This is a genomic window from Pseudomonas sp. S32 (genome assembly GCF_016648095.1).
GTDB lineage: Bacteria > Pseudomonadota > Gammaproteobacteria > Pseudomonadales > Pseudomonadaceae > Aquipseudomonas > Aquipseudomonas parafulva.
In genome coordinates this window covers 57,672-113,999 of the sequence record NZ_JACVVF010000008.1, presented here as the reverse complement: position 1 = coordinate 113,999, position 56,328 = coordinate 57,672, and the positions used below count along the sequence as shown (strand labels likewise).

52 protein-coding genes (2 of these 52 running past the window's edge) are annotated in these 56,328 nt (G+C 61.5%); 23 read left to right on the top strand and 29 right to left on the bottom strand.

Going from position 1 to position 56,328, the window contains the following annotated elements:
* Nucleotides 1-1,220, top strand: partial view of a phosphate regulon sensor histidine kinase PhoR gene (gene phoR / locus IAE38_RS06800; protein WP_236403607.1) — the 3' portion only. The gene continues 88 nt to the left of window position 1, outside the view; 1,220 of the gene's 1,308 nt are visible here — the last part of the coding sequence; its start codon lies off the left edge, out of view; the stop codon is at nucleotides 1,218-1,220.
* Between the two features lie 134 nt (nucleotides 1,221-1,354).
* A complete protein-coding gene (locus IAE38_RS06795) occupies nucleotides 1,355-2,695 on the top strand; it encodes a hemolysin family protein (protein WP_028632871.1) in 1,341 nt (446 codons plus the stop codon).
* A gap of 34 nt (nucleotides 2,696-2,729) precedes the next feature.
* Here the strand turns inward: IAE38_RS06795 and IAE38_RS06790 are convergent, their stop codons facing one another.
* From IAE38_RS06790 to IAE38_RS06755, 8 genes are all read right to left on the bottom strand, one after another.
* Nucleotides 2,730-3,626: a M23 family metallopeptidase gene (locus IAE38_RS06790; protein WP_201216712.1), complete on the bottom strand. Its 897-nt coding sequence runs from the start codon at nucleotides 3,624-3,626 to the stop codon at nucleotides 2,730-2,732.
* A gap of 122 nt (nucleotides 3,627-3,748) precedes the next feature.
* Nucleotides 3,749-4,645, bottom strand: a complete 897-nt coding sequence (locus tag IAE38_RS06785; RefSeq protein WP_201216709.1) for a response regulator — start codon at nucleotides 4,643-4,645, stop codon at nucleotides 3,749-3,751.
* A gap of 164 nt (nucleotides 4,646-4,809) precedes the next feature.
* The gene (gene phoU / locus IAE38_RS06780) at nucleotides 4,810-5,580 is read right to left on the bottom strand and encodes a phosphate signaling complex protein PhoU (protein ID WP_060480922.1); all 771 of its coding nucleotides are present in this window, start codon (nucleotides 5,578-5,580) and stop codon (nucleotides 4,810-4,812) included.
* Between the two features lie 138 nt (nucleotides 5,581-5,718).
* Nucleotides 5,719-6,552, bottom strand: a complete 834-nt coding sequence (gene pstB / locus IAE38_RS06775) for a phosphate ABC transporter ATP-binding protein PstB (RefSeq protein ID WP_201211588.1) — start codon at nucleotides 6,550-6,552, stop codon at nucleotides 5,719-5,721.
* Nucleotides 6,553-6,654: 102 nt separating this feature from the next.
* Nucleotides 6,655-8,271, bottom strand: a complete 1,617-nt coding sequence (pstA, locus tag IAE38_RS06770; protein ID WP_174435874.1) for a phosphate ABC transporter permease PstA — start codon at nucleotides 8,269-8,271, stop codon at nucleotides 6,655-6,657.
* 71 nt (nucleotides 8,272-8,342) lie between these two features.
* Nucleotides 8,343-10,631 (bottom strand): ABC transporter permease subunit, encoded by a 2,289-nt coding sequence (locus IAE38_RS06765; RefSeq protein ID WP_201216707.1) that lies wholly within the window; start codon nucleotides 10,629-10,631, stop codon nucleotides 8,343-8,345.
* A 135-nt stretch (nucleotides 10,632-10,766) separates the two neighbouring features.
* Nucleotides 10,767-11,765 (bottom strand): phosphate ABC transporter substrate-binding protein PstS, encoded by a 999-nt coding sequence (locus tag IAE38_RS06760; RefSeq protein WP_060480924.1) that lies wholly within the window; start codon nucleotides 11,763-11,765, stop codon nucleotides 10,767-10,769.
* A 129-nt stretch (nucleotides 11,766-11,894) separates the two neighbouring features.
* The gene (locus tag IAE38_RS06755; protein ID WP_028632863.1) at nucleotides 11,895-13,184 is read right to left on the bottom strand and encodes an MFS transporter; all 1,290 of its coding nucleotides are present in this window, start codon (nucleotides 13,182-13,184) and stop codon (nucleotides 11,895-11,897) included.
* A 362-nt stretch (nucleotides 13,185-13,546) separates the two neighbouring features.
* On the opposite strand from IAE38_RS06755, the gene IAE38_RS06750 reads away from it, so the two are divergent.
* Together IAE38_RS06750 and IAE38_RS06745 are read left to right on the top strand one after the other, a co-directional pair.
* Nucleotides 13,547-13,945 carry an acyl-CoA thioesterase gene (locus tag IAE38_RS06750; protein WP_003253317.1) on the top strand — a complete coding sequence of 133 codons (399 nt, stop codon included), beginning with the start codon at nucleotides 13,547-13,549 and terminating at the stop codon, nucleotides 13,943-13,945.
* A gap of 71 nt (nucleotides 13,946-14,016) precedes the next feature.
* On the top strand, nucleotides 14,017-14,913 hold the full coding sequence (locus IAE38_RS06745; protein WP_201162593.1) for a D-hexose-6-phosphate mutarotase: 897 nt from the start codon (nucleotides 14,017-14,019) through the stop codon (nucleotides 14,911-14,913).
* Between the two features lie 138 nt (nucleotides 14,914-15,051).
* Here the strand turns inward: IAE38_RS06745 and IAE38_RS06740 are convergent, their stop codons facing one another.
* The 5 genes from IAE38_RS06740 to IAE38_RS06720 form a co-directional block, all read right to left on the bottom strand.
* The gene (locus IAE38_RS06740; protein WP_201162591.1) at nucleotides 15,052-15,585 is read right to left on the bottom strand and encodes a DUF3299 domain-containing protein; all 534 of its coding nucleotides are present in this window, start codon (nucleotides 15,583-15,585) and stop codon (nucleotides 15,052-15,054) included.
* A 42-nt stretch (nucleotides 15,586-15,627) separates the two neighbouring features.
* Complete coding sequence (locus IAE38_RS06735) at nucleotides 15,628-15,873, bottom strand: GlsB/YeaQ/YmgE family stress response membrane protein (RefSeq protein ID WP_028632860.1); 246 nt, start codon at nucleotides 15,871-15,873, stop codon at nucleotides 15,628-15,630.
* Nucleotides 15,874-15,981: 108 nt separating this feature from the next.
* A complete protein-coding gene (locus IAE38_RS06730) occupies nucleotides 15,982-17,064 on the bottom strand; it encodes a 5-(carboxyamino)imidazole ribonucleotide synthase (protein ID WP_201211584.1) in 1,083 nt (360 codons plus the stop codon).
* A gap of 10 nt (nucleotides 17,065-17,074) precedes the next feature.
* Nucleotides 17,075-17,566 carry a 5-(carboxyamino)imidazole ribonucleotide mutase gene (gene purE / locus IAE38_RS06725; protein WP_028632858.1) on the bottom strand — a complete coding sequence of 164 codons (492 nt, stop codon included), beginning with the start codon at nucleotides 17,564-17,566 and terminating at the stop codon, nucleotides 17,075-17,077.
* Nucleotides 17,567-17,736: 170 nt separating this feature from the next.
* Nucleotides 17,737-18,666 (bottom strand): LysR substrate-binding domain-containing protein, encoded by a 930-nt coding sequence (locus IAE38_RS06720; RefSeq protein ID WP_028632857.1) that lies wholly within the window; start codon nucleotides 18,664-18,666, stop codon nucleotides 17,737-17,739.
* A gap of 182 nt (nucleotides 18,667-18,848) precedes the next feature.
* On the opposite strand from IAE38_RS06720, the gene aspA reads away from it, so the two are divergent.
* The 4 genes from aspA (at nucleotide 18,849) to IAE38_RS06700 (ending at nucleotide 23,692) form a co-directional block, all read left to right on the top strand.
* Nucleotides 18,849-20,273, top strand: a complete 1,425-nt coding sequence (gene aspA / locus IAE38_RS06715; RefSeq protein ID WP_028632856.1) for an aspartate ammonia-lyase — start codon at nucleotides 18,849-18,851, stop codon at nucleotides 20,271-20,273.
* 148 nt (nucleotides 20,274-20,421) lie between these two features.
* Entirely contained in the window at nucleotides 20,422-21,414 is a 993-nt protein-coding gene (locus tag IAE38_RS06710; RefSeq protein WP_201216705.1) for an AraC family transcriptional regulator, read from the top strand.
* 131 nt (nucleotides 21,415-21,545) lie between these two features.
* Nucleotides 21,546-22,592 (top strand): histone deacetylase family protein, encoded by a 1,047-nt coding sequence (locus IAE38_RS06705; RefSeq protein WP_201216703.1) that lies wholly within the window; start codon nucleotides 21,546-21,548, stop codon nucleotides 22,590-22,592.
* Entirely contained in the window at nucleotides 22,589-23,692 is a 1,104-nt protein-coding gene (locus IAE38_RS06700; protein WP_201216700.1) for a polyamine ABC transporter substrate-binding protein, read from the top strand. Before IAE38_RS06705 ends, IAE38_RS06700 begins: the two co-directional genes overlap by 4 nt.
* A 38-nt stretch (nucleotides 23,693-23,730) precedes the next feature.
* On the opposite strand, the gene pdxR is transcribed toward IAE38_RS06700, so the two are convergent.
* Entirely contained in the window at nucleotides 23,731-25,263 is a 1,533-nt protein-coding gene (gene pdxR, locus IAE38_RS06695; RefSeq protein WP_201216698.1) for a MocR-like pyridoxine biosynthesis transcription factor PdxR, read from the bottom strand.
* Nucleotides 25,264-25,352: 89 nt separating this feature from the next.
* Between pdxR and IAE38_RS06690 the strand changes: the two genes are divergently transcribed.
* Genes IAE38_RS06690 through IAE38_RS06680 form a run of 3 tightly spaced genes read left to right on the top strand, consistent with a single transcriptional unit; the run spans nucleotide 25,353 to nucleotide 27,122 of the window.
* Nucleotides 25,353-25,982, top strand: coding sequence for an FMN-binding negative transcriptional regulator (locus tag IAE38_RS06690; protein ID WP_201162579.1), 630 nt, complete (start codon nucleotides 25,353-25,355; stop codon nucleotides 25,980-25,982).
* Nucleotides 25,983-25,996: 14 nt separating this feature from the next.
* On the top strand, nucleotides 25,997-26,458 hold the full coding sequence (locus IAE38_RS06685) for a GNAT family N-acetyltransferase (RefSeq protein ID WP_028632850.1): 462 nt from the start codon (nucleotides 25,997-25,999) through the stop codon (nucleotides 26,456-26,458).
* Complete coding sequence (locus IAE38_RS06680; RefSeq protein ID WP_201216696.1) at nucleotides 26,451-27,122, top strand: GNAT family N-acetyltransferase; 672 nt, start codon at nucleotides 26,451-26,453, stop codon at nucleotides 27,120-27,122. The genes IAE38_RS06685 and IAE38_RS06680 overlap by 8 nt, the downstream gene beginning before the upstream one ends.
* Nucleotides 27,123-27,213: 91 nt before the next feature.
* On the opposite strand, the gene oadA is transcribed toward IAE38_RS06680, so the two are convergent.
* Together oadA and IAE38_RS06670 are read right to left on the bottom strand one after the other, a co-directional pair.
* Complete coding sequence (oadA, locus tag IAE38_RS06675) at nucleotides 27,214-29,022, bottom strand: sodium-extruding oxaloacetate decarboxylase subunit alpha (RefSeq protein ID WP_028632848.1); 1,809 nt, start codon at nucleotides 29,020-29,022, stop codon at nucleotides 27,214-27,216.
* A gap of 97 nt (nucleotides 29,023-29,119) precedes the next feature.
* Entirely contained in the window at nucleotides 29,120-30,535 is a 1,416-nt protein-coding gene (locus IAE38_RS06670) for an acetyl-CoA carboxylase biotin carboxylase subunit (RefSeq protein WP_028632847.1), read from the bottom strand.
* 189 nt (nucleotides 30,536-30,724) lie between these two features.
* On the opposite strand from IAE38_RS06670, the gene IAE38_RS06665 reads away from it, so the two are divergent.
* Nucleotides 30,725-31,687: a LysR family transcriptional regulator gene (locus IAE38_RS06665; protein WP_028632846.1), complete on the top strand. Its 963-nt coding sequence runs from the start codon at nucleotides 30,725-30,727 to the stop codon at nucleotides 31,685-31,687.
* On the opposite strand, the gene IAE38_RS06660 is transcribed toward IAE38_RS06665, so the two are convergent.
* Both IAE38_RS06660 and hexR read right to left on the bottom strand, forming a co-directional pair.
* The gene (locus IAE38_RS06660) at nucleotides 31,629-31,847 is read right to left on the bottom strand and encodes a PA3496 family putative envelope integrity protein (RefSeq protein WP_028632845.1); all 219 of its coding nucleotides are present in this window, start codon (nucleotides 31,845-31,847) and stop codon (nucleotides 31,629-31,631) included. The two genes, IAE38_RS06665 and IAE38_RS06660, sit on opposite strands and share 59 nt — an antisense overlap.
* A 154-nt stretch (nucleotides 31,848-32,001) precedes the next feature.
* Nucleotides 32,002-32,868, bottom strand: coding sequence for a transcriptional regulator HexR (gene hexR / locus IAE38_RS06655; RefSeq protein ID WP_060480936.1), 867 nt, complete (start codon nucleotides 32,866-32,868; stop codon nucleotides 32,002-32,004).
* Between the two features lie 103 nt (nucleotides 32,869-32,971).
* On the opposite strand from hexR, the gene zwf reads away from it, so the two are divergent.
* The 5 genes from zwf (at nucleotide 32,972) to IAE38_RS06630 (ending at nucleotide 38,634) form a co-directional block, all read left to right on the top strand.
* Nucleotides 32,972-34,414, top strand: coding sequence for a glucose-6-phosphate dehydrogenase (gene zwf, locus IAE38_RS06650; protein ID WP_201162573.1), 1,443 nt, complete (start codon nucleotides 32,972-32,974; stop codon nucleotides 34,412-34,414).
* A gap of 87 nt (nucleotides 34,415-34,501) precedes the next feature.
* On the top strand, nucleotides 34,502-34,816 hold the full coding sequence (locus IAE38_RS06645; RefSeq protein WP_201162571.1) for a hypothetical protein: 315 nt from the start codon (nucleotides 34,502-34,504) through the stop codon (nucleotides 34,814-34,816).
* A gap of 119 nt (nucleotides 34,817-34,935) precedes the next feature.
* On the top strand, nucleotides 34,936-37,122 hold the full coding sequence (uvrD, locus tag IAE38_RS06640) for a DNA helicase II (RefSeq protein WP_028632841.1): 2,187 nt from the start codon (nucleotides 34,936-34,938) through the stop codon (nucleotides 37,120-37,122).
* Nucleotides 37,123-37,256: 134 nt separating this feature from the next.
* A complete protein-coding gene (locus IAE38_RS06635) occupies nucleotides 37,257-38,111 on the top strand; it encodes a Tim44 domain-containing protein (RefSeq protein ID WP_201216694.1) in 855 nt (284 codons plus the stop codon).
* Nucleotides 38,112-38,226: 115 nt separating this feature from the next.
* A complete protein-coding gene (locus IAE38_RS06630; RefSeq protein ID WP_028632839.1) occupies nucleotides 38,227-38,634 on the top strand; it encodes an SMI1/KNR4 family protein in 408 nt (135 codons plus the stop codon).
* Nucleotides 38,635-38,739: 105 nt separating this feature from the next.
* Here the strand turns inward: IAE38_RS06630 and IAE38_RS06625 are convergent, their stop codons facing one another.
* A complete protein-coding gene (locus IAE38_RS06625; protein ID WP_028632838.1) occupies nucleotides 38,740-40,500 on the bottom strand; it encodes a cation:proton antiporter in 1,761 nt (586 codons plus the stop codon).
* Nucleotides 40,501-40,837: 337 nt separating this feature from the next.
* Between IAE38_RS06625 and IAE38_RS06620 the strand changes: the two genes are divergently transcribed.
* Complete coding sequence (locus IAE38_RS06620) at nucleotides 40,838-41,323, top strand: acyl-CoA thioesterase (RefSeq protein WP_060480939.1); 486 nt, start codon at nucleotides 40,838-40,840, stop codon at nucleotides 41,321-41,323.
* Here the strand turns inward: IAE38_RS06620 and pdxY are convergent.
* A complete protein-coding gene (pdxY, locus tag IAE38_RS06615; RefSeq protein ID WP_060480940.1) occupies nucleotides 41,320-42,192 on the bottom strand; it encodes a pyridoxal kinase PdxY in 873 nt (290 codons plus the stop codon). The two genes, IAE38_RS06620 and pdxY, sit on opposite strands and share 4 nt — an antisense overlap.
* A gap of 110 nt (nucleotides 42,193-42,302) precedes the next feature.
* Here pdxY and IAE38_RS06610 point away from each other — a divergent pair, with 110 nt between their 5' ends.
* Entirely contained in the window at nucleotides 42,303-42,695 is a 393-nt protein-coding gene (locus IAE38_RS06610; protein WP_028632835.1) for a DUF3301 domain-containing protein, read from the top strand.
* On the opposite strand, the gene IAE38_RS06605 is transcribed toward IAE38_RS06610, so the two are convergent.
* Genes IAE38_RS06605 through zigA form a run of 3 tightly spaced genes read right to left on the bottom strand, consistent with a single transcriptional unit; the run spans nucleotide 42,696 to nucleotide 45,539 of the window.
* A complete protein-coding gene (locus IAE38_RS06605; RefSeq protein ID WP_201216692.1) occupies nucleotides 42,696-43,667 on the bottom strand; it encodes a CobW family GTP-binding protein in 972 nt (323 codons plus the stop codon). It abuts the gene before it with no gap.
* A 40-nt stretch (nucleotides 43,668-43,707) separates the two neighbouring features.
* Complete coding sequence (locus tag IAE38_RS06600) at nucleotides 43,708-44,334, bottom strand: DUF1826 domain-containing protein (protein ID WP_201162562.1); 627 nt, start codon at nucleotides 44,332-44,334, stop codon at nucleotides 43,708-43,710.
* Nucleotides 44,331-45,539, bottom strand: coding sequence for a zinc metallochaperone GTPase ZigA (zigA, locus tag IAE38_RS06595; RefSeq protein WP_201216690.1), 1,209 nt, complete (start codon nucleotides 45,537-45,539; stop codon nucleotides 44,331-44,333). The genes IAE38_RS06600 and zigA overlap by 4 nt, the downstream gene beginning before the upstream one ends.
* 113 nt (nucleotides 45,540-45,652) lie before the next feature.
* Here zigA and IAE38_RS06590 point away from each other — a divergent pair, with 113 nt between their 5' ends.
* Nucleotides 45,653-46,033: a glutamine synthetase gene (locus tag IAE38_RS06590; RefSeq protein ID WP_201162638.1), complete on the top strand. Its 381-nt coding sequence runs from the start codon at nucleotides 45,653-45,655 to the stop codon at nucleotides 46,031-46,033.
* Between the two features lie 24 nt (nucleotides 46,034-46,057).
* Nucleotides 46,058-46,963, top strand: coding sequence for a GTP cyclohydrolase FolE2 (gene folE2, locus IAE38_RS06585; RefSeq protein ID WP_201216688.1), 906 nt, complete (start codon nucleotides 46,058-46,060; stop codon nucleotides 46,961-46,963).
* Here folE2 and IAE38_RS06580 read toward each other — a convergent pair.
* A complete protein-coding gene (locus IAE38_RS06580; RefSeq protein WP_201162557.1) occupies nucleotides 46,947-47,474 on the bottom strand; it encodes a DUF3617 domain-containing protein in 528 nt (175 codons plus the stop codon). The two genes, folE2 and IAE38_RS06580, sit on opposite strands and share 17 nt — an antisense overlap.
* Nucleotides 47,475-47,604: 130 nt before the next feature.
* Here IAE38_RS06580 and cls point away from each other — a divergent pair, with 130 nt between their 5' ends.
* Nucleotides 47,605-49,044, top strand: a complete 1,440-nt coding sequence (cls, locus tag IAE38_RS06575; RefSeq protein ID WP_201216686.1) for a cardiolipin synthase — start codon at nucleotides 47,605-47,607, stop codon at nucleotides 49,042-49,044.
* A 62-nt stretch (nucleotides 49,045-49,106) separates the two neighbouring features.
* Here cls and cfaB read toward each other — a convergent pair whose 3' ends face one another.
* From cfaB to IAE38_RS06550, 5 genes are all read right to left on the bottom strand, one after another.
* Nucleotides 49,107-50,291, bottom strand: a complete 1,185-nt coding sequence (gene cfaB, locus IAE38_RS06570; protein WP_201216685.1) for a C17 cyclopropane fatty acid synthase CfaB — start codon at nucleotides 50,289-50,291, stop codon at nucleotides 49,107-49,109.
* A 120-nt stretch (nucleotides 50,292-50,411) separates the two neighbouring features.
* On the bottom strand, nucleotides 50,412-52,463 hold the full coding sequence (locus IAE38_RS06565; RefSeq protein ID WP_201216683.1) for a TonB-dependent receptor: 2,052 nt from the start codon (nucleotides 52,461-52,463) through the stop codon (nucleotides 50,412-50,414).
* 175 nt (nucleotides 52,464-52,638) lie between these two features.
* A complete protein-coding gene (locus IAE38_RS06560) occupies nucleotides 52,639-53,958 on the bottom strand; it encodes an aspartate aminotransferase family protein (RefSeq protein WP_201216681.1) in 1,320 nt (439 codons plus the stop codon).
* Nucleotides 53,955-55,022: a phosphotransferase gene (locus IAE38_RS06555; protein WP_201216679.1), complete on the bottom strand. Its 1,068-nt coding sequence runs from the start codon at nucleotides 55,020-55,022 to the stop codon at nucleotides 53,955-53,957. The genes IAE38_RS06560 and IAE38_RS06555 overlap by 4 nt, the downstream gene beginning before the upstream one ends.
* Before the next feature lie 57 nt (nucleotides 55,023-55,079).
* Nucleotides 55,080-56,111, bottom strand: a complete 1,032-nt coding sequence (locus IAE38_RS06550; protein ID WP_028632823.1) for an ABC transporter substrate-binding protein — start codon at nucleotides 56,109-56,111, stop codon at nucleotides 55,080-55,082.
* A 186-nt stretch (nucleotides 56,112-56,297) separates the two neighbouring features.
* On the opposite strand from IAE38_RS06550, the gene IAE38_RS06545 reads away from it, so the two are divergent.
* Nucleotides 56,298-56,328 carry the 5' portion of an SDR family NAD(P)-dependent oxidoreductase gene (locus IAE38_RS06545; RefSeq protein WP_201162544.1) on the top strand. It continues 704 nt past the right edge of the window, so only the first 31 of its 735 coding nucleotides appear in the window; the start codon lies at nucleotides 56,298-56,300; its stop codon lies off the right edge, out of view.

Below are 56,328 nucleotides of genomic sequence, written 5' to 3'. Positions count from 1 at the left end.
ACGGCTGGAGCCTGGCCATCGGCCTTGCGCTCTACCTGGGCTGGACGCTCAAGCAATTGCTGCGCCTGCACGACTGGCTGCGCAACCATCAGCCCGATGAGGCCCCCCCCGATGGCTACGGCCTGTGGGGCGAGGTGTTCGACAGCATCTACCACCTGCAGCGCCGCGATCAGCGTGTACGCGGCAGGCTGCAGGCTGTGATCGACAGGGTGCAGGAGTCCACCGCGGCGCTGCGCGACGCCGTGATCATGCTCGACAGCCACGGCAACCTTGAATGGTGGAACCGCGCGGCCGAAACCCTGCTGGGCTTCAAGACCCCCCAGGATGGCGGCCAGCAGGTGACCAACCTGGTGCGCCACCCGCGCTTCAAGGAGTACTTCGAGGCCGAAAACTACCTTGAGCCCCTGGAAATCCCTTCACCGATCAACGACCGCATGCGGGTGCAGCTGCACATCACCCGTTACGGCAACAACGAACACCTCATGCTGGTGCGTGATGTGACCCGTATTCATCAGCTTGAACAGATGCGCAAGGATTTCGTCGCCAACGTTTCCCACGAACTGCGCACGCCACTGACTGTGATCACCGGCTACCTGGAAACCCTGCTGGACAACGTCGAAGACGTGAACCCACGCTGGCGCCGCGCTTTGCAGCAGATGAGCCAACAGGGCTCGCGCATGCAGACCCTGCTCAACGACCTGCTGCTGCTGGCCAAGCTGGAGGCCACCGACTACCCCTCAGACAACCAGCCCGTGGCGGTCGATGCCCTACTCGCCGCGATCAGGAACGATGCCCAGGCACTGTCCGGCGGGCGCAACCAGCGCATTACCCTGGACGCAACGCCAGGGGTGCGGCTCAAAGGCAGCGAATCGGAGCTGCGCAGCGCGTTTTCCAACCTGGTGTTCAACGCCGTCAAGTACACCCCGGACGAAGGCAACATCCGTATCCGCCTGTGGGTCGATGCCCAGGGTGCGCACCTGTCGGTGCAGGACTCGGGGGTGGGCATCGACGCCAAGCACTTGCCTCGCCTGACGGAGCGGTTCTACCGCGTGGACTCCAGCCGTGCCTCCAACACCGGCGGCACCGGACTTGGCCTGGCGATCGTCAAGCATGTGCTGATGCGCCACCGCGGGAAACTTGAGATCAGCAGCGTGCCTGGCCACGGCAGCACCTTCACCTGTCATTTTGCGCCGGTACAATTGGCCAGCGACAAAGGCTGATGCGGCTGCCTCACAGGCAGATGACCCGTCACCCTTTGCTTTTGCAGCACCAGCCGCTACATTGGACCTCCAGTGTCGGCTGGAGCCGGCATTTTTCTTCCTACCTCAAAGACGGACCCCGTAAAAACTCCATCATGGACCCTTCCCCTGGTATCAGCCTCACCTCTCTGTTCGCCGATTTCGGCATGATCATCTTTGCTTTGCTCCTGGTACTGCTCAACGGCTTCTTCGTTGCGGCAGAGTTCGCCATGGTCAAACTGCGTGCCACGCGTGTGGAGTCCATTGCCGAGCAGCACGGCTGGCGCGGCAGCATCCTGCGCAAAGTGCACAACCAGCTCGACGCCTACCTCTCGGCCTGCCAGCTGGGTATCACCCTCGCCTCGCTGGGCCTGGGCTGGGTGGGCGAACCGGCCTTTGCCCACCTGCTCGAGCCGCTGCTGGCCTACATGGGCGTGGATACGCCCGAGCTGATCAAGGCGGTGTCGTTCTTTGTCGCCTTCTTCGTGATTTCGTACCTGCACATCGTGATCGGTGAGCTGGCGCCAAAGTCGTGGGCCATCCGCAAGCCTGAGCTGCTGTCGTTGTGGACGGCGGTGCCGCTGTACCTGTTCTACTGGCTGATGTACCCGGCCATCTACCTGCTCAACGCCAGCGCCAATACCATTTTGCGCATTGCCGGCCAGGGTGAGCCCGGGCCCCACCACGAACACCATTACAGCCGCGAAGAACTCAAGCTGATCCTGCACTCCAGCCGTGGCCAGGACCCCAGCGACCAGGGCATGCGCGTGCTGGCCTCGGCCGTGGAAATGGGCGAGCTGGAGGTGGTGGACTGGGCCAACTCCCGCGAGGACATGGTCAGCATCGATGCCCATGCCCCGCTGAAGCAGATTCTAGGGCTGATACGCCGCCACAAGTTCAGCCGCTACCCGGTGTACGACGCCGAGCGCGAGGAATTCACCGGCCTGTTGCACATCAAGGACCTGCTGCTGGAGCTGGCCGAGCTGGAACAGCTGCCAGAAACCATCGACCTGGAAGACCTGGCTCGCCCGCTGGAACGCGTCTCGCGGCACATGCCGCTGTCCCAGTTGCTGGAGCAGTTCCGCAAGGGTGGTGCCCACTTTGTGCTGGTGGAAGAGGCCGACGGCAAGGTCATCGGCTACCTGACCATGGAGGACGTTCTGGAAGTGCTGGTCGGCGACATTCAGGACGAGCACCGCAAGACCGAACGCGGCATCCTGGCCTACCAGCCGGGCAAGCTGCTGGTACGTGGCGACACCCCGCTGTTCAAGGTGGAACGCCTGCTGGGTGTGGACCTTGACCATATCGAGGCCGAGACGCTGGCCGGGTTGATCTATGAAACGCTCAAGCGCGTGCCTGAAGAGGAAGAAGTGCTGGAGGTCGAAGGGTTGCGCATCATCATCAAGAAGATGAAAGGCCCGAAGATCGTGCTGGCCAAGGTGCTCAAGCTGGACTGAGGCTAACCGGGCTGTGCGCCAGCCCCTCATGCCCTCACGGGTTGCCTGCGGTGTAGTCAGGCGACCCGCTGATCGGCTTGTCGAACCGGTAGGGGATCGATTCCACAGCCAGCCCCACGTTGCGTTGCACCACAAAATGCAGGTGCGGGCCGGTGCTGTTGCCGGTGTTGCCTGATTTGGCCAGCACTTGCCCCTGCCGCACCCGCTGGCCAGGGGTAACCACCACCGAGCCGCGCATCAGGTGCAGGTACACGCCCATCGTCCCGTCCGGGTGCAGGATCCGCACAAAGTTGCCCGACGGGTTCTCGCCCCGCCCGCTCTGGCTGTTCTGCAGGCTCACCACCACCCCTTCCCGCGCAGCCACGATAGTGGTGCCTTCAGGCATGGCGATATCCATGGCATAACGCCCCTTGGGCCCGAAATGGCTGACCCGCCCGTTTGGCCCCTGGCTTATGCGAAAGGGCCCACCCACCCAGGGGAAAGCATAGCGATAGCCTTGCGGGCGGGCGCCGGGGTCGCCCATGGCCTGCAGCAGGGTGGAGCGATAATTGAGCAGGGTACCGGGCCGGCCCCGCAGCACGCTGAGCATTTGCGTTGACCGCGGCGGCAGCACCCGCCGCACGATACGCGGTGCATTGCCACCCTGCGCGTTCACCAGGTTGTCCAGGCGCAGCTCCACCTGCACGGCTAACGGCAGCTCGTTGCGCGCCGAAAAACTCACCCCGCCCTGAAACACGATGGCGTTGAGGCGCACGTCTTCGGGCTGGATCTCGATCATGGATTCGTCCGACAGCATGGGCTTCACTCCAGGCCCTGGGCGGTCGGCATAAGACACCGCACCCGATGCATCGGTGACAGGGTGCAGCGTCACCGCCAGGCTCGACGCCGAGGCCAGGAGCAACGCGCAAACAAGCAGCAGGCGTGCAGGCATGATAGTGGCTTTTTGACAGTTGGCGATCTGTCGAAGCCTAGCAGCGGGTTACGCGATGACCATGGCAGCTGGTCGGATGGCACAAGCCCCTTGGCGAAGCCCGCCACCCTCCGAACCGTGCGTCAGGCGCCCGGGGTGAAGTGTTTCTGGGCAGTGCCGCGAGCAATCAGCCGCGACAGGTAGTCGAGCTTCTGGGCGTCCTGGTCGACGAATTTGAACGTGAGTTGCAGCCAGTCGCTGTCAGGTTTCGGTTCGAAGGCAACGATCGCGTGCAGGTAGCCGTTCAAGCGGGCGACCTCGGCGTTTTCGCCTTGCTCCAGGTCCAGCACGGCCCCTTCGAGCACCTGGGGCAGGGTTTCACTGCGCCGCACCACCAGCAGCGCCTCCTTCAGGCTCAGCGCCTTGATCACACAAGGCTGGGCACCACTGGCAAGGCGCAGCTGGCCCTGCCCGCGCCCACTAGGTGCAGCGGCAGGTGCAGCGGCTGCAGGCCTGGCTGCGCCGGGCACCGGCTTGGCTGGCGCTGGCGCGGCAACCTTCACCGCCTCCGGTTTCCCGGCAGTGAGGGCGTTGAGCGAGTCGTTGGCGAATGCCCCGCTGGAGCGTGCCGGCGCGGGCGCCATCAGGCTGTCGAGCTTGCCGATCTTGGCCAAGGCCTTTTTCACCTTGGTCAGCAGTTGTTCGTTGGTGAACGGCTTGCCGACGAAATCGGAAACCCCTGCCTGGATCGCCTGGATCACGTTTTCCTTGTCGCCGCGGCTGGTCACCATGATGAACTGAAGGTTTTTAAGCTCCGGTTGCTGGCGACACCAGGTGAGCAGTTCCAGGCCAGACATCTCTGGCATCTCCCAGTCGCAGAGCACCAGGTCGAAAGGCTCCTTGCCCAGCAGAGCCATGGCTTTGCGGCCATTCACAGCGTCATCTATGGTCATGCCGGGGAAGGCATTGCGCAGGCACTTGCGGACCAGGTCGCGGATAAACGGGGCGTCATCCACGACCAGCACATTCACTTTACTCATCGATACTCCTTCTGATCCCGACTAGCCTACTGCCAATTGCTGGCCACTTGCTACTGCCTATCCAACGTCGGGACTTTTCCAACGGTTCGCCACGGCCCTGCTGGCTCTACGACCACAAACGAAAACGCCCGGCAGAGGCCGGGCGTCGATGCTCGGGAGCAACCTTATTTATCGTCCGCTTCACCCGGAACATTAGCTTTTTCGCCATCCACCGCCGCGCTGCCCTGCACTTCTGCAGTCATGCGCTTGAGGCCCATGTGGCGCACATCGGTGCCGCGCACCAGGTAAATGACCAGTTCGGAGATGTTACGCGCGTGGTCGCCGATGCGCTCCAGCGAGCGCAGCGCCCAGATCACGCTGAGTACCCGGGAGATCGACCGCGGGTCTTCCATCATGTAGGTCACCAGCTCGCGCAGCGCCGTCTTGTATTCGCGATCGATGGTCTTGTCGTATTGGGCCACCGATAAGGCCAGGTCGGCATCAAACCGGGCAAAGGCATCCAGGGCATCGCGCACCATGTTGCGCACCTGGTCACCGATGTGTCGCACTTCGACGTAGCCACGGGGCGACTCGCCCTCCTCGCACAGCTGGATGGCCCGGCGAGCGATCTTGGTGGATTCGTCGCCAATGCGCTCCAGGTCGATCACCGACTTGGAGATGCTGATAATGAGGCGCAGGTCGGAGGCAGCGGGCTGACGACGAGCCAGAATGCGCACGCACTCTTCGTCGATGTTGCGCTCCATCTGGTTGATCTGCTCATCCACTTCGCGCACTTGCTGGGCCAGCCCGGAGTCCGCCTCGATGAGGGCCGTCACGGCATCATTGACCTGCTTTTCCACCAGCCCGCCCATGGCCAGCAGATGGCTGCGCACTTCTTCGAGCTCGGCGTTGAACTGCTGAGAGATATGGTGGGTAAGGCTTTCTTTGTTGATCATGGGTCGCTCCGCGAAGTTGCAAGCTTCAAGCTGCAAGCTTCAAGTAGTTCGTGTTGTTCACTAGCTCAGTGCCAGCCGCAGCCGCTTTGACTTGCAGCTTGCCGCTTGCAGCTTGCAGCTAGCTGCTGCTTGCCGCTGCTAGCCGTAGCGACCGGTGATGTAGTCTTCGGTCTGCTTCTTCGCAGGGTTGGTGAACAGGGTGTCGGTGTCGCCGAACTCCACCAGCTTGCCCATGTACATGAACGCCGTGTAGTCCGATACCCGCGCGGCCTGCTGCATGTTGTGGGTGACGATGACGATGGTGTACTTGGCTTTCAGTTCGTAGATCAGCTCTTCGACTTTCAGCGTCGAGATCGGGTCCAGCGCCGAGCAAGGTTCATCGAGCAGCAGCACCTCGGGTTCGACGGCGATGGTACGGGCAATCACCAGGCGCTGCTGCTGGCCACCGGACAAACCCAGCGCCGATTCGTGCAGGCGGTCCTTCACCTCATCCCACAACGCAGCGCCCTTCAGCGCCCACTCCACGGCTTCATCGAGCACGCGCTTTTTGTTGATGCCCTGAATGCGCAGGCCGTACACCACGTTCTCGTAGATGGTCTTGGGGAACGGGTTGGGCTTCTGGAACACCATGCCCACCCGGCGACGCAGCTCGGCCACGTCTTCGCCCTTGCGGTAGATGTTGTTGCCGTAGAGGTTGATCGCACCCTCTACCCGGCAACCGTCGACCAGGTCGTTCATGCGGTTGAACGTGCGCAGCAGCGTGGACTTGCCGCAGCCTGACGGGCCAATGAAGGCGGTGACGCGCTGCTTGGGGATGTTCAGGCTGACATCGAACAGGGCCTGTTTGTCACCGTAGAACAGGCTCAGGCCCGGTACTTCGATGGCGACCGTTTCTTCGGCCAGGCGCAGGCTCTGCTTGTCGCGGCCCAAGGCAGACATGTCGATGCCGTGGGTGTGATTATCGTGTTGCATCGTCTCACTCCATTCGAAGCTGCAAGCTTCGCGCTGCAAGCTGCAAGTTTGAGCAAAGCGGCAATCAGCTTGAAGCTTGCCGCTTGTGGCTTAAGGCTTGAATTAGCTGTCGAGCGCCTTGTACTTCTCGCGCAGGTGGTTACGAATCCACACTGCCGAAAGGTTCAGCGACGCAATCACCAGCACCAGCAACAGCGCGGTGGCGTACACCAGCGGGCGGGCCGCCTCCACATTGGGGCTCTGGAAGCCCACGTCGTAGATATGGAAGCCCAAGTGCATGATCTTCTGGTCCAGGTGCAGGTACGGGTAGTTGCCATCCACCGGCAGCGAGGGCGCCAGCTTCACTACACCTACCAGCATCAGCGGCGCGACTTCACCGGCAGCGCGTGCCACCGCCAGGATCATGCCGGTCATCATTGCCGGGCTGGCCATGGGCAGGACGATCTTCCACAGCGTCTCGGCCTTAGTGGCGCCCAGCGCCAGCGAGCCTTCACGTACTGTACGCGGGATGCGTGCCAGCCCTTCTTCCGTGGCCACGATCACCACTGGCACCGCCAGCAGCGCCAGGGTCAGCGATGCCCACAGCAGGCCGGGCGTACCCAAGGTAGGTGCCGGCAGGGCCTCTGGGAAGAACAGGCGGTCGATCGACCCGCCCAGCACGTAGACAAAAAAGCCCAGCCCGAACACACCGTAGACGATCGCCGGCACACCGGCCAGGTTGTTCACCGCGATGCGAATCAGGCGCGTCACAGGGCCCTGGCGCGCGTACTCACGCAGGTATACCGCCGCAAGTACACCGAACGGGGTAACGATCACCGCCATGATCAGGGTCATCATCACGGTGCCGAAGATAGCCGGGAAAATCCCGCCTTCGGTGTTGGCTTCACGCGGGTCGTCGCTGAGGAATTCCCAGACCTTGCCGAAGTAGGTGCCCAGCTTGGTGAAGCCGGACATGGCGTTGGGCTGGATGGCATGCACCACCTTGCTCAGGTTGATTTCAACCTCCCGGCCATTGCCATCACGCGCCACCAGGCTGTCGCGGGCGAAAGCCTGGTGCAGGCCGGTCAGGCGCTCTTCCACGGCCTTGTAGCGGCTGTTCAGCTCGGCCCGGTCTGCGTCCATGTCAGCCTGGGCTGCGGCGTCCAGCTTGCCTTCCAGCTCAAGCTTGCGGGCCTGCAGGCGCAGACGTTCCAGGCCATGGTTGATGGCGCCGATATCTTTCTTTTCCAGCGCCTGCAGCTGCCTGTTGAGCGTGTTGGCGCGCTGCAGGCGAGCCTGCAGTTCACCCCAGGCAGCGGGCCCCTGGGCGACCACGCGGCCTTCTTCCTTGACGCTGACCAGGTACCCGTAGAAGTTGCCCCACTCGCGACGCTCAAGGGCCATCAGCTCGGACGGGCGTTTTTCATCGACCAGCCATTCGCCCACCACCCAGGTGAAGTCGCTGCCGTTGAGGTCGCGGTTACCTACCTTGATCAACTCGCGGGTCATGAACTCAGGGCCCTGGTCGGGCACCGGCAGGCCGGCGCCCTTCAGGCGCGCACGCGGCACTTCTTCCTGCTGCACCACCTCGCCGATGACGGTCTGCTGCGCCTGGCCCGGCACCTTGTAGGTGGCCTGAACCAGGTCTGCCGGCCAGAAGTGGCCCAGCCCGCGTACGGCAATGACCGCCAGCAGCCCGACGGTCATGATCACCGCCATGGCCACCGCGCCACCGCTCATCCATACGCCGGGGGCGCCGCTCTTGAACCAGCCTTTGAGGGAATCCTTTTTCACGGATCGCTACCTTTCTATCAAAGCGACGAGTATTTCTTGCGCAGACGCTGGCGAATCAGCTCGGCCAAGGTGTTCATGACGAAGGTGAACATCAGCAGCACCAGGGCGGCCAGGAACAGCACCCGGTAATGGCTACCGCCGACTTCCGACTCCGGCATCTCCACGGCCACGTTGGCGGCCAGGGTGCGCATGCCCTCGAACAGGTTCATTTCCATCACCGGGGTGTTGCCGGTGGCCATCAGCACGATCATGGTTTCGCCTACCGCCCGGCCCATACCGATCATCAGCGCCGAGAAGATACCCGGGCTGGCGGTGAGGATGACCACGCGGGTCAGGGTTTGCCAGGGCGTCGCACCCAGGGCCAGCGAGCCCAGGGTGAGGCTGCGTGGCACGCTGAACACGGCGTCTTCGGCAATGGAGTAGATGTTCGGGATAACCGCAAAGCCCATGGCGATGCCCACCACCATGGCGTTGCGCTGGTCATAGGTGATGCCCAGGTCGTTGGTGATCCACAACCGCATGTCGCCGCCGAAGAACCAGCTTTCCAGGTGCGGGCTCATGGTCAGGGCGAACCAGCCGGTGAGCAGAATGACCGGGATCAGGATCGCGGCTTCCCAGCCATCGGGCACACGCAGGCGCAGCGACTCGGGCAGCCTGCTCCAGGTGAACCCTGCCAGCAGGATACCCAGCGGCATCAGCAGGAACAGGCTGAACACGCCTGGCAGGTGGCCTTCCAGGTACGGCGCCAGGAACAGGCCGGCGAAGAACCCGAGGATGACCGTGGGCATGGCTTCCATCAGCTCGATCACCGGCTTGACCTTGCGGCGCATGCCCGGGGCCATGAAGTAGGCCGTGTAGATAGCAGCAGCGATGGCCAGCGGGGCCGCCAGGATCATGGCGTAGAACGCCGCCTTCAGCGTACCGAAGGTGAGCGGAGACAGGCTGAGCTTGGGCTCGAAGTCGGTGTTCGAAGCCGTCGACTGCCAGACGTACTTGGGCTCATCGTAGTTTTCGTACCACACCTTGCCCCACAGCGCGCTGAAGGATACCTCTGGGTGCGGGTTGCGCAGGCTCAGCGGCAGCAGCTTGCCCGCTTCTTCGATGATGATGCGGTTGGCCCGGGGCGACAGGGCGAGGATACCCGCGCCAGGGGCAACGGGTTCCACCAGCAAGGTGCGGTGTGCGGTGCTGTGGAACACGCCCAGCTTGCCGTCTGCATCCAGGGCGATGAAGCCCTTGCGGCGCTCCTCGGCGTCAATCTGCACGATAGGCGCCGTGCCCATCTGGAACGTCCGAATCTGTTTGAAACGCGACTCGCCATCCGGGTCGCGGGCCATGAACCACTGGGCCAGGCCGCCCTCGGAGTTACCCACGATCAGCGAAATGCCACCGACCAGCTGGGTGGTCGCGGTCACTTCGGTGCCGGCGTTTTCAGACAGCTTGTAGCGGCCATTAAGGCTTTTGTCGCGCAGGCTGAACACGTCCGCGCTGGCGCGGCCGTTGATCACGTACAACCACTGCTGACGGGGGTCGATGAAGATGTTCTTCACCGTTTCGGTCATTTGCGGCAGGACGATACGGTTCTGCTCGGTGGTGACCTCACCGGTCATCATGTTTTCGCTACGGGTCAGCGCCAGTACCTGCAACTGGGCCCCGGTCGAGCCGGCCAGCAGCAGGGTATCACCATTGACGTTGACGCTGACGTGGTCCAGCCCACGGCCCTGCTCGTCCAGCACAAAGGGCTGTTCCCCATACGGGTAGTCGATGCCGGGGGTGATGGTCTTGTGGTTGTCCGGGTAGGTGATCTTGTAGCTGTGGTGGAACACCAGCGCCTGGCCGTTGGACAGGCCCAATACCACCACCGGGCTGCCCGGCTGGTCGGCACCAATGGATGTAACCTGGGTGCCGGTTGGCACGGGCAAGTCCACACGCTTGAGTTCATTACCCGTCTTGGTGTCGAAGAACAGCGCCTGGCCTTTGTCCGAAACGCGCATGCCAACCAGGTTCTGCTCTTCAAGTGCGATCATCAGCGGCTTGCCGGCATCCTGCTGCAGCCAGGCCGGCGCCAGGGCTTGCTTTTTGGTCAGCTCGGCGCCCTGGAACAACGGCAGCACCACGTAGGCCAGGTAGAAGAAGATCAACGTGATGGCGGCCAGCACAGCAAGCCCGCCCACCAGTACGTACCAGCGGGTCAGGCGGTCCTTCAAAGCGCGAATGCGCCGCTTGCGTTGCAGCTCCGGCGTATTGAAATCAATGCGCACAGGCTGGGAATTTTGGGTCATTGTGGAGTTGGCCAGATCATTCATGGGCACACCCTAGCGGTCCCGTATGACAAAAACATGACAATGCGATGACGCACGGAAGCCCGACGCACAGTAAGCCTGGCTTCGGGCTGGGAGTGGTGAAAGAGGCCGGTTTACCCCGGCCCCTTCATCGGTCAATTACTGCTTGGCAACATTACCGGCGTGGGACAGGCCCAGGTCAGCCAGGGTCTTGTCGACCACCTTGGCGGGCAGCGGAATGTAGCCGTCCTTCACCACCACCTGCTGACCGGCCTGCGACAGCACCAGCTTGACGAACTCGGCTTCCAGCGGCGCCAGCGGCTTGTTCGGCGCCTTGTTGACGTAGACGTACAGGAAGCGCGAGAGCGGGTAGCTGCCGTTCAGGGCGTTGGTCTCGTTGTCTTCGATGAACTCCCCGCCTTCTTTCTTGGCCAGGGCCACGGTCTTGACGCTGGCGGTCTTGTAGCCGATACCCGAGTAGCCGATGCCGTTCAGCGACGAGCTGATCGACTGCACCACCGAAGCCGAGCCAGGCTGCTCGTTCACATTAGGCTTGAAGTCGCCTTTGCACAGGGCTTCTTCCTTGAAATAGCCGTAGGTGCCGGAAACCGAGTTGCGGCCGAACAGCTGGATTGGCTTGTTGGCCAGGTCGCCGGTTACACCCACGTCGCCCCAGGTCTTGATGTCAGCCTTGGCGCCGCACAGGCGGGTGGAGGAGAAGATTGCGTCAACCTGGGCCATGGTCAGGCCTTTGATCGGGTTGTCCTTGTGCACGAACACGGCCAGGGCGTCGACAGCCACAGGGATGGCAGTTGGCTTGTAGCCGTACTTCTGCTCGAACGCCTGCAGCTCCACGTCCTTCATCTTGCGGCTCATCGGGCCGAGGTTGGCGGTGCCTTCGGTCAGCGCAGGTGGCGCGGTGGAGGAGCCAGCAGCCTGGATCTGGATGTTGACGTTCGGGTATTCCTTTTTGTAGGCCTCGGCCCACAAGGTCATCAGGTTCGCGAGGGTGTCGGAACCAACGCTGGAGAGGTTGCCCGAAACACCGGTGGTCTTGGTGTAGGTCGGGATTGCAGGGTCGACAGCAGCTACCGCGTTGGCGGTTGCAACGCCAGCGGCGGCAAAGGTGAGGGCCGCCATCAAACGCTTCAGTTTCATGCCTTGCTCCTAGCAGGAATAGGGGTGTGCAGCAGTGGAACGGGGCCCAGTATCAGCAGCTCGCATGAACAGCATATGACTCGATTGTGACAGTTGGATGAAATGCCATCATTGCAACCTGCCCCTCGATCAGCGCTTGTTGACAAGCAGATACACCCCCACTGCCAGCCCTACCCCGCACAACACCGCCACGTAATAGGCAGGCGCCATCGGGCTGACTTTCAGCAGGCCGGTCACCGCCATCGGGGTAAGCCCGCCAAAGATCGCGTAGGCCACGTTGTACGAGAACGACAGGCCGCTGAAGCGCACAGCGGCCGGGAATGCCTTGACCATTACGTACGGCACCGCGCCGATCACCCCCACGCACAGGCCGGTCAGCGCATACAGCGGGAACAGCAGCTCAGGCCGCGTGGGCAGGCTGTGGTAGAACGTCCAGGAGCTGGCCAGCAGCAGCAGGCTGCCGACCACGAACACCCGGCCCGCGCCAAACCGGTCAGCCAGGCTGCCCGCGCCGATACAGCCGACGCTGAGCAGCACGATGGCCAGGCTGTTGGCCTTGAGCGAATCGGTGGGGCTGATGTGGTAGAGGCTCTGCAGCAGCGCTGGCGTCATCAGGATGACCACCACGATGCCGGCCGACAGCAGCCAGGTGAGCAGCATCGACAGCAGGATCGGGCCGCGGTGGTCGCGCAATACGGCGCGCAGTGGCAGCTCTTCGGCCAGTGCCTTGCGCTGCTGCATCTCGGCGAATACCGGGGTTTCATGCAGCCAACGGCGCAGGTAAACCGAGAACAGGCCGAACACGCCACCGAGCAGGAACGGGATTCGCCAGGCGTAATCGGCGACTTCCTCCACGCTGTACACGCTGTTGATCAGCGTCGCCACCAGCGAACCGAGCAGAATGCCCGCCGTCAGGCCGGCGGTGAGCGTGCCGCAGGCATAGCCAGTGTTGCGGGCGGGTACGTGCTCGGACACGAATACCCAGGCGCCAGGCACCTCGCCACCAATGGCTGCACCCTGCACGACGCGCATGAGCAACAGCAGAATCGGCGCCCACAAGCCAATCTGCGCATAAGTAGGCAACAGGCCCATGATCAGCGTGGGCAAGGCCATCATGAAGATGCTCAGGGTGAACATCTTCTTGCGCCCCAGCAGGTCGCCGAAGTGGGCCATGATGATGCCGCCCAGCGGGCGCGCCAGGTAACCTGCGGCAAAGATGCCGAAGGTTTGCATCAGGCGCAGCCACTCCGGCATGTCGGCAGGGAAGAATAACTTGCCCACCACGGTGGCGAAGAACACGAAAATGATGAAGTCGTAGAACTCCAGCGCCCCGCCCAATGCAGACAGCGAAAGGGTCTTGTAGTCATTGCGGGTCAGCGGCCGTGGGGCCTGCTCGATACTACTGGGCACGGAAGTCATTGCGGGGCGTTCTCTTTATAAGGCGTGCGGGCCGCTTGGCATGCAGCTTCTTGATGTGGGGACAGGCGAAGATAGCAAATTGCCTGGCCAGGCCGAAAGCGATACAAAAACCATACAGATATTCACGAATGCACGGTCGTCGCTTGGGATGATGCTCTATATACTGGCGTTTCGTAGGAAAAGTGTGCTGCTAGCGTGGGATGTTGTGCGAAAACGCCGGTCACTATACTCAGGCGGTTTCGCAGAGTTTCCCTACGGCCGCCCCGTTATACGAAATCGGCGTAGTATGTTGTCAGCTGAATCGTCTACCCGGCCTTTGCGCCACACCAACGAAAAGCGTCACGGGTCAGAGGCCCCACCGCATGATTGAGCTCGAACAAGAAGATCCAATCCCCCAAGGCGACCTGGCCTTGCAGATCACGGCCCTGCCGCGCGAAACCAACGGCTTCGGCGACATCTTCGGCGGCTGGCTGGTCGCGCAGATGGACCTGGCCGGCACCGCCATGGCCAGCCGCGTGGCCGGTGGGCGCGTTGCCACCGTGGCCATCGACCGCATGGCGTTTCTGGTACCGGTCGCCGTCGGTGCGCAGCTGTCCTTCTATACCCAGACCCTGGAGATCGGCCGCAGCTCGATCCAGATGATGGTCGAGGTGTGGAGTGACGACCCGTTGTCCAGCGAATGGCGCAAGGTCACCGAAGCCGTCTTCGTATTCGTCGCCATCGACGGCAGTGGCCGTACCCGCTCCGTCCCTCGTCGCTGAGCCCTGCCGGCGGTAAACTCGTTGCCTGTGCCCGGGTCCAAGGCCCACTGGCAATCAACGAGATGAATGCAATGGCTACCTTCCAGGTCGTAACCGAGCAACATGGCGAACTGAGCTGCTGGCGGATCAGCAGTGACCACGCCGAACTCCTGATCGCCCAGCAGGGCGCACAGATCCTCAGCTACCAGCGGCTCGGCGAACCGCCGCTGCTGTGGCTGAGCGACCAGGCCATCTTCCGACAGGGTAAGTCGGTACGCGCCGGGGTGCCGGTGTGCTGGCCATGGTTCGGCAACCTGCAGCGAAATCCCACTGCCGTTCAGGCCATGTACCAGGGTGAACAAGCCCCTGCCCACGGCCTGGCGCGCACCCGCGACTGGCAATTGCTGGGTATCGAGGAAGCGGGTGAGGGCCTGCGCATCGAGCTGCAATTGCCCGAAGCGCAGGGGCAGCTCCCCGGCTGGCCCCACAAGGTAGAGCTGAAACTGGTGGTGCAGTTGGGCAATGACCTTGGCCTCACGCTCACAAGCCGCAACACTGGCAGTACCCCGGTGACCATCAGCCAGGCCCTGCACAGCTACCTTGCCGTCAGCGATGTACGCCAGGCGCGTGTAGAAGGCGTCGAAGGGTTGGGGTATATCGAAACCCTGGCCGACTGGGAGCAGCGTCAACAGCAAGGCGCCCTGACGTTTACCGGTGAAACCGACCGCATCTACCTGGGCACCCCGAACACGCTGAGTATCGTCGACCCGCAATGGAACCGGCGCATCAACCTGACTAGCAGCGGCTCACGTTCTGCCGTTATCTGGAACCCCTGGACGGACCGAGCCAGGGAACTGCCAGACATGGCCGATGACGGCTGGCAGCGGATGCTGTGTATCGAAACAGCCAATGTGTGGGATGACGTGGTGACGTTGCAGCCGGGGGCGAGCCATTCGCTGGGCTTCAGGGTCGGTTGCGAAGTGATCTGAATATTGCAGTGGGCTGCGGGCCTCTTCGCGGGTAAACCCGCTCCCACCCTTACCGCATCAGACTTGAAATGAATGAAGCGCTTGTGGGAGCGGCGGTGCGGCGATCCGATTTACCCGCGAAGAGGCCCGCACAGGCAATCAAAGGTCCGCATCTACCACCACTCTTACTTTCCCCGCATCCAGGGCGTAGGCGGCATCGGCAAGGTCATTGCTGACCTTTTCCACCTTCAGCTTGCCGCTGACCCACAACGGTGTGTAGATATCGTCGATCTTCAACCCCTTGGGGTAGCGCACCAGCACCAGCTGGTTGGGTGGGGGCGGCGGTACATGGATGCACGCGCCAGGGTATGGCACCAGGAAAAACAGCGTGCTGTTGCCCTTGGCGTCGCTTTCCAACGGCACCGGGTAACCGCCCAGGCGTATGTCCTTGCCATTCATGGCCGCTACGGTCTTGGTGGAATACATCACCGCAGGCAGGCCTTTGCTCTGCTTCATCCCGCCCTTGGCCGTGAAGGTCCCCATGGCTTCGGGTGAGTTGTGGTCGATTTCGGGCATCGCTTCGAGCGCCTTCTGGTCCGACTTGGGCATCAGCTCCAGCCAATCGGTCTCGGGCAGCTCGGCATGGGCTAGGGCACTGGCCAGCAACAGGGGAAAGAGGAAAAACGCACGCATGCTCGGCAACTCGGAAGAATTGCCGAGCATTCTAACCAGAATTCAGCGTTTCTTGATGAATCCGTAGATCACCAGAAGAATGATGGCACCGACCAGTGCACCGAAGAAGCCAGCCGCTTGCCCGGCCTGGTAGATACCCAGCGCCTGGCCGCCATACGTGGCCAGCAGCGAGCCTGCGATACCCAGCAGGATGGTCATGATCCAGCCCATGCTGTCGTCACCCGGCTTGAGGAAGCGGGCCAGCAGGCCGACGATGAGGCCGATGAAGATGGTTCCGATGATGCCCATGGCAATCCCTCTGCAGTGAAGATGAAGCACGTCAACGCATGGGTGCGCGTTGACGTGTTGCCTCTTCAGAGGGCCTGACGCCTGCAGAAGTTCGATACCTGCGCGTGATCACTCGCCGATCAGTGCTTGCACTTCGGCGATCTTGCGCTCCAGGGTAGCCATGTCGCTGCAACGCAGGGTCGCGTGGCCGACCTTGCGCCCGACCTTGAACGCCTTGCCATAGTGATGCAGGTGGCAATCATCGATGGCGATCACTTTATCCACAGCAGGCACTTCGCCGATGAAGTTGAGCATCGCGCTCTCCCCCACCTTGGCGGTGGAGCCCAGCGGCAAGCCGGCGACGGCACGCAGGTGGTTCTCGAACTGGCTGCACTCGGCACCTTCGATGGTCCAGTGGCCGGAGTTGTGTACCCGGGGTGCGATTTCATTGGCCTTGAGGCCACCGTCCACCTCGAAGAACTCAAAGGCCATGACGCCGACGTAGTCCAGTTGCTGCAATACGCGGCCAACGTAATCCTCGGCCAACGCCTGCAACGGGTGCGCCTGGCTGGCCACCGACAAGCGCAGGATGCCGCTCTCGTGGGTGTTGTGCACCAGCGGGTAGAAACGCGTTTCGCCGTCGCGGGCGCGCACGGCGACCAGCGACACTTCACCCGTGAACGGCACGAAGCCTTCCAGCAGGCAGGGCACGCTGCCCAGTTCGGCGAACGTACCCACGACGTCTTCGGGCGTGCGCAGCACCTTCTGGCCCTTGCCGTCGTAGCCCAGCGTGCGGGTTTTCAGCACCGCCGGCAGGCCGATGCTGGCAACTGCCGCGTCAAGGTCTGCCTGCGACAGGATATCGGCGAAGGCCGGGGTGGGGATGCCCAGGTCACGGAACATGCTCTTTTCGAACAGGCGGTCACGGGCGATGCGCAGCGCCTCGGCGCTGGGGTACACCGGCACGAACTGCGAAAGAAACGCCACGGTCTCGGCCGGGACGCTCTCGAACTCGAAGGTGACCAGGTCGACCTCGTCGGCCAGCTGGCGCAGGTGCTCCTGATCGCCATAGTCTGCCCGCAGGTGCTCGCCCAGCGGCGCGGCGCAGGCATCTGGCGCCGGGTCGAGGAAGGCGAAGTTCATGCCCAGCGGGGTACCCGCCAGAGCCAGCATGCGGCCCAGCTGGCCGCCACCGATAACACCGATCTTCATGGGTTGGGCCTCAAGCCTGACGCGGGTCTGGGTTGTCCAGCACGGTGTCGGTCTGTTCCGTACGGAACTGCTTCAACGCGGCGTGGAACTGCGGGTGCCTGGCACCGAGAATGCTGGCCGACAGCAGGGCAGCGTTGACTGCACCGGCCCGGCCAATGGCCAGGGTGGCGACAGGGACGCCAGCGGGCATCTGCACGATCGACAGCAACGAATCGACACCCGACAGCATCGACGACTGCACAGGTACACCCAGCACCGGCAGGTGGGTCTTGGCGGCGCACATGCCTGGCAGGTGCGCGGCACCACCGGCACCGGCGATGATCACCTCGATGCCACGGCCATCGGCCTCTTCAGCGTACTGGAACAGCAGATCCGGGGTACGGTGGGCGGAAACCACCTTCACCTCGTAGGGAATGCCGAGTTTTTCCAGCATATCGGCGGTGTGGCTAAGGGTGGACCAATCGGACTTGGAGCCCATGATCACGCCAACCAGTGCACTCATCGTCGAGCCTCTTCGCTTGTGCGCCCGCAGGCGCGTCAAAAAACAACAAGCCACGCGGGACGACCGGCGTGGCTTGTTTGCTGATCAGGACCGGACGCATCCGGTCAGAAGGCCGCGCAGTATACCGTAAGCAGGTGCGGTTAAGGCACCCCGGCGACCAACTGTCGGCCTTATTTTTCGGGGCTTTGGCTGACTTTCAGGTCAACCGTGGCGCCCTCCAGTTTGCGCCACAGCAGGCGGACATTGGCCTTGCGCACCAGCGCGCAGCGGTACAGGCGGATTTCCAGCGGCACGTGCCACTGGCTGCCGCCACAAATCACCAGTTCGCCACGCTCCAGCTCGCCACGCATCGACAGCCGAGGCACCCAGGCGATACCCATGCCTTCGAGCGCCATGCTTTTGAGGCTGTCGGCCATGGCCGTTTCATACACGGTGGTGTAACGCAGGTTGCGCTGACGCAGCAGCAAACTCACCGAGCGCCCCAGAAACGCCCCGGCGGTATACGCCAGCAGCGGCACGCTGGCGTCACCTTCAAGGTCGAACAGCGGCTTGCCCTGAGCATCCACCGCGCACACTGGCAACATCTCGGTGGTACCCATGTGCAGCGAGGGGAAGATCTCGGCATCCATCTGCAGCGCTGCATCGGGGTCGTAAAACGCCAGCATCAGGTCACACCCCCCTTCACGCAGGGCATGCACGGCATCCCCGACGTTGGTCGCAACCAGGCGGGTGGCGATATTCAGGCCGTCATTGCGCAATTGCGCCACCCAGCGAGGGAAAAACCCTGACGCCAGGGAGTGCGCGGCAGCCACCTGCACCACCTCACCCTGCCCCCCTTCCAGATGATGCAAATGGCGCAGAATTTCGCTCAACTGGTCGACAACGGTACGTGCGGTGACCAAAAAAAGCTGCCCTGCCTCGGTCAGCTCAATGGGCGTGCGAGACCGGTTGACCAGCTGCAGGCCGAGGGCTGCCTCCAGGCTGCGTATGCGCCGGCTGAACGCCGGCTGGGTAACAAAACGGCGTTCCGCCGCCTGGGAAAAACTGCGCGTGGCAGCCAGGGCACTGAAGTCTTCCAGCCATTTGCTTTCAAGGTTCATGAAGCACATCTCCCGGCGCGCACCAAAATGGACCACGCTCGAATATCAGTCGGCGTCACATCAATCCCTATGCCGTTTGTGCATAGGTTAGCGTGCAACAGCATTGGCCGCAAAATCACCTTCAGGCCTAGGATTGGCGCCATTCCGGCATGTGCCGGGTCAAACTCGAGATGATATACATCATGTCCTCCGCTGCATCGTTCCGCGTCGAAAAAGATTTGTTGGGTACCCTTGAAGTGCCAGCCGATGCCTACTACGGCATCCAGACCCTGCGCGCTGCCAACAACTTCCACCTCTCCGGTGTTCCGCTGTCGCACTACCCCAAGCTGGTCGTGGCCCTGGCCATGGTCAAGCAAGCAGCTGCCGACGCCAACCGTGAGCTGGGTCACCTGAGCGATGCCAAGCACGCTGCCATCAGCGCAGCCTGTGCACGCCTGATCAAGGGCGACTATCACGAGCAGTTCGTGGTGGACATGATCCAGGGCGGTGCTGGTACTTCTACCAACATGAACGCCAACGAAGTCATCGCCAACATCGCGTTGGAGGCCATGGGCCACCAAAAGGGTGAGTACAAGTACCTGCACCCCAACAACGACGTGAACATGGCGCAGTCGACCAACGACGCCTACCCCACGGCCATCCGCCTGGGCCTGCTGCTGGGTCATGACGCACTGCTGGCCAGCCTCGAAAGCCTGATCCAGGCCTTCGCCGCCAAGGGCAAGGAATTCGACCACGTCCTGAAGATGGGCCGTACCCAGCTGCAGGACGCTGTACCGATGACCCTGGGCCAGGAATTCCGTGCCTTCGCCACCACCATGACCGAAGACCTGCAGCGTCTGCGCTCGCTGGCACCGGAACTGCTCACCGAAATCAACCTGGGTGGTACCGCCATCGGCACCGGCATCAACGCCGACCCTGGCTACCAGGCCCTGGCGGTGCAGCGCCTGGCGACCATCAGCGGCCAGCCGCTGGTGCCGGCCGCCGACCTGATCGAGGCCACCTCCGACATGGGTGCCTTCGTACTGTTCTCGGGCATGCTCAAGCGTACCGCGGTCAAGCTGTCGAAGATCTGCAACGACCTGCGCCTGCTGTCCAGCGGCCCACGCACCGGCATCAACGAAATCAACCTGCCGGCTCGCCAGCCAGGCAGCTCGATCATGCCGGGCAAGGTCAACCCGGTCATTCCGGAAGCCGTCAACCAAGTCGCTTTCGCCATCATGGGCAACGACCTGGCACTGACCGTCGCGGCCGAGGGTGGCCAGCTGCAGTTGAACGTGATGGAGCCGCTGATCGCCTACAAGATCTTCGACTCGATCCGCCTGCTCCAGCGCGCCATGGACATGCTGCGCGAGCACTGCATCGTCGGCATCACCGCCAACGAACAGCGCTGCCGTGAACTGGTCGAGCACTCCATTGGCCTGGTCACTGCACTGAACCCGTACATCGGTTACGAAAACGCCACCCGTATCGCCCGTGTTGCCCTGGAAACAGGCCGCGGCGTGCTGGAACTGGTGCGCGAAGAGAAGCTGCTGGACGACGCGATGCTCGACGACATCCTGCGCCCGGAAAACATGATCGCCCCCCGCCTGGTTCCGCTGAAAGCGTAACCGCGGCTGTAAACAGTCTCACCAGGTCGAGGGACTAGACACCTCTCAACCTTTACCTAGCCCGGGGCACTTGCCCTGGGTTTTTTTTTGCCTGAACCGGCACGCAACTTGCTCTGGAATGCGCTCCAGCCCGACGGGATCGCCCAGCATGCTGCACAGCCACCTGACCACCCTGAATGCGGTTTCGCTGATCCTCAACGTCTTCCAGGCAGACGGTTGCGAGGCCTCTGCGCTGCTGGCCGGCAGCGGCATCGGCCCGGCAGACCTGGGGCATGCCGATGCCCGTATCACCACCCAGCAAGAGCTGCAGGTGTGTGCCAATGCCGTGGCCAGGCGGCAGGACATCGGCCTTGAACTGGGCCGGCGCATGCATGTGTCCAGCTACGGGATGCTGGGTTACGCCCTGCTCTCCAGTGCCACTTTGGGTGACGCCTTGCGCCTGGCCCTGCAATATCCGGCACTGCTGGGAACAGTTTTCAAGTTGCGCTTGCAGGAAGACGGCCAGCGCATCTGGCTCAGCGCCAGCGATTATCACGATAGCCCGGCGCTGAGCGCGTTCAACGCAGAGTTCTGCCTGGTATCGCTGAAGGTCATCTGCGACGACCTGCTGGGCCGTACCCTGCCACTGGTCGGCACCCGCTTCGAACACCCTCGGCCCGCTTATCACGCCCTGTACACCGATGCCTTCCAGTGCCCTGTCATCTTCGCCGCAGCAGGCAATGCCTTTGGCTTCGACAAACGCTGGCTGGATACACCGCTGCCGCTGGCCGACCCCATTACCCACAAGGCCATGAGCGAGCGTTGCCGGCGCCTGAACCTGGAATTCACCGGCCGGCAGGCCTGGCTTGGGCGGATCCGCCACCTGCTGGCGCAACAACTGGCTGCAGCACCCGGCCTGGAAGGGCTGGCCCGGCAAATGAACTGCTCGTCACGCACCCTGCGCCGCCATTTGCAGGCGCTGGGTAGCAGTTATCAACAGTTGCTGGACGAGTTGCGCTTCGAGCGGGCCAAGCAGTTGCTGGCCGATGAGCAAATGCCCATCTACCGGATTGCCGAAGCCCTTGGCTTCAGTGAAACCGCCAGCTTCCGGCATGCGTTCCAGCGCTGGAGTGGTGTAGCACCCAGCCAGTTTCGCGGCTGACGTGTGCGTAGCAGGCCCTAACAGGCCACAGCACTTGGCCACATCGATCCCCTTTTGGCCATTTGGGTCGTTCTCGCGCACTGGGCAGCCCGTGACAATTGGCCCACGCCAGTCCTTACCGGAGAACAACAATGCTGACGATCTATTCCGATGACCACCGCCTGCACCATGGCCGCTGCGAGCTGATCGATGGCAAGCTGATGCCCTGTTTCGAAATGCCGTCGCGGGCCGACCATGTGCTGGAGCAGGTCAAAAAGCGCAACCTCGGCGCCATTCAGCCGCCCACCGACCATGGGCGGGCGCCTCTGCTGAGGGTTCACAGTGCCGAATACCTGGCCTTCTTCGAGGGCGCCTGGGCGCGCTGGGCCGCGCTGGGGCAGGAAGGCGACCTACTGCCGTTTACCTGGCCGGCCCGCACCCTGCGGCAGGTAAAGCCCACAGGCCTGCACGGCGAACTGGGCTACTACAGCTTCGATGCCGGCGCCCCAATTACCGCCGGCACCTGGCAGGCCGCCTATAGCGCAGCACAGGTAGCCCTGACTGCCCAGGCGGCGATTCAGCAAGGCGCGCACGCAGCCTTTGCGCTGTGCCGCCCGCCAGGGCACCACGCGGCCGGTGAGGTCATGGGCGGCTACTGCTACCTCAACAACGCCGCTATCGCCGCCCAGGCGTTTCTTGACCAGGGCCGGCGCAAGGTCGCCATCCTGGACGTGGACTACCACCATGGCAACGGCACCCAGGACATCTTCTACCACCGTAGCGACGTGTTCTTCGCATCGATCCACGGCGACCCGCAGGACGAATTCCCCTATTTTCTGGGCTACGCCGATGAAACCGGCGAGGGCGCAGGCGAAGGCTGCAACGTCAACTACCCCCTGCCTGCCGGCAGTGACTGGGCTGCCTGGAGCACCGCCCTGGAAGACGCCTGCCAGCGCATCGCCGGCTACGACGCCGAGGTGCTGGTGGTCTCGCTGGGTGTGGACACCTTCAAGGATGACCCCATTTCGCAATTCAAGCTCGACAGCCCCGACTACCTGGAGATGGGCAAGCGTATTGCCCAGCTGGGCAAGCCCACCTTGTTCGTGATGGAGGGTGGCTATGCCGTCGAGGAAATCGGCATCAACGCAGTCAATGTGCTGGAAGGCTTCCAGCGCGCCCAGCCTGGAGCCCAACCATGATCCGTCTCAAGCACCTGTTCGCCCCATTGGTCGCTGCATCGCTATTCGCCGGCGCACTGCACGCGCAGGCCGAGCAGCGCACCCTGCGGGTGTACAACTGGTTCGACTACATCACGCCTCAGACCCTGACCGGCTTCCAGCAGGACAGCGGCGTGAAACTGATCTATGACATCTTCGATACCAATGAAGCCCTTGAGGCCAAGCTGCTGACCGGTAATTCCGGCTATGACGTGGTGGTGCCCTCAAACGTGTTTCTGGCCAAGCAGATTGAGGCCGGGGTGTTTCAGCCACTGGACCGCAGCAAGTTGCCCAACTGGCAACACCTTGACCCGGCCCTGATGAAACTGATCGAGGCCAACGACCCTGGTAACCAGTTTGCAGTGCCCTACATGTACGGCACCGTACTCATCGGTTTCAACCCGGCCAAGGTCAAGGCGGCGCTGGGTGACAACGCGCCGGTAGACAGCTGGGACCTGATCTTCAAGGAAGAGAACATCGCCAAGCTCAAGCAATGTGGCGTGGCACTGCTCGACTCACCGTCGGAAATCCTGCCGTTGGCCCTGCAGTACCTGGGCCTGCCGCCCAACAGCGACAAACCTGCGGACTATGCAAAGGCTCAGGCGTTGCTGCTGAAGATCCGCCCGTACATCACCTACTTCCACTCTTCCAAGTACATGGCTGACATCGCCAATGGCGATATCTGCGTGGCGGTCGGGTACAGCGGCAGCTTCTCCCAGGCCGCCAACCGTGCACGCGAGGCCAAGAACGGCGTGGTCGTGGACATGCGCCTGCCGAAGGAAGGCGCGCCGATCTGGTTCGACATGCTGGCGATTCCGAAGAACGCGGCCAACCCCGAGGATGCCTACACGTTCATCAATTACCTGCTGCGCCCTGAGGTGATTGCGCCGATCAGCGACTTTGTCGGGTACCCCAACCCGAACAAGGATGCGACCGACAAAGTGGACCCTGCCATCCGCAACAATCCCAACCTGTACCCGACTGCAGAGGCCATGGCCAAGCTGTATACGCTCACGCCGCTCGCTCGCGACGCTGAACGTGCGCGGACACGGGCCTGGACGCGGATCAAGTCCGGCACCTGACGGCGCGGGCCTTTGGGAGCGGGAACCCGTGGCGAGTCTCAGGCTCGCCATGCTCTGCGCAGGCGCATCAGCGCATCGGCGATCTCTCCTTCCGGTACTGCAGCGAACCCCAGCACCAGCCCCGCCCGCTTATCCACAGGCACCGTGCTGTCGCCCCACCAGAAGTTGCTGAGCGGCGTCACCTCTACCCCGGCTGAATGGGCTTTGGCTACCAGAGCCTGCTCACGGGCGAAGTTATCCACATCCACCTTTACGTGTAACCCTGCCGACACGTCGGGCATCGCTGCCAACCCGGGAATATCCACAGGCCAACCGGCCTTGAGCATGTTGCGCCGGCTGAGCGCGGCCTTGCGCATACGGCGAACGTGCCGCTGGAAGTGCCCTTGGGCCATGAATTGCGCCATCACACATTGCGTACTCACTTCTGAATGGCGCACGGCCAACGCCTTGGCCTGCCCGAACGCTTGTGCCAGCGGTGGGGGTAATACCAGGTAGCCCATGCGCAACGCCGGGAAGGCGATCTTGCCAAAGGTGCCGACGTACAGCACCCGCCCCTGTGTGTCCAAGGCGGCAAGCGGAGCCAAGGGAGCACCGCTGTAGCGGTATTCCCCATCATAATCGTCTTCGATGATCCAGCCCTGGTTGCGCTCCGCCCAGGCAAGCAACTGCAGGCGTCGGGCCAGGCTCATGGTGACGCCGGTGGGGTACTGGTGCGCCGGGGTCACATAGGCCAGGCGGCACGCCGGCAATTGCTCAAGCTGATCGCAGGCGACCCCTTCCTCATCCACCGCCACGCCGTACAAACGCGCACCCGCCAACGCAAAAGCATGCCCCGCTGCGCGATAGCCCGGGTTTTCCACAGCCACGGCTTCGCCCGGCTGCAACAGCAGCTGTGCACAAAGGCTGATGGCTTGCTGCGCACCACTGGTGATCACAATTTGTTCAGCGGTGCACACAAGGCCCCTTGAACTGCGCAGGTAGGCCGCGATCAGCTCACGCAGCTCACGCTCCCCTGCAGGGTTGCCATAGCCCAGCTTTGCAGGGTCGGGGTTACGCCAGAAACCCGCCTGCAGCTTGGCCCAGACGCCGAACGGGAAAAGGTCGAAGGCAGGCAGGCCCAAACGAAATGCCTTGGGTGCGCCCTCCGGGGGTGGCACCAAGTGATGATTTTTCAGCCGCTGCAAAGGCCCATTACTGGTGCCTGAACTGGATAAATCATCAGTGTCAGACGGTGATTTTGTGGATAAACCTGTTGATAAGCACTGGGATAACCCTGTGGACAACTGTGTGGACAGTTTTGGCAGCTGGCTGACGTAGGTACCGTCCCCAACCCGGCTTTCGATATAGCCTTCTGCATACAATTGATCATAGGCACGCACCACGCTGTTACGCGACAGGGCCAGCATGGCGGCGAGTTCACGAGTGGCCGGCAAGCGTGTGCCACTGCCAAGGCGGCCATCGAGCACGCGAATCCGCAGCGCCTGGTACAACTGCCGGCTCAGCCCACGGCTACGGTCCAGGGTGATGCCCGTGGGGTCGAACGGTAACGGGGGGCGGCGAATTTCACTCATGCATTGGACCTTTGAAATTTGCAGGTAATGGCTCTTACCCGGAGCCAATCATCTGCCTAGGATGGCACCATTGCATAAGGAAACCGAGCATGTACTCCAGCAAGCCTCATCAAGAGCACGATGTTGCACAGTTGCACACAGCGATGCTGGCTACACGCCTGGCCATTCTGGTCACCCATGGCCCACATGGCTTGCTGGCTACCCACCTGCCTGTGCTGATCGAAACGGCAGAAGGTGAATTGGGTACCGTGTATGCCCACCTGGCACGGGCCAACCCCCAATGGCAGGATTTGGCCCAGGCAAGCGAGGCGCTGCTGGTGTTCCCGGGTGCCGATGCCTACGTTAGCCCCGGTTTCTATCCCAGCAAGCAGGCCAACCCCAAGGTCGTCCCTACCTGGAATTACCTGGCGGTGCATGCCTACGGCACCGCCGAAGTTATCCACAAGCCCGAGCCGCTGCTGGCGATCGTCAGCCGGCTCACCGACCTGCATGAACAAGGCGCCAGCATGCCTTGGCGCGTCAGCGACGCACCGGCTGATTACCTGGCCAGCATGCTCAAGGCCATCGTCGGCGTGCGCCTGCCCATCAGCCGCATGCAAGGTGCTCGCAAGCTCAGCCAGAACCGCCCGCCGCAGGACATTGCTGGCGTGCGTGAGGCACTGAGCGCCAGCCCCGACCCTCTCGACAACCAACTGGCGGCGCACATGCGCCACCTCTAAGGAAGGCATCGCCCATGACCAGCGTTACCCTGCGCCCTGTAACCGCCCAAGACCATGCAGCCTGGCTTGAACTGTGGCAGGCCTACCTGTGCTTCTACGAGTCCGAGGTGGCAGACCCGGTCAGCCTCAGCACCTGGCAGCGCCTGCTCGACCCCAACGAGCCCACCCACTCGGCCTTGGCCTGGGCCGATGGCAAGGCCGTCGGCATGGTCAACTGGATCTATCACCGCTCCAACTGGAGCATCGAGAACGCCTGCTACCTGCAGGACCTCTACGTCGACAGTGCCCAGCGCGGCCTGGGTATCGGCCGCCGCTTGATCGAGCATGTATACGCGGCGGCCAAGGCCGATAACTGCATCAAGGTGCACTGGCTCACCCACGAAACCAATGCCACGGCTATCAGCCTGTACCAGCAGGTCGCCGAACGCTCTGGCTTCATCCAATTTCGTAAAGGGCTGGAGGGCAACCATGACTGATGCCTTGAACTGGAAACCTGCCGCAATACCCAAGGCCGACACCCTCGAAGGCCGCTTCGTGCGCCTGGAAAAGCTCGCCCCCGCGCGCCATGGCGATGACCTTTGGCAGGTGCTGCAAGGCCCCGGGGCAGACCCCTCCCTCTGGGATTACCTGCCCTACGGCCCCTTCACCGAGCGCGGTGCCTTTGACCGCTGGCTGCAAGCCAATGCGGCCGGTACCGACCCGTTGTTCTATAGCGTCATCGACCGCCGCAACGGGCAGGCACAGGGCATCCTCAGCCTGATGTCGATCGTGCCCGATCATGGCCGCATCGAAATAGGCCACATCGCCTTCGGCGCGGCCATGCAGCGCACCCCCAAAGGCACCGAGGCGGTTTACCTGCTGGGCAAGCTGGGTTTCGCACTGGGCAACCGGCGCCTGGAGTGGAAGTGCAACAACGCCAACGCCCGCTCCAGGCGCGCGGCCGAGCGCTTCGGCTTCACCTTCGAAGGGGTGTTCCGCAAGCATCTGGTGGTGAAGGACCACAACCGCGATACGGCGTGGTACTCGATTACCGACGATGAATGGCCGGCGGTGGCTGCGGGGTTCGAGCGATGGTTGGGTGATGCCAACCAACAACCGCAAGGCCAGGTTGAAACGCTCGAAGTGTGCCGTAGAGGCTGAGGTGTGGTTTCACTGCGCAGCAGGCCATACGACCGAAAAAAAGGGGAGCATGCGCTCCCCAGAGGTAAACCATTACAGCCCCGGGCGTGTATCAGCCCTCGATTTCGATCAGGATCTCGCCGGGCGTGACGCGGTCGCCCTTGGCTACGTGGATAGCCACGACCTTGCCGGCGATGGCCGCCTGCACTTCGGTTTCCATCTTCATGGCTTCGGTGATCAATACAGCCTGGCCAGCCTTGACCGTGTCGCCCTCCTTCACCAGCACATCGACGATGTTGCCAGGCATGGTGGTGCTGACATGGCCGGGTGCGCTGGCTTGCTTGCGCTTGCTGCCGCCACCACCGACGAACTCGTTCAAAGGCTCGAATACCACCTCTTCGGGCATGCCATCAATCGACAGGTAGAAGTGGCGTTTGCCTTCGGCCTTGACGCCGACCCCGGTGATATCCACCCGGTAGGTTTCACCGTGCACGTCGATGACGAACTCAGTGGGCACACCCTCGCCACCCGGGGCAGCGACGGCGCCAGCCTCAGGAATGGGCAGCAACACTTCTGGGGTGAGCGTGCCGGCCTCGCGCTCTTCAAGGAACTTGCGCCCGATGTCCGGGAACATGGCGAAGGTCAGCACGTCCTCTTCGCTGCGGGCCAAGGCACCGATCTCGGTGCGCAGCTTGGCCATTTCCGGCTTCAACAGGTCGGCCGGGCGCACGTCGATCACGTCTTCGCTGCCGATGGCCTGGCGGCGCAGTTGCTCGTTCACCACGCCAGGTGCCTTGCCGTAACCGCCTTGCAGGTAAAGCTTCACCTCGTTGGTGATGGTTTTGTAGCGCTCGCCGGCCAGCACGTTGAAGAACGCCTGGGTGCCGACGATTTGCGAGGTTGGCGTGACCAGCGGCGGGAAGCCCAGGTCTTCACGCACACGCGGGATCTCGGCGAGCACTTCGCTCATGCGGTTGAGGGCGCCCTGCTCCTTCAACTGGTTGGCCAGGTTGGAAATCATGCCACCCGGCACCTGGTTGACCTGCACGCGGGTGTCCACGGCGGTGAATTCGCTTTCGAACTGGTGGTACTTCTTGCGCACGGCATAGAAATACAGGCCGATCTCCTGCAGCAGCTCCAGGTCGAGGCCAGTGTCGAACTCGCTGCCCTTGAGCGCGGCGACCATCGATTCAGTACCCGGGTGGCTGGTGCCCCAGGCAAAGCTGGAGATGGCCGTGTCGATATGGTCGGCGCCGTTTTCCACAGCCTTGAGCTGGCACATGGCAGCCAGGCCTGCAGTGTCGTGGGAATGAATGAACACCGGCAACGACTGTTCGGCTTTCAATGCCTTGACCAGTTCGCCCGTGGCGAACGGTGTCAGCAGGCCTGCCATGTCCTTGATTGCCACCGAGTCGCAGCCCATGGCTTCCATCTGCTTGGCTTGGTTCACGAAGGCTTCGATGGTGTGCACAGGGCTGGTGGTGTAGGCGATGGTGCCCTGGGCATGCTTGCCCGCTGCCTTGACCGCTTCGATGGCCACGCGCAGGTTACGCACGTCGTTCATGGCGTCGAAAATGCGGAATACATCGATGCCGTTTACAGCAGCCTTGGCCACGAACGCCTTGACCACGTCATCGCTGTAGTGGCGGTAGCCCAGCAGGTTCTGGCCGCGCAACAGCATCTGCAGACGCGTGTTGGGCAGGGCGGCGCGCAGCTTGCGCAGGCGCTCCCAGGGGTCTTCCTTGAGGAAGCGCACACAGGCGTCGAAGGTGGCACCACCCCAGACTTCCAGCGACCAGTAGCCAACCTTGTCGAGCTTGTCGCAGATCGGCAGCATGTCTTCGGTACGCATGCGGGTCGCCAGCAAAGACTGGTGGGCGTCGCGCAGGATCGTGTCGGTTACGTGGATTTTCTTGGACATTGTTATCTCCTTTTGGCGGCAAGCTCGTAGCGGTAAGCCGCAAGAAAAGCCGATTCGCTTCTACTTGCAGCGTGCCGCTCGCAGCTTGCCCCTGCATTCAGATGCCGGCGTGGGCGGCGATGGCGGCGGCGATGGCCAGGGCCAGCTCTTCGGGTTTGCGCTTGATCGAGTAGTTGGTCAGTTCAGGGTGGCTTTCGACAAAGCTGGTGTTGAACTGGCCGCTACGGAATTCCGGGTTGCGCAGGATTTCCTGGTAGTACGCGGCGGTGGTCTTCACGCCTTGCACGCGCATGTCGTCCAGTGCCCGCAGGCCGCGGTCCATGGCTTCTTCCCAGGTCAACGCCCACACCACCAGTTTCAGGCACATGGAATCGTAGAACGGCGGAATGGTGTAGCCCGTGTAAATGGCCGTGTCGGTACGCACGCCAGGGCCACCGGGGGCGTAATAACGCGTGATCTTGCCGAAGCTGGGCAGGAAGTTGTTTTTCGGGTCCTCGGCGTTGATCCGGAACTGCAACGCGTAGCCGCGGTGCTGGATGTCTTCCTGTTTCACCGACAAAGGCAGGCCGGAGGCGATGCGGATCTGCTCGCGAACAATATCGATGCCGGTGATTTCTTCAGTGATGGTGTGCTCTACCTGCACCCGCGTGTTCATTTCCATGAAATACACTTCGCCATCGGCCAGCAAGAACTCGACGGTACCGGCGTTCTCGTAATCCACTGCCTTGGCTGCGCGCACGGCCAGGTCGCCGATGTAGGCGCGCTGCTCAGGCGTGAGCTGTGGGCTGGGTGCGATTTCAATGAGCTTCTGGTTGCGGCGCTGAATGGAGCAGTCACGCTCGAACAGGTGCACCACGTTGCCGAAGCTGTCACCGAGGATCTGCGCCTCGATGTGCTTGGGGTTGACGATGCACTTCTCCAGAAACACTTCGGCCGAACCGAATGCCTTGGTGGCCTCGGAGATGACCCGCGGGAAGTTCTGTTCCAGCTCTTCGCGGCTGTTGCAGCGGCGGATGCCACGCCCGCCGCCACCGGAGGTCGCCTTGAGCATCACCGGGTAACCGATGCGCTCACCCTCGCTGAGGGCTTCGTGGATGTCGGCCACGTTGCCTTCGGTACCCGGGGTTACCGGTACCCCCGCCGCGATCATGGTGCGACGCGCTTCGGTCTTGTCGCCCATGCGGCGAATCACGTCGGCGGCCGGGCCGATGAACTTGATGCCACGCTCTGCACAGATTTCCGCCAGTTCGGCGTTTTCCGACAGAAAACCATAACCCGGGTGCAGCGCATCACAGCCGGTTTCCACCGCCAGGTTCACCAGCTTGCGCGGGTTCAGGTAGCCGGCCAGCGGCTCAGCACCAATGCTGTGGGCTTCGTCGGCGCGCTTCACATGCAGGGCGTGCCGGTCGGCGTCGGAAAAGATCGCTACCGAGCGGATGCCCATCTCGGCGCAGGCGCGCACGATCCGAACCGCAATTTCACCCCGGTTGGCGATCAGGATTTTTTTTATCACTGGAGTCTTCCCAAAGCCGTAGGAACAGTCGAGCCGGTTCTACCGGTCGGCGCGTGGCCAGGCGTTGCTGGCCAGTCGCACTTTCACCCTAGCGCTGTAGGTTGATAAACAAAAATCAATATTTGTTAGAGGCAGTATTAGCAAAAGCTTATAGTGAAGTAACAAGGTATTGCCCAAGAGCCTAATAAAATGCGTAAGTCCTTGATGCGTATGACATTGCGTCAATTACAGATCTTCAATGAGGTGTGCGACCTGCGGTCTTACAGCCGCGCCGCAGAAGAAATGGCGTTGACGCAACCCGCCGTAAGTCTACAGATACGCCAGCTGGAAGAGCTCATCGGGCAGCCCTTGTTCGAATACGTGGGCAAGAAGTTGTACCTGACCGAGGCCGCCGAAGCCTTGCAGCGCGCCAGCCATGACATTTTCGGGCGGCTGGAGAGCCTGGACATGCAACTGTCGGACATGCAGGGGTCATTGCAGGGGCAGTTGAAACTGGCCATCGAGTCCAGTGCCAAGTACTTCGTTCCACACTTGTTCGCCGCTTTCAAGCAGCGTCACCCGGAGGTGAACCTGACCTTGACGGTGGTCAACCGTGCCCAGGCCATCCGGCGCCTTTCCGACAACCGCGACGACCTGATCATCATGTCCATGGTGCCGCAGGACATGGGCCTTGAGTTCCTGCCTTTCCTCAATAACCCGATCATTGCCGTGGCCCCGCCCGATCACCCGCTGTGCAAGCTGGCGCAGTTGCGCCTGCAAGACCTGGAGCCTCATACGCTGCTGATCCGCGAGCAGGGGTCGGGAACCCGCAGGGCTTGCGAAGAATACTTCAAGGAAAAGCGCGTGCACTTCACCCAGACCCTGGAGGTGGCATCAGCCGACGCCCAGCGCGAGTGCGTGATCGCCGGCCTGGGCATCGCCCTGCTGACCCGGCATGCAGTCAACCTTGAACTGGCTACCGGGGCGCTCGCGGAACTGCCGGTAGAAGAACTGCCGTTGTACCGCAGCTGGTGCGTGGTGCAGTCCAAGGCCAAGCGGCAATCCCCAGTGGCGCTTGCCTTCCAGGCATTCATCCGCAGTGAACGAACGCTGATCAGCGGCCTGGTTGAGCGTTTTTCGGGGCGCTTGCCGCCGACGCCTGCCACACCGTGAGTTCTTGCAGTTCGGGGTAATCCACCAGGTCGCGCAGCAGCTGACGCTGATCGCAGTAGCTTTCGATCGCGCGGCGGTATTCCATGCGGCGCTGGTCCTTTTCCTGCTGCTTGCGAGCTTTGGCGTTGGGTTGGTAGATACCGTCGTGGTCACGAGCCATTGCCTGTCTCCCTGGTAGGATGCGGGAGTTTCAGACTGGCCCAGCGGGTTTACGGTTTTGCGCCGGAATGGTGACAGAATCGTGAATTTTTACCCCTCAGGGCAGTGCCGTCCGGCACAGCGCTGCCTGGCTGAACAGGCGCGCAGGGTGCTGCTCAGTCGTCGGTCGCCTTGATCGATTTGGGCGACAGGCGCAGGCTGCGCAAACTGCGTTTCACGCTCTTGAGGTGGTTGACCAGGCTGGGCCCTCGCGCCATGGCAACGCCCATGGCCAGCACGTCGATGACCACCAGGTGGGCGATACGTGAGGTGAGCGGGGTGTAGATTTCGGTGTCTTCGTGCACGTCGATGGCCAAATTGACCGTGGACAGCTCGGCCAGCGGGGTCTGGCTGGGGCACAGGGTGATCAGGTTGGCACCGCTCTCGCGTACCAGGTTGGCAGTGATCAACAGGTCTTTGGAGCGGCCCGACTGGGAAATGCACACTGCCACGTCACCTGGCTTGAGCGTGACGGCCGACATCGCCTGCATGTGCGGGTCGGAGTACGCCGCCGCGCTTAGCAGCAAGCGAAAGAACTTGTGCTGAGCATCCGCCGCTACCGCACCGGACGCACCAAAGCCGTAAAACTCCACACGCTGTGCCTGGGCCATGGCACTTACCGCCTGCTGCAGCGCGTGCGGGTCGAGGTGCTCGCGCACCTCCATCAGGGTATGCAGGGTGGTGTCGAAGATCTTGAGGCTGTAGTCAGCGACGGAATCGTCTTCGTGAATGGCAAACTGCCCAAAACTGGCCCCAGCGGCCAGGCTCTGCGCCAGCTTGAGCTTGAGGTCCTGAAAACCCGTACACCCAATGGCCCTGCAGAAACGTACGATGGTCGGTTCGCTGATACCGACGCTGTGCGCCAGGTCGGCCATGGAGCTGTGCATCACGGCAGCCGGGTCGAGCAGCACGTGGTCGGCCACTTTCAGTTCCGATTTGCGCAGCAGGTGGCGCGATTGGGCGATATGTTGCAACAGATTCACGGGCTGGACTCGGTTATGATCGGCTGGCCGGGTTGTAGCTTTCTTGTAGTTATACTACATGGACGCCAACCCGCCCAGTTAAACGAACGTGGAGCGTGGTGGTTTGACTATTCCTTGCGACATTCTGGTCTTCGGCGGCACTGGCGATCTGGCCCTGCACAAATTGCTCCCGGCGCTCTACCACCTGTTTCGCGAGGCTCGCCTGGACCCGGCCGTCAGGGTCATCGCCCTGGCCAGGCGACAACTGCCACGCAACGACTACCTCAAGCTCGCCGAGCGCCACTGCCGCGCGCAAATTGCCCGTAGCGAATTCGACGATGAAATCTGGCGGCGCTTTTGCGCACGCCTGGACTACTTCGCCATGGATGCCTCGCAAAGTGCAGACTTCGGCCGCCTGGCACGCTACCTGGGTGAGCCCGGGGGGCTGACACGTATCTTCTACCTGGCCACGGCGCCCTCGCTGTTCGTGCCTATCGCCACGCACCTGCGCATCGCCGGGCTGGCTGACAGTGAAGCGCGCATCGTGCTGGAAAAACCCATCGGCCATTCGCTGGCATCGGCCACAGCCATCAACGAGTCGATCGGTGCAGTGTTCGAAGAGCGCCAGGTGTTTCGCATCGACCATTACCTGGGCAAAGAAACCGTGCAGAACCTCATGGCCCTGCGCTTTGCCAACGCCCTGCTGGAGCCGGTATGGCGCAACAGCCAGGTCGACCACGTGCAGATCAGCGTGGGAGAAACCCTGGGGGTAGAAAACCGCGGCGGCTACTACGACCGCGCGGGGGCGACGCGCGACATGCTGCAGAACCACCTGTTGCAGCTGCTATGCCTGGTGGCCATGGAGCCCCCGGCGCAGTTCGAGGCAGAAGCGGTGCGTGACGAAAAGGTGAAGATTCTGCGCGCTCTGAAACCGATCACCGGGCAGGATGTGCAGGACAAGACCGTACGCGGCCAGTACGGTGCCGGGCATATCGGCGGCCAGGAAGTGATGGCCTATTACTTCGAAAAGGATGTGGATAACGATAGCGACACGGAAACCTTTGTCGCGATCGAGGCGCACATCGACAACTGGCGTTGGGCTGGCGTGCCGTTCTACCTGCGCACAGGCAAGCGCATGGCGCGGCGCTCTTCGCAGATCGTCATCCAGTTCAAGCCGGTACCCCATGAGCTGTTCAACGGTGGCCAGGTCAACCAGTTGCTGATCCAGTTGCAACCGGACGAGCGCATCAGCCTGCGCATGATGACCAAGACCCCTGGGAAGGGCATGCGGCTGGAGCCGGTAGACCTGAACCTGAACCTGGCCCAGGTGTTCAGCCAGACCCGCCGCTGGGAAGCCTACGAGCGGCTGCTGCTGGATGTGCTGGAGGGGGACTCGACGCTGTTCATGCGCCGTGACGAAGTGGAAGCCGCCTGGGCGTGGGTGGACCCGATCATCGCGGGCTGGGAAGAGCACTTCCAGGCGCCCCGCCACTATGCGGCCGGCAACAACGGGCCGGAGCAGGCCAACAGCCTGCTGGCCCGTCATGGCAGAACCTGGCACGGGTGAAGAATTGCCAAATCCAAGCTTCACCATGACTGGGGGAAAGTAGCGACGCGCTCAGGCGCTACTTTCAATCCATCCAGGAGCTACCCCATGACTAAATGCACCGACTTCGTCGCCTACAACCAGACCGCAGGGGGCAAACAAAGCTTCCGTGTAAGTGGCACAGTCACCGTACCCAGCCCAGCGTTTGAACCCGTACTCGTCGTACCTGAAATTCGCCACTACGGGGGCTGGGAAGTTTTGCACCTGCAACTGGTCGATACCGGGGAAACCAGTTTGGCCGTCATGACGGAAAAAACCGTCGAGTACGTTCGCGAGGGCGCTTGCCCATGGAGCATCGTGGAAATCATCCATTCCGACGGCTCGTTGAAGGTTGAGATCGAGGCGACCCAGGCCTGCGATTGATACGGCCAGCCAGGTGGCATACGGCTGCCGCCTGGCTTCCCACCGCTGGCCGTCGGCCGGGGTGAATATTCATACAGTAGGCGTTTGCCCCCGGGTCAGCCTCCCCCTAGAATGGCGGGATGCACACAGACGACCTCTCCCTCCTGCTGAACTCCCTCAACGATGCCCAACGCCAGGCCGTAGCCGCCTCGGTCGGGCGTCAACTGGTGCTTGCCGGCGCCGGTTCCGGTAAAACCCGCGTGCTGGTTCATCGCATTGCCTGGCTCATCCAGGTAGAGCAGGCCTCGCCGCATTCGATCCTGTCGGTGACGTTCACCAACAAGGCGGCGGCAGAAATGCGCCACCGGATCGAGCAACTGCTGGGCATCAACCCGGCGGGCATGTGGGTGGGCACGTTCCACGGGCTGGCCCATCGCTTGCTCCGGGCCCACTGGCAGGAAGCAGGCCTGGTGCAGAACTTCCAGATTCTCGACAGTGACGACCAGCAGCGGCTGGTCAAGCGGGTAATGCGCGAGCTGGGCCTGGACGAGCAGAAGTGGCCGGCACGCCAGGCACAGTGGTTCATCAACGGGCAGAAGGACGAGGGCCTGCGGCCGCAGCATATCCAGCCTGGGGGCGACCTGTTCCTGTCCACCATGCGCGACGTGTACAGCGCCTACGAGCAGGCGTGCGAGCGGGCCGGGGTCATCGATTTCTCCGAGCTACTGCTGCGCGCGCTGGACTTGTGGCGGGACCACCCCGGTTTGCTGGAGCACTACCAACGGCGCTTCCGCCATGTGCTGGTCGACGAGTTCCAGGACACCAACGCCGTGCAGTACGCCTGGCTGCGCCTGCTGGCGCGCGGCGGCGACAGCCTGATGGCGGTGGGCGACGACGACCAGTCGATCTACGGCTGGCGCGGCGCCAAGATCGAGAACATCCACCAGTACACGGCCGATTTCCCAGACGCCGAGCTGATCCGCCTGGAGCAGAACTACCGCTCCACAGGCGGCATCCTCAAGGCTGCCAACGCCTTGATCGCCAACAACAGCGGGCGCTTGGGCAAAGAGCTGTGGACCGACATGGGTGAAGGCGAACCGCTCACCTTGTACGCCGCCTACAACGAGCATGATGAAGCGCGCTACGTGGTGGAAACCATCGAAAGCCTGATCAAGCAGGGCAATACCCGCAGCGACATCGCCATTCTGTACCGCTCCAACGCCCAGTCGCGGGTACTGGAAGAAGCCCTGCTGCGCGAACGTATTCCTTACCGTATATATGGCGGCCAGCGCTTCTTCGAGCGTGCGGAAATCAAGAATGCCATGGCCTACCTGCGCCTGATCGAGGGCCGGGGCAACGATGCCGCCCTGGAGCGGGTAATCAACGTTCCACCTCGCGGAATCGGCGAGAAAACCGTCGAGGCCATCCGCGAGCATGCGCGTCACAGCCAGGCTTCAATGTGGCAGGCCATGTGCCAGCTGATTGCCGCCAAAGCGCTGAAAGGCCGCGCCGCCAGTGCACTTGGCGCGTTCATCGAGCTGATCGAAGGGTTGGCTGCCAAAGTGGCGGACATGCCGCTGCACACCATGACCCAGACCACCATCGAGCAGTCGGGCCTGATTATCTATCACCAGGAAGAAAAGGGTGAAAAAGGCCAGGCACGGGTAGAAAACCTTGAGGAACTGGTGAGCGCGGCGCGTAACTTCGAATCGACCGAAGAAGACGCAGACCTTTCGCCGCTGTCCGCCTTCCTCGGCCATGCCTCGCTCGAAGCGGGCGATGCGCAGGCTGACGAGCATGAAGACAGCGTCCAGCTGATGACCTTGCACAGCGCCAAAGGCCTGGAATTCCCTTACGTGTTCCTGGTGGGCATGGAAGAAGGCCTGTTCCCGCACAAGATGAGCCTGGAAGAACCTGGGCGCCTGGAAGAAGAACGTCGCCTGGCCTATGTGGGCATCACCCGCGCCATGCGTCAGCTGGTCATGAGCTATGCCGAGACGCGTCGGCTTTACGGTAGCGAAACCTACAACAAGGTTTCACGGTTCGTACGTGAAATTCCGGCAGGCCTGGTTCAGGAAGTGCGCTTGTCCAACAGCGTCAGCCGCCCGTTCGGCGGGGCCAAAACAGCTGCCGGCAGCAACCTGTTCGCCAATGCCAACATCCCGCAGACCTCGTTCAACCTCGGCCAGCGCGTGCAGCACGCGGTATTCGGCGAAGGCGTGATCCTGAATTTCGAAGGTTCAGGCGCCCAGGCGCGGGTTCAGGTGAATTTCGACGAAGGCAGCAAGTGGTTGATGCTGGGGTATGCCAAGCTGGAAGCGATCTGAACCCTGGGCCGTCCCTTGCGGGTGCGGCCCTGCAACATTTAGGCAAAAGCTCGAAACATTATGTCGCTGGTCATGTGCCCAGGAACCTGTGCACCATGACGCGCGTGCAATCCACAACAGGGGATATCCCACTTATGCAACGTTTTCTTAGCATCGCACTGGCGCTTTGCGTCGGCCTGACGCTGAGCCTGGACGCCAACGCCAAACGCTTTGGCGGCGGCAAGAGCTCGGGCTCCGCGCCTATCCACCAGACCCGTCAAGCTACGCCAACCACGCCCGCTGCCACGCCGACCGCGCCTGGCCGTGCACCGGCAGCTGCCAGCGGTGCTTCGCGCTGGCTGGGCCCACTGGCAGGCCTGGCCGCCGGTGGCCTGCTGGCGTCCATGTTCATGGGCGACGGCTTCGAGGGCTTCCAGATCATGGACTTCCTCATCGTCGCGCTCATTGCCTTCCTGGTGTTCCGCTTCATTGCCGCACGACGTCGCCAGCAGCAGCCACAAATGGCCGCGCCTGGCCATGCGCCGATGCAGCGTGAGGTGTACGGCCAGCCCGCCCAGCCCTCCATCTTCGGCGGCTCGGCGGCACCTGCTGCGGCAGCGCCCCCGGTGATCAACGCGCCAGCCTGGTTCAACGAGCAGAGCTTCCTGGCCGCTGCCCGCAACCACTTCCAGTCGCTGCAGCAGCACTGGGATGCCAACGAAATGGACAAGATCGGCGAGTTCGTTACCCCGCAGATGCTCGAGTTCCTCAAGCGCGAGCGTGCAGAACTGGGTGATGGCTTCCAGTCGACCTATATCGACAACCTCGAAGTGCAGCTGGACGGTGTTGATGATCGCGCCGACCGCACCGACGCTACCCTGACCTTCCGCGGCGTGTCGAAAAACTCGCGCTTCGACCAAGGTGAGGCATTCAGCGAAAGCTGGCACATGGTTCGCGCCCAAGGCGATAACCAGCCATGGCTGGTTGCCGGTATCCGCCAAAACGGCTAACCGCGCACGCTGCACCCAAAAACCCCGGGGCCATCCCCGGGGTTTTTGCTTTTGTCATAGCGGCCTACTAGGGTATAACCCGCAGCGTTGTCATCTAGGTCTGAGGAAGTGAACCGTGGAAGAAGTGATCGAACAACTCCGTGAAGCCAACGAGCCAGTGCCGGTGCCCCTCGAGCTTCCGGATGAGGAATTGTTGGTCGAGATCGAAGAACAACTGTTCATCAACATTCCGTTTGTGTTCAAAGAGTTCTTGTTGAACGTAAGTGACGTTGTATACGGCTCACTGGAGCCTGTTACGGTCACTGACCCGCAATCGCACACCTACCTGCCTGAAGTCGCTGCCAATGCATGGGACGCCGGCGTACCGCGTGAGTTGATCCCGCTGTGCCAGGATGGCGAGAACTACTACTGCGTTGAAGAGGACGGCACGGTGGTGTTGTGGGATGCCGACGAGGAGCTGGTCGGTGAAGAGAGCTGGGAGTCGGTGTGGCACTGGGCGCGGGATGTCTGGCTGGAAAGCTGAGCCAATGGCCGGGTGATTGGCCTGTAAGAGTGGGCTTGGCGGCGGGATGGGGCGGGCGCCGCTCTGGCGGCGCATCGCGAGCTTTGCTCGCTCCTACATGCGGTGTTAGTGGGTGTTCTCCCGGCTGTTCTCCAAGGTTTCCAGCAAGGCGATCTGCATGCGTGTATGGACGCGGATGAACCAGCGCCACAGCAACGCCACCACTACCGCCGCAACCACCGCGATAATCAGCAACAGCTCGTTGGTAGGCAGAATGCTCGCCGACAGTGCCGAGAGCAGCAGGAAGATCACCAGCAGCGACAACAGCGGTATCACCTCTGCGATCACACGCCGTACACGTTGGGTATGGCGCCCGGCCATTTCTGGCTTCACACCCATCTCGGCCAACAGCATCGACAGCGCCTTGAGCTTGCGATAGGCCGCAATCAGGAAGGGCAGCGACAACAACAGCGCCGCCCCCCAGATCATCGCCTTTTGCTGGCTGATATCGCCCACCCATTGCGTGAGCCAGGCACCGATACGCCCTGCAAAGTAACCGCCACTGAAGAAGATGGCGATCACCAGGGCCAGGTTTACCCCGACCTGCATGAGGATGCGCCGTATCATCGCTGCCACCATGGCACCCTCACCCTGGGGCTGGATGCTGCGCAACCACTCGCCATATAACGACAGCACCCTGGCCAGACGACCAGGCACCACCTTGCCCAGCTTGATCGACAACGGGTCAGCGGCACGAATCAGGTAGGGAGTAAGCAGTGTGGTGATGGCCGAGACGGCAACGGCTACCGGGTACAAAAAGTCACTGGTGACCTGCAGGGTCATACCCAACGCGGCGATGATGAATGAAAATTCGCCAATCTGGGAAAGGCCCATGCCAACCCGTAGCGAAGTGCGCCCATCATTACCGGCAATGAAGGCCCCCATACCGCACGACAGCATCTTGCCCAGCACCACCGCCAAGGTGATCACCACGATGGGCCAGGCGTAATCGATCAGTACCTGCGGGTCGATCATCAGGCCGATGGCGACGAAAAAGATGGCGCTGAACATGTCACGCACCGGTTCGATCAGGCGCTCGATTTTCAGCAACTGCCGCGATTCGGCCATGATCGCGCCAATCAGGAACGCCCCCAGCACCATGCTGTATTCCAGCTTCACCACCAGCAGGCAGAAGCCGAAACACAGGCCCAGCACGGTGATGAGCAGCATCTCGTTGCTTTCGAACTTGGCCACATAAGCCAGCAGGCGCGGTACCAGCAAAATGCCGATAACCAGGGCAACGATCATGAACAGCGACAACTTGCCAACGGTGGAGAACACCTCACCGGAGCTGACCGTGCCACTGACGGCAATACCCGAAAGCAGCGCAATGATGCCGATGCCCAGAATGTCCTCGACAATCAGCACGCCGAAGATCAGCTGGGCAAAACGCTCGTTTTTCATCTTCAGGTCGTTGAGCGCCTTGACGATGATGGTGGTTGAAGAAATGGCCAGGATGGCGCCCAGGAACAGCGAATCCATGGTGTTCCAGCCAAACCAGCGGCCAATTTCGAAGCCGATCCATATCATCAGCACGATTTCCAGGAAGGCTGCGATGAACGCGGTAGCGCCAACCTTGAACAACTTGCGCAAGCTGAATTCGAGCCCCAGGCAGAACATGAGGAAGATCACCCCCAGTTCGGCCAGGGTCTTGATGGTGTCCTCATCGTGGATAAGGCCGAAAGGCGGGGTATGCGGGCCGATGATGAAACCGGCAACGATGTAGCCCAGTACCACAGGCTGCTTGAGGCGATGAAAAAGGATGGTGACCACGCCCGCGACCAGCATGATGACCGCCAGGTCCTGGATGAAGCTGATGGCATGCATGGCGCGATACTCCTTTTCTCGTCATTTGGTGAATACCCAGGCAGACCGCGCCTGCGCCGAGGCAAGCCAAGCAAGCAGTACAGACTGTATTGAACACTGGAAGGCCCGTGTTTCACGGGTGTACTCAGGTTAACATTGCACCCAGGCGCAAAATGCCAGTGCAATATGATGAAACAGATCGGCCGGGAAACCGCCGCCGATGGCAGTATCGGCGTGACGCCCGCGCGCCCACCGACGTCCCGTATTGGCCTGGCAACTCAACGAGAGGGGAACTGCAATGCCTGAAGATAACGCCCCCCATTTGCCCGATTCAGCGCAACCACACCGTGAGCACACTATGGAACCTGGAAACGCCCAGCTGAGCATGACTGTCCTGATGACCCCGGACATGGCCAACTTTTCTGGCAACGTACATGGCGGCACCCTGCTCAAGTACCTCGACGAGGTGGCCTATGCATGCGCCAGCCGCTATGCCGGCTCCTATGTGGTGACCCTGTCGGTCGACCAGGTGATATTCCGCGAGCCCGTGCACGTGGGCGAGCTGGTGACCTTCCTGGCGTCGGTGAACTACACCGGCAACACGTCCATGGAAGTAGGCATCAAGGTGGTGACCGAGAACATCCGCGAGCGCTCGGTACGCCATTCCAACAGCTGCTTCTTCACAATGGTGGCCGTGGATGACAACCGCAGGCCGGTGTCGGTCCCGCCGCGCCAGCCGCAAACCAGCGAAGAAAAGCGCCGCTTCCTGCAAGGCCAGCAGCGCCGTGAGATTCGCCAGGAACTGGAAAAGCGCTACCAGAACCTGAAAACCGACGCGACCTAGAACGCCAGCGGCTGCGCCTCGAAGCGTACCCGGGGGTGAGCGATGCGATCCTGGGCACGCACCAGCTGCAGTTCGTAGCTGGCGCATGCCTGGGTTTCCAGCAGCACCTCGTGCACGGCCGCTGCGGCGAATTCGAAGGCCTGCTCCCAACTGTCGCCCAGCAGTACCCGGGCCAGAAAAAGGCCAGAGGTAAGGTCGCCAACCCCTACCGGCTGACGCGGGAACGCCAGCAAAGGCCTGCGCAGGTGCCAGCTGTGCTCGGCGGTTACCAGCAGCATTTCGAAGTGGTCTTCGCCACGCCCCGGGTAGGCCAGGTGCTTGACCAGCACTACCTTGGGCCCACGTTGCAACAGGCTGCGTGCCATGCCAACACAATCCTGCAGGGACTGCGCGCGGCGCCCGCAGAAGCTGTCCAGCTCCAACTGGTTGGGGCACAGGATATCTGCCTTGCCAACGGCTTCTTGCAGCAGGAATTGGCTGACTTCCTGCGGCACGCTGCAGCCCTTCTCCGGGTGCCCCATCACCGGGTCGCACACATACAGTGCTTTGGGGTTTACCGCCTTGATGCGCGCCACACCGGCCAGAATCGCCCTGCCCTGTTCGGCACTACCCAGGTAACCGGACAATACCGCGTCACAGTGGCCCAACTCCCCGATATTGGAAATGCCTTCCACCAACGCAGGAATTTGCGCAGGGGCGAGCACTTCGCCGGCCCACTGGCCATACTGTGTGTGGTTGGAGAACTGCACGGTATTGAGCGGCCAGACATTGACCCCGATACGCTGCATGGGAAACACCGCAGCGCTGTTGCCGGCGTGGCCGAACACCACATGGGACTGAATGGCGAGCAGGTGCGGAGTACGTTTCATGCAGGGGTTCCAAAGCGGTTTCAAGACTGCGCAGTATGAACTCGATTGCCACCTGTACGACAGGCCAGGGACGCAGTTAAGCTGGATCTACCTGTTTGGAGCATACGCAAATGTTGACCCTGGAGAACCTCTTCCTGCTGATGCTGGTGGCCACGGCAGGCGCCTGGCTGTGGCACAACCACGGCTTGCGCGAAAAAGCCCTGGAACGGGTCAAGCAGCATTGCGCCAAGCTGGACCTGGAGTTGCTGGACGATGCGGTCGCCCTCAAGCGCATCGCCTTCGTGCGCGATGCCAAGGGCCGCAAACGGCTGGCGCGCATCTATGGGTTCGAATTCACCGTGACCGGCGAGCAGCGCCACCCAGGGACCGTGACCCAGTTCGGCGCGCACAGCGTGCAAATTGAGCTGGCGCCCTACCCGTTCGAAATCAAGACGCCGCCGCGCACCGATAACGTCATCGAAATGCAGCAGTGGCGCCAGCAGCATAACCGCTGGCATAACTGATCAGCTGACCCGGCACGCAGCGAACACGGCCTGAAGCGACGCCTCAGGTTGCGGTTCATCGAAAATCAGCTCGATACGACTATCGGTGCGCCAATCGCTGGGTTGCCAGGCTGGGACACTGCCATCCAGCCCATTGAAAGACTGCCAACCAGCCGCAGTGTGGATAACCCCCTTCGCTCGCCGCCACGGCAGGCGCTCCAGCGCGGCTGCGATTGCTTGTGGATAAAACTGCTGGCTCGGGTGCCAACGCCAGCCAATGCTCCAGCCGCCTTCCCCCTGCTGCGTCATGGACAGTGGCAGTGTAGGATCCGCCCAGACGACCAGGGGCCTGCCGTGCAGATTGTCGACAATCTGGTTATCCACAGGTGACTGTTGGATAACGCCGCTACTGCGCAGTGGAAGGTTTGTCAGAGGCAGGCGTCCCTGCTCCACCCAAGCAAGCTTAACTGTTGATAATTCTTTATTTATCAACAGCTTAGTATTTTCATCCACAGTGTCTGACTTGTTGATTACCAGTAGCTCGCAAGCTGCCAGAGCACGCCTTTGTGCATCCGAAAGTAGATCATCCACCAGCAGATAGCGAGCATCGACCACCATGATCAAAGGCTGCACCGTCAACACATTCTGCCAAGGTTCGTTTTTCAGCTGATCGAGCAACTGCAACGGGTGCCCCAACCCGGAAGGCTCGATGAACAGCCTGTCGGGCTTGGCCTTACGCAGAAGACGACCCAAACCAACCTGGAAAGGCACACCACTCACGCAACACACGCAACCGCCAGCCACTTCGCCTATCGCAACGCCATCCTCGTCGCGGGCCAGCAAAGCGGCGTCCAGGCCCACCAAGCCGAATTCGTTCACCAGCACTGCCCAGCGCTCGCTCGCAGGCCGTTGTGCCAGCAAGTGGCGGATCAGGGTGGTCTTGCCGGCCCCCAGGGGGCCTGCAATCACATGGGTGGGGATATCGTGGAGCATGGCTGATCTATGGCTGGCTGGGGTAGCCCACTATGCGCCGTCACGCCAGCCAGTCAAGGCTGAGCAGCAGGCGGCGCTGTGGCCCGGCAGGTGATCGGTGCACAAGCCCCGCCCCCTCATTGCCCTGCCACTTCTCACCTTTGAGCAATGCCACCTCACCCGCATGCAACCGCTTGATGCTGTGCAGATCAACCGCAGCTGTGGATAAGTCTTCTCGTGTGTTGGTGTCACTATCCAGCCATTCACTCCCCGGCCCTGAGTAGGTACACAGCAGCCTCACAGGCACGTTATCCACATGGAAGCGTGGGCACATTGGCCCTTCAAGCACGCGAATGCGCAGCCCTACCCGGCGAGCGCCCAGCAGGCAGGTGAAGGCCTCGACCAACCATGTCACGTCAGCGACGAAGGCCCCGTAACCCTCCACGTCGGCGGCCTCCGCCAACAGGTCGCCAAGTACCGGCGCCCTGTGCTCATCCACCTCGATCACGCGCTGGTCTGCCAGTGATGGGCCAAGGCCCACCACGACTGCGGCGAAGTCCTCCAACTGCGGCGGCAGATGCCTGCGCCACACAGACATGTTCACACCGTCCTGCAGCACATCCGCCAGTATCTGAGGAGAATCGCCGAATGCCTGGCGGATATCCACAAGCTGAAGGGCCTGATTCATGCGGCGGCCTGCTCTAGCCATGGCCCAAACGGGTCATCCAGCCGCAGCCAGCCCATCGGGCCGAGTTCCATCTCCTCATCGGTGAGCAAGCAAGCATCCAGCGCTGTGGATAATTCATCGAAATCGATGTTTTGCCCTATAAACACCAGCTCTTGCCGGCAGTCGCCGGTGTCAGGCGTCCAGTGCTTGAGAATGGCAGCGGTGTTATCCACATCCTCTGGCCACTGATCCTTCGGTACGAATCGCCACCATCGCCCTGCCAAGCCATGGCGCATCATGCCGCCCGCCTGTGACCAGCTGCCGGCCTCCTGATATTTACTGGCCAGCCAGAAGAAGCCTTTCGAGCGCAATAGGCGCCCATTGGTCCAAGGGGTGTGGATAAAGTCGAAGAAGCGCTGTGGATGAAGCGGGCGCCGCGCCTGCCATGTGCTGGCGGCGATACCGTATTCCTCGGTTTCAGGCACGTGCTCGCCGCGCAGTTCCTGCAGCCAGCCCGGCGCCTGCGCTGCCTCGTCAAAATCGAACAGGCCGGTGTCGAGAATCCTGGCCAATGGGACTTGGCCCATGACCATAGGCACAATCTGCGCCCGGGCGTTGAGGCTACGCAGAATCGCGATGAGTTCTTCCCGTTCTGCCTGGCTGATCAGGTCGATCTTGCTCAGCAACAATACGTCGGCAAACTCCACCTGCTCGATGAGCAGGTCGGTAATCGAGCGCTCGTCTTCCTCGCCTAATGTTTCGCCACGGCTGGCCAGGCTATCGGCAGCTTGATAATCACCCATGAAATTCAGGCCATCGACAACGGTGACCATGGTATCCAGCCGCGCCAGGTCTGACAGGCTGCGCCCCTGCTCGTCCCGGAAGGTGAAGGTTTCTGCAACGGGTAGCGGCTCTGAAATACCCGTCGACTCGATAAGCAGGTAATCGAAGCGGCCTTCTTCAGCCAGCCGCGCAACCTCCTCCAGCAGGTCTTCGCGCAAGGTGCAGCAGATACAACCGTTGCTCATTTCCACCAGCTTTTCTTCGGCACGGTTCAAGCTGACGTTGCGCTGCACCTCGCTGGCATCAATGTTGATTTCACTCATGTCGTTGACGATGACCGCCACCCGAAGGTTGTCGCGGTTACGCAGTACATGGTTGAGCAACGTGCTTTTGCCGGCCCCCAGAAAGCCGGAGAGCACGGTGACGGGAAGGCGATCGGACATGGCAAACCTCTACAGGCAGAAGCATTCGAAACGATGCATTGCACAATGTTATAAAGTAACAATACAATTTCGCCAAGCTGTTCCTGACAAACGAGAGCTCGCCAGTGCCCCAGATGACCGTGCAACGCATCCTCATGCTGCTGATGCTCGCCTTGCCCTGCAGTGCGTTGGCGATACCTCCCAGCCCTACACTCGCCCTTTGCACACGCAGTGCCACGCTGCTGGCCTGCCAGGACCGCGCCGGCGGCTACTACAGCGTGCGAACGGAGGGCAGCACGTTTTATTTACGTGGCTACGACGTGCAGAGCAGGCGCCTATGGGCACAGACCAATAGCCGTTACGGCAGCCTGACTTTCTTCACAGGCCTGGCAAGCAATGGGGAAGCGTGGGTTGGATACAGCCGCAGGGTGGGCTGGACCACGTTGAACAGGGTATCCAGTTCAAGCGGCCAGCGTTTCAACCTGCACTGCAGCCTGATCGGCGGATGCCGCTGAAAACACTACTTTCTGGAATACCCAATGACTCAGCTGAAGCTACCCGATATCGCCGCACAGAACCTGGACCACTCCCAGCCGTTGGATTGGGTAGGCATGTGCGGCATCGCTTTGCCCATCGCCTTCGAAGGGCGTACGGCAGCTGCAAAGATCGACGCGGGAGTAAGCCTGGTGGATGGCAGCTCCAGAGGCATTCACATGTCGCGGCTTTACCTGGCGCTGGAATCTCTGGAGCAGGTGCCGTTGACGCCCGTCGCCCTACGACGTTTGCTGGCCGACTTCCTCACGAGCCATGAGGGGCTTTCATCCGCGAGTTACATCCGCCTACGCTTCGAGCATTTGCTGAAAAGATCTGCACTGGTTAGCCCGCTGGCTGGCTGGAAGAGCTACGAAGTAGAGGTGAATGCGCGTATCGAAAACGAAATGTTCCACGTGGAACTATCCGTGTCAGTCCCCTACTCGTCCACCTGCCCATGCTCGGCGGCGTTGGCCAGACAACTCATCCAGCAGCAGTTCCAAGCCACATTCACGGCTGAGCACGTGGACCGGGAAGCGGTACTGAGGTGGCTGGGCACGGCAGAGGGCATCGTTGCAACCCCCCATAGCCAAAGAAGCCTGGCCAAGATTCAAGTCAGGCTGCGGAGTAACCAGGCGACGTTACCCATCACCGAGCTGATCGATCAGGTGGAGACCAGCCTGGGTACTGCCGTGCAAACAGCGGTAAAGCGTGCTGATGAGCAAGCGTTCGCATTGGCCAATGGCCAAAACCTGATGTTCTGCGAAGACGCCGCACGGAGGCTGCATGAAACATTGAAGCAGGCGCCGTGGAGCAGCGCGTTCAAGGTACGCGTGGAGCATGCAGAAAGCCTGCATGCCCACGACGCTGTGGCGACAAGCCAGTGGGGCTGGGAGGTCAGGTGCGAGGCTTGACCGCGCCGCAATCGTTGCCCAGCCATACAGCGCGGGTATTCATGCTGCCCTGCTGCTGCACCCCTGAGGCATTAAAGGTACCGTTCACCTGCGTGGTGAATTCCCTGTCACTGAGGAAGGTGGCCTGACCGCTGCCTTGGGCTTTGGGGCAGCTGAACTGAAATTTCCAGACGTTGCCCGAGCGGTCGGTGATTTTCTGCGTGCAGCCGGACTTGGGGTCCTGCAAGGGGATGTCGTTGGTTGCCACTTGCTGCGGGGTCAGGCAAGAGCGCACCCCTTTACCGCCCACGGTAACGCCCTGTTTGGCCAACACACCTTCCATCATTGCCCGTTGCTCGGGTGGCAGGTTTTTCAACTGGCTGAGCATGAATTCCATATCGGGTAGCGGTTTACCGTCCACCTGCATGTTGCTGGTGGTCAACTCCCACAAACCCGGTTGCAGCATCTGGGCCTGCGCACCGGCACTGCTCAAACCAAGGGCCAACGCCAACAGCGGCAGACGAATCTTCATGGACAAACGCTCCTGAAAAAGCCGGACGACCCGGACAATATCCCGCTTAGACGCTAAAAATAAGCGGTTGTTGCAGGCGAACCCGGAACGTGTTCTGTTACCTAAGGTGTATTCAATAAGCAGGATGCATATGGATTACCACAGCCCCTACTTCTTCGGTTACCTCTTGGGTGTTGTTCACCTGTTGGGGATCGTTGCCGCGCTGCACGCGCTGTTTACCGTGCGCACTGCCCAAGGTGCGATCGCCTGGGCGATGCCGCTGTTTTTCATCCCGTACTTCACGTTGATCCCTTACCTGATATTCGGTGCCCGCTCGTTCTACGCCTACATCAAGGCCAGGCGCCAGGCCAATCAGGAGATGCATGTGGCAATGGCCAGCCTGAACTGGCGACCGTGGGTTGAAGAAGCGCTAGCTGCCCGCGCCTCGGCCAGCTATGCCGCGCTAAGGGCGATGCCCAAGCTCAGCCGCATGCCATGCCTGGCCAATAACCAGGTGGAGTTGCTGATTGATGGCAAGCAAACCTTCGATGCGATCTTCGAAGCCATCGAGAAGGCCAAGGAAGTCGTACTGGTACAGTTCTTCATCATCCACAACGACGCCTTGGGTAAAGCGTTGCAAGCGCTGTTGCTGCGCAAGGCTGCCGATGGCGTGAAGGTGTTCGTGCTGTACGACCGGGTAGGCAGCCACGCTTTGCCGGCGAGTTACAGCCAGCGGTTGCGCGAAGGTGGTGTACAGATCCATGCCTTTGCCACACGTCGAGGCTGGTTCAACCGCTTGCAGGTCAACTTCCGCAACCATCGCAAGATCGTCGTGGTGGACGGCGTGGTGGGCTTCATCGGCGGGCACAACGTCGGTGACGAATACCTGGGGGCCGACCCCAAGCTGTCACCCTGGCGGGATACGCACGTACGCATCAGCGGGCCCGTGCTGGCCTGCCTGCAGGAATCGTTTGCCGAAGACTGGTACTGGGCCACCCGCCAGCTACCGCCGTTGATTCTGCTGGATACCTACCCCGATAACGGCGTGCTCTGCCAGGCCCTTGCCAGCGGCCCGGCCGACTCGCAGGAGACCTGCGCGCTGTTCTTCCTGGAAGCGATCCACTCCGCCACCCGGCGGGTCTGGATCACCAGCCCCTACTTCGTACCCGACGAGGCGGTGTTCGCCGCGCTGCGCCTGGCGGTGTTGCGGGGTGTGGACGTGCGGGTACTGATCCCGTCCCGCCCGGACCACCGTGTGGTCTACGCGGCCTCCAGCCTGTTCGCGTTCGAAGCAGTGCGCGCGGGTGTGCGCATGTTCCGTTATCAGCCGGGGTTTCTGCATCAGAAAGTAGTGCTGGTGGATGACGAGATCAGCGCGATAGGCAGCGCCAACCTGGACAACCGTTCGTTCCGCCTTAATTTTGAAATTACCTTGCTGACCGTGGACCGTGACTTCGCCGACAAGGTCGAGCAGATGCTCAATGACGACTTTGCACAAGCACGGGAGATCACCGCCGAAGACAGCCGGACCACTCACCGGGTGCAGCAGTTGGGCATGCGCATTGCGCGCCTGATTTCACCCGTTCTGTAAGCGCCATACACAACCAGGGCGACCCTGCCATTTCGGTCGGGGTCGCCCGGTTTGGACTGTAGTCAGCGATACAGGTGTTCGCGGGTCCAGGGCAGGTCGTGGTGCCCATCTGCGTAGGGCTTCACTGCCAGTATCTGGTGCAGGTTGATCCAGTCCTTTTCGAAGGCATAGGCACAACCTGCCAGGTACAGCCGCCAGATACGCAGGGTTTTTTCCGGGACCAACGCAGCGGCATTGTGCAGCTGGTTTTCCAGGTTCTCGCTCCAGTGGTGCAAGGTCTTGGCGTAGTGCATGCGCAAGCTCTCGACATCCACCACCTCAAGCCCCGCTTCGCACACGCTGGCCGTAATCATCGACAAGTGCGGCAGCTCCCCATGGGGGAATACGTAGCGGTCGATGAACTCACCCGCCCCCCGTCCTACAGGCCGACCATCCACATGCTTGGCCGTGATGCCATGGTTCATTACCAGGCCGCCTTCACGTACCGCATTGAATAGCGTCTGGGAATACAACGGCAAGTTGGCGTGCCCCACGTGCTCGAACATGCCCACACTCACGACCTTGTCGAAGCGACCGTCCTGAGGTAAATCCCGGTAATCCAGAATCTGCAGGTCGACCTGGTCGCCCAGGCCCTCGTCCTCCACGCGCTGCCGCCCAAGTTTGAGCTGCTCTTTGCTCAAGGTTATGCCGAATACCTTCGCGCCGTACTCCCGCGCCGCGAAGCGGGCCAGGCCACCCCAGCCGCAGCCGACATCCAGCAGATATTCACCTGCACCCAGGCGCAGCTTGCGGCAGATATGGTCGAACTTGTCCTGCTGGGCCTGCTGCAACGTGTTGTCCGGCTCACGGAAATAGGCACAGGAATACACCATGTCCGGGTCCAGCCACAGCGCGTAGAACGCGTTGGAAACATCGTAGTGGTAGGAGATCGCCTCGGCGTCGGTATCCTTGTCGTGGGCCAGCCGCTGGGGAATACGCTCATCCTCACCACCCAGCAAGGCTTCACTGAGCTCGTCACACACCCGGATGGCTTCGGCAATGTCGCCCTCCAGTTCGAGCTTGCCTTCGACGAAGGCAGTACCCAGCTCATTCATGCTTGGATGCGTCAGCTGAGTAATCAGCTGTGGCTCCTTGACCAGGATAGTCACCTGAGGGCTGGGCCCAAGGTCAAAGTAGTTGCCGTCCCACAGCTTGAGGCGCAATGGCAGATGCAGATGCTGCAATGCCGGTGGAAGTTGAGCAAACATGAAGCACCCTCCCGTCCCCTGTGCAGGGGAAGACCCATGTCATTTCGAAAGCCACCGGCATAGCGTAGTTCATTGGCAGGAAGTTTCTGTTAAACGAAGGGCGTAGGTGAGCACTGGCGCCTAAAGCTTCATGTTGAGCGACACGAATGCAGAGCGGCCCGGTGCAGGGGAGAACATGGCCTGGTCATCACCGCCCCAGAAGAAATTGTCGTACCAGACATACTCGTACTGGCGGTCAAACAGGTTTTTCACCTGCAGGTCGACGCTGGTGGCAGGCGTTATGCGATAGCTGACGCTGGCATCTGCAACCACGAAGCCACCGTATTTGCCCTGCTCGTTCAGCTCATCGATGTAGTAGCTGCCCTGGGCCCGCCCTTGCACGCCGAACTTCCAGTCATCGTTATAGCGGTAGTCCACGCCCACATTGCTGATGTAACGGGGGGTAGAGAACACTTCATTGCCAGACAGCGACTGGCCGGACGCAGAGTAGGCCTTCACCACCTTTGCCTCCTGAATGGCGTGAGAAGCCCAGACCGTCCACTGTTCATCCAGTTGCGCGGTGATCTGCATGTCTACCCCCCGCCGGCGCGTTTCACCCAACCCTACGGTAGTGCCCGTACTCGGCATGTTGGCCACTTCGTCGGTGGCATCCTGTTGCCAAAGTGCAACCCGGGCCTGGGCGCCTTCGAATGGGCGGAACTTGATACCGACTTCCTTGCCGGTGTTGATCGAAGGGTCGTAAGAAGCCTGGCCTGGCGTCATATAAGCGGGCGGGGTAGAGCCCGTCAGAATCTGGAAGGTGCGCCCCCAGTTGGCGTACAGGTCGATATCGGGGGTAAGGCTGTAGATCACGCTGAGCTTGGGTTGGCGGATCCAGCCGTAGTCCTGCAAGGGCGCTTTTGCGCCCCCGAGCAGCTCGGTGTTGCCAGAGAACTTGTCCACGCGCATGGCCGGGATGATCTTCAGTGACTCGGTTGGCTGGATCACAGCCTGCACATAGCCGCCGATATTGCGCAGGGTATAGCTGTCGTCATTCTGCACCCGGGCCGGCTTTACATCGAAATCGGTAGGGATACCGAAGCTGTAGCGCAGGCGCCTGTAAGTGTTGTCCTGCTCTTCGTAATTGATGCCGCCATCGAGGGTGAGCAGGTCGTTGATGCGCCAGGTGAGGTTGTTGAGCACCCCGGTTTGCTGCTCGTCCCACTGCCGGCGCTGGCGCGGCGCATTGCCTGGCCGATAGTCTGTAAAGGTGATGGTGCGATCGTCGTTGTAGCTGTTGAAGTACAGCTTGCTGCTCAGGTTGAGGTCGTCGTTGATCTGCCAGTCGGCGTGCAGGCTGAGGTGCTTCATGTCCCGGTCATCGCCATCGTTGGCATTTTTTTCGGGCGACTGGGTACGGCTGGCGTGCATCTGTTCGCGGGTCAGAAAACCCGGCTCTTCAGCCTGGTGATGGTACAGCCGTGCAATCAGCCCAATGCGGAAGTTCTGTTCATCATTGCTGACGAACCACTTACCGCCCAGTGCGTACTTGTTGGACTGGCTGTGGTCGCGGTAACCGTCACTGTCCTGCTTGGCGAGTATGTAGTTCTGGGCAACGTTGCCTTCTTCGTGCCCGACCGCCAGCTGTATTTCGCGGGTGTCGAAGCTGCCGTAGGTAACCCGGCTATCAACGTAGTTGCCACCCTGGCGGGTGGCGAAGTTGATGTTGCCGGCAATGTTGTGCAGGCCGTAACGCGGGTCGTTGGTACCGCGCACCACTTCGATGTAGTCGATATCCAGCGGGAAGATCATGTCGATGAAGCGCTGGTTGCCGCTGTTCACGTTGCTGGGAATGCCGTCGATGAGGGTCTTGATGCCGTTGATGTAGCCCTCGCCATTGAATGCACGGAACGTGACCTTGCCAGACTCGGCGCCCTGCCCCGTTTCCGTGAGCTGAATACCAGGCATCTGGCCCAGCAACTGCCAGCTGTTCATGACGTTCTTTTCCTGCACCTGGTCGCCACCCAGCACATCCACCGAGGTGAGTACATGTTCGGTGCTCAGCGCCACCCCCGCATTTTGGGTGATGTTCACCTCGCCAAGGGTGATGGTCGAGTTGCCGATCTGGTCGGCGAACAGTTCAGGGGAGAACATCACCGTGAACATGGCGAGGGAGGCCGGGGTGAATCGCATGGGAGCTCCTGGGCTGCAAAGATGAAAGTGCGGGCGGCGCAGGTCTGGGCCTGCTTTAGCGGCAAACGTTATATCATAACTAATAATGACTGTAATGAGCCTGATATTGGCCGAGCACATGCGCCCCGTAAGGGGCTCCCAGAATGCTCTCTTCATCAGTTCAAAGCAGCTAACGTCAGCCGATATCCGCCATGGCCGTGTCCACCGCCTCAATCAACATGTCTGCATGGTCTTTGGTATAGGTCAGCAGCGGTCTGATCTTGAGCACGTTTTCCAGTGGCCCTGAGGCACTGATCAGCACACCCTTTTCCCGCATGCTGTTAACCACCTTCCGAGCCTGCTCGGCTGCCGGCTGCCGGGTAACGCGGTCGGTCACCAACTCGACACCCAGGAACATCCCCGCGCCGCGCACGTCGCCCATGCACGCATGCCGCTGCGCAAGCCGGGACAACCCCTCAAGCAGGTAGCCGCCAATAGCGTGCGACTGCTGCTGCAGGTTCTGCTCCTGAATAACATCCAGCACCGCCTTACCCGCCGCGCACGACACCGGGTTGCCCCCAAAGGTGTTGAAATAGCGCATGTGCCTGCCAAAGCAATCGACCACCTCACTGCGCCCCACCAGGCCAGCAATGGGTTGCCCGTTGCCCATGGGCTTGCCCAGCGTGACCATATCCGGCTGCACGCCATGGCGCATGAAGCCCCACATGTCCAACCCGGTGCGAGCGAAGCCTGGCTGAACTTCGTCGGCGATATACAGCAAGCCTTCGGCCTGGGCCGCTGCAATGCCCGCGGCCATGAAGCCCGCGGGCCCAACCAGTACACCGTCACTGGAGAAAATGCCATCCATCACGATGGCGGCAGGGCGTATGCCGTGTGCTTGCATGTCCTGGATGGCTGCCTTTATGTCGGCTTCAAACAACGCGGAAACGTTGTCAGCACCCAGCCGGTAGGCATCCGGCGCCCTGACGGTGCGCACATGGCTGGGCAACATCATACCGCGACCCAGCGAGGGCGACAGCTCGGCCACATCGCCGGTAACACCGTGATAGGCAAACTGGGTGATGATGATGCCGGTACCGCCGGTATAGTGCCTGGCCATGCGCAGTGCCAGGTCGTTCGCTTCACTGCCGGTACAGGTGAACATTACCCGGTCCAAGTCACTCGGGAAGGTCCCCAGCAGCTGCTCGGCGTAGTCGAGAATGCCCTCCTGCAAATAGCGTGTATGGGTGTTGAGCTGCTGGGCCTGGCGATGCATTGCCTCCACCACGCGCGGGTGGCAGTGCCCAATTGATGCAACGTTGTTGTAGGCATCCAGGTAGCGACGGCCCTGTTCATCGAACAGCCACACGCCCTCGCCTCGCACCGTGTGCAGCGGCCGTTCGTAGAACAACCTGTAGGCAGGGCCCAGCAAGCGTTCACGACGTTCTACAAGGCGCCGCTCCTGCTCCGTGAGCCGCGCCGCATCGTCTGGGGTGAAGCCATTGACAATGCTCATGCCCTGCCCTCCCGGCTGCAGGCCGCCAGTATTCGGTTTTCGATCTCCGCCCGCGGCAGGGCCGCGATCGATGCAAGGTTCGCCCAAGCACGCTGGGAGTTACGGTGGATATAGGCGCGGTTTTCCGGGTGCAGCTGCGCACGCCATGAATTTATGCACAGGGCCGATGCCAGCCGGGTGCGCAGCAGCTCAGGCAGCAGTTGCAGCTCTTCGCGGGCAAGCGGGTTGTGCTGATGATACGCGGCAATGACATCCAGCGCCGGCGCCAGGGCGTCGCCATCGTGGCCAAGATGGTACGAAGCCGCCACAGCCACTTCATTGATCAGGGGCGCGTGGACCATGTCTCCGAAGTCGAGGATGTTGCGCAATATATCCGGGTTGTCAGCATCCACGATGATGTTGTGGGGGTTCATGTCGTTGTGGATAACTTGCCTGCGCAGCCCAGCCATCGTCGGCACCACCCGTGCTTCGAACTGATCCAGGCTCTGCTCCACCAGCGCGCGACCTTGCCCCGGTTCGAGATGGGCAAGCAGGGGCCGCAGGTGCGCCGCGTGTTGCATGTCCCAGAGCAACGTGTGGCGGGCAGCCGGGTGATCGAAACCTTCCAGCGCAACATCCAGGCGGGCGAGAGACGCCCCCAACGACCGACGAAACGTTTGGGTAGTGCGGCCTACCCGGTGCAGTTGCATACCGTCGACGAATGACAGAAGCCGGGCCAGCATGCGTTGACCGTTGGCTTCGACGCGCACGAAGTGCTCCCCGGCCAGTGAGGTGTGTACGCGCTGCACAGGCAAGGCAGGGTCACGCAAGGCGATGCAGCGCATTGCCTGATTATGAAAATCGACAACGTCAGGGTTTTCCAGCGGATGGGAAAGCTTCAGCAAGCGGGATGCCCCGTCAGGCAGTAGCACCCGAAAATTCAGGTCTCTTTCACCGCCAAGTTTTTCGAGCGTGCCGCTTAAGCCGAAGTGCCGATGCAGCACCTCGCCCGCCTGGGCATCACTGACGTGCGCCGGGGCGACTTCCAGCAAGCTGTCATCGATTGCGAAATTTTCGAGCGGCATAACCCTACCCCTTATCTGGCGCGAAACCGGCGCCCGCCCCGCAGGCGCCATCATGCATTACTTGTTGACCCAGGCGTTGAAGCGCTCTTCCAGGTCTTCGCCATGGTCGATCCAGAACTCGGCATCCGTAGCCCGGGCGTTCTTGAGGTTGTCTGGCGCGGTTGGCAATTTGTCGCCGACTTTTCTGTCTACCAGCTCTACCGCATGCCTGTTGCTTGGCCCGTAGGGAATGGCTTCGACGAAATGCTTCTGTTGCACAGGTTCACTTGCAAAGGCAATGAACGTTTCTGCCAGGGCTTTTTTCGGGCTGCCTTTCACAATTGCCCAGTGGTCCAGGTCGTACAGGCTGCCGTTCCACTGCATGGCAAATGACTGGCCCTCGTCCTGGGCCGACGTCACCCGGCCGTTGTAGGCCGAGGTCATTACCACATCACCGGATACCAACCATTGCAGAGGCTGTGCACCGGAATCCCACCACTGGATATTGGGCTTAATCTGGTCCAGCTTCTTGAACGCGCGCTGCACACCGGCTTCCGTTCCCAGCACCTGGTACAGGTCCTTCAGGGGGACCCCATCGGCAATCAGGGCAAATTCCAAGGTGAACTTGGCACCCCGGCGCAGGCCGCGCTTGCCCGGGTACTTCTTCACATCCCAGAAGTCGGCCCAGCCCTGGGGCGCCGAGGCGACTTTTTTGGGGTCGAATGTGAGGACAGTCGACCAGATGAAAATACCCACCCCACAATCGCTTACCGCAGCGGGGATGAAGTCTTCTTTCTTGCCTATCCGCCCCCAATCCAAAGGCTCGAACAGGCCTTCACTGCACCCGCGAATCAGCTCGGGCGACTCCACTTCCACCACATCCCAGCTGGTTTTGCCGGTATCGGCCATGACTTTGATCTTGGCCATTTCGCCGTTGTAGTCATCTGCCGTAATGGGGGTGGCGTACTGTGCGGTGAAGGGTTGGTAGAAGGCCTTTTCCTGGGCCTGGCGGTTATTCCCGCCAAAGGACACCACGGTTAGCCTCTCAGCGGCGCTGAGGGGGCCTGCGAGTGTTCCAAGTATCAGTACCGCTGCGATTTTCTTGTTCATGCGTCTCTCCAGGTGAGCTACGAGGTCGTGGGCAGCTTCAAGGGATGGCAGTTTTTTTGTAGTGGCAGCAAACAGATCAGGCAGTGCGCCTCCCAGTGGAGGGCGAGTCATTTAACCACAATCAAAATATGATGCATCATATTTTTACGCTATGCTCTTCCCACTCATCACCGAAAGGACGCCACCATGACCGAACCCCGCACCTTGTTACTCACCG

What these genes read in the sequence shown, in the direction of transcription:
- IAE38_RS06795 (WP_028632871.1), top strand. Translation starts at nt 1,355, where the DNA reads ATGGACCCTTCCCCTGGTATCAGCCTCACCTCTCTGTTCGCCGATTTC.
- IAE38_RS06790 (WP_201216712.1), bottom strand. Translation starts at nt 3,626, where the DNA reads ATGCCTGCACGCCTGCTGCTTGTTTGCGCGTTGCTCCTGGCCTCGGCG.
- IAE38_RS06785 (WP_201216709.1), bottom strand. Translation starts at nt 4,645, where the DNA reads ATGAGTAAAGTGAATGTGCTGGTCGTGGATGACGCCCCGTTTATCCGC.
- phoU (WP_060480922.1), bottom strand. Translation starts at nt 5,580, where the DNA reads ATGATCAACAAAGAAAGCCTTACCCACCATATCTCTCAGCAGTTCAAC.
- pstB (WP_201211588.1), bottom strand. Translation starts at nt 6,552, where the DNA reads ATGCAACACGATAATCACACCCACGGCATCGACATGTCTGCCTTGGGC.
- pstA (WP_174435874.1), bottom strand. Translation starts at nt 8,271, where the DNA reads ATGAGCGGTGGCGCGGTGGCCATGGCGGTGATCATGACCGTCGGGCTG.
- IAE38_RS06765 (WP_201216707.1), bottom strand. Translation starts at nt 10,631, where the DNA reads ATGAATGATCTGGCCAACTCCACAATGACCCAAAATTCCCAGCCTGTG.
- IAE38_RS06760 (WP_060480924.1), bottom strand. Translation starts at nt 11,765, where the DNA reads ATGAAACTGAAGCGTTTGATGGCGGCCCTCACCTTTGCCGCCGCTGGC.
- IAE38_RS06755 (WP_028632863.1), bottom strand. Translation starts at nt 13,184, where the DNA reads ATGACTTCCGTGCCCAGTAGTATCGAGCAGGCCCCACGGCCGCTGACC.
- IAE38_RS06750 (WP_003253317.1), top strand. Translation starts at nt 13,547, where the DNA reads ATGATTGAGCTCGAACAAGAAGATCCAATCCCCCAAGGCGACCTGGCC.
- IAE38_RS06745 (WP_201162593.1), top strand. Translation starts at nt 14,017, where the DNA reads ATGGCTACCTTCCAGGTCGTAACCGAGCAACATGGCGAACTGAGCTGC.
- IAE38_RS06740 (WP_201162591.1), bottom strand. Translation starts at nt 15,585, where the DNA reads ATGCGTGCGTTTTTCCTCTTTCCCCTGTTGCTGGCCAGTGCCCTAGCC.
- IAE38_RS06735 (WP_028632860.1), bottom strand. Translation starts at nt 15,873, where the DNA reads ATGGGCATCATCGGAACCATCTTCATCGGCCTCATCGTCGGCCTGCTG.
- IAE38_RS06730 (WP_201211584.1), bottom strand. Translation starts at nt 17,064, where the DNA reads ATGAAGATCGGTGTTATCGGTGGCGGCCAGCTGGGCCGCATGCTGGCT.
- purE (WP_028632858.1), bottom strand. Translation starts at nt 17,566, where the DNA reads ATGAGTGCACTGGTTGGCGTGATCATGGGCTCCAAGTCCGATTGGTCC.
- IAE38_RS06720 (WP_028632857.1), bottom strand. Translation starts at nt 18,666, where the DNA reads ATGAACCTTGAAAGCAAATGGCTGGAAGACTTCAGTGCCCTGGCTGCC.
- aspA (WP_028632856.1), top strand. Translation starts at nt 18,849, where the DNA reads ATGTCCTCCGCTGCATCGTTCCGCGTCGAAAAAGATTTGTTGGGTACC.
- IAE38_RS06710 (WP_201216705.1), top strand. Translation starts at nt 20,422, where the DNA reads ATGCTGCACAGCCACCTGACCACCCTGAATGCGGTTTCGCTGATCCTC.
- IAE38_RS06705 (WP_201216703.1), top strand. Translation starts at nt 21,546, where the DNA reads ATGCTGACGATCTATTCCGATGACCACCGCCTGCACCATGGCCGCTGC.
- IAE38_RS06700 (WP_201216700.1), top strand. Translation starts at nt 22,589, where the DNA reads ATGATCCGTCTCAAGCACCTGTTCGCCCCATTGGTCGCTGCATCGCTA.
- pdxR (WP_201216698.1), bottom strand. Translation starts at nt 25,263, where the DNA reads ATGAGTGAAATTCGCCGCCCCCCGTTACCGTTCGACCCCACGGGCATC.
- IAE38_RS06690 (WP_201162579.1), top strand. Translation starts at nt 25,353, where the DNA reads ATGTACTCCAGCAAGCCTCATCAAGAGCACGATGTTGCACAGTTGCAC.
- IAE38_RS06685 (WP_028632850.1), top strand. Translation starts at nt 25,997, where the DNA reads ATGACCAGCGTTACCCTGCGCCCTGTAACCGCCCAAGACCATGCAGCC.
- IAE38_RS06680 (WP_201216696.1), top strand. Translation starts at nt 26,451, where the DNA reads ATGACTGATGCCTTGAACTGGAAACCTGCCGCAATACCCAAGGCCGAC.
- oadA (WP_028632848.1), bottom strand. Translation starts at nt 29,022, where the DNA reads ATGTCCAAGAAAATCCACGTAACCGACACGATCCTGCGCGACGCCCAC.
- IAE38_RS06665 (WP_028632846.1), top strand. Translation starts at nt 30,725, where the DNA reads ATGCGTAAGTCCTTGATGCGTATGACATTGCGTCAATTACAGATCTTC.
- IAE38_RS06660 (WP_028632845.1), bottom strand. Translation starts at nt 31,847, where the DNA reads ATGGCTCGTGACCACGACGGTATCTACCAACCCAACGCCAAAGCTCGC.
- IAE38_RS06645 (WP_201162571.1), top strand. Translation starts at nt 34,502, where the DNA reads ATGACTAAATGCACCGACTTCGTCGCCTACAACCAGACCGCAGGGGGC.
- uvrD (WP_028632841.1), top strand. Translation starts at nt 34,936, where the DNA reads ATGCACACAGACGACCTCTCCCTCCTGCTGAACTCCCTCAACGATGCC.
- IAE38_RS06635 (WP_201216694.1), top strand. Translation starts at nt 37,257, where the DNA reads ATGCAACGTTTTCTTAGCATCGCACTGGCGCTTTGCGTCGGCCTGACG.
- IAE38_RS06625 (WP_028632838.1), bottom strand. Translation starts at nt 40,500, where the DNA reads ATGCATGCCATCAGCTTCATCCAGGACCTGGCGGTCATCATGCTGGTC.
- IAE38_RS06620 (WP_060480939.1), top strand. Translation starts at nt 40,838, where the DNA reads ATGGAACCTGGAAACGCCCAGCTGAGCATGACTGTCCTGATGACCCCG.
- pdxY (WP_060480940.1), bottom strand. Translation starts at nt 42,192, where the DNA reads ATGAAACGTACTCCGCACCTGCTCGCCATTCAGTCCCATGTGGTGTTC.
- IAE38_RS06610 (WP_028632835.1), top strand. Translation starts at nt 42,303, where the DNA reads ATGTTGACCCTGGAGAACCTCTTCCTGCTGATGCTGGTGGCCACGGCA.
- IAE38_RS06605 (WP_201216692.1), bottom strand. Translation starts at nt 43,667, where the DNA reads ATGCTCCACGATATCCCCACCCATGTGATTGCAGGCCCCCTGGGGGCC.
- IAE38_RS06600 (WP_201162562.1), bottom strand. Translation starts at nt 44,334, where the DNA reads ATGAATCAGGCCCTTCAGCTTGTGGATATCCGCCAGGCATTCGGCGAT.
- zigA (WP_201216690.1), bottom strand. Translation starts at nt 45,539, where the DNA reads ATGTCCGATCGCCTTCCCGTCACCGTGCTCTCCGGCTTTCTGGGGGCC.
- IAE38_RS06590 (WP_201162638.1), top strand. Translation starts at nt 45,653, where the DNA reads ATGACCGTGCAACGCATCCTCATGCTGCTGATGCTCGCCTTGCCCTGC.
- folE2 (WP_201216688.1), top strand. Translation starts at nt 46,058, where the DNA reads ATGACTCAGCTGAAGCTACCCGATATCGCCGCACAGAACCTGGACCAC.
- IAE38_RS06580 (WP_201162557.1), bottom strand. Translation starts at nt 47,474, where the DNA reads ATGAAGATTCGTCTGCCGCTGTTGGCGTTGGCCCTTGGTTTGAGCAGT.
- cls (WP_201216686.1), top strand. Translation starts at nt 47,605, where the DNA reads ATGGATTACCACAGCCCCTACTTCTTCGGTTACCTCTTGGGTGTTGTT.
- cfaB (WP_201216685.1), bottom strand. Translation starts at nt 50,291, where the DNA reads ATGTTTGCTCAACTTCCACCGGCATTGCAGCATCTGCATCTGCCATTG.
- IAE38_RS06565 (WP_201216683.1), bottom strand. Translation starts at nt 52,463, where the DNA reads ATGCGATTCACCCCGGCCTCCCTCGCCATGTTCACGGTGATGTTCTCC.
- IAE38_RS06560 (WP_201216681.1), bottom strand. Translation starts at nt 53,958, where the DNA reads ATGAGCATTGTCAATGGCTTCACCCCAGACGATGCGGCGCGGCTCACG.
- IAE38_RS06555 (WP_201216679.1), bottom strand. Translation starts at nt 55,022, where the DNA reads ATGCCGCTCGAAAATTTCGCAATCGATGACAGCTTGCTGGAAGTCGCC.
- IAE38_RS06550 (WP_028632823.1), bottom strand. Translation starts at nt 56,111, where the DNA reads ATGAACAAGAAAATCGCAGCGGTACTGATACTTGGAACACTCGCAGGC.